The organism is Xylanibacillus composti, from assembly GCF_018403685.1.
In the GTDB taxonomy this organism is placed as follows: domain Bacteria; phylum Bacillota; class Bacilli; order Paenibacillales; family K13; genus Xylanibacillus; species Xylanibacillus composti.
Genome location: NZ_BOVK01000046.1, coordinates 1 through 45382, shown reverse-complemented (window position 1 = coordinate 45382; position 45382 = coordinate 1). Strand labels below are relative to the sequence as shown.

The window sequence follows — 45382 nt, the reverse complement described above, 5'->3', positions numbered from 1 at the left end:
GAAAGCGAAGTAAGCTAAGACTAAAAGGAATATCCATTAAATGGATAAACGCGTCGATTTACTGCAGCCGTTTACTTTTTAGCTCCACGACGGAAAGTTCGCCTGTAATATTTTTACACATCTTGTGGTTACGTACTTTGTTAGCATTGATGCAAGGCTAGTGGAAATCTTGGTCTTATAGGCCCGCGAACAGCTGCCTGCCCGGAATATACATCGGCTTCCGGCTGCAGCCTTGCCGGAAACGCCGGAGCATGGCACAGACGAGGAAGCCATTCACCATTCAACCATTTACAAAACAGGAGGAGAAAGAAAATGGGACAACTTTTGGATCAAGTGATTGTGGGGAGCTACGCGCCGGCATCTGAGGAAGCGATCACGTTATACCGGTACAATGCCGAAGCGGGTACGCTGGAAAAGACAGGAGGCATCTCCGGCATCGAAAGCGCGTCGTTCCTCGCTGCGGATGCGGAGCGCGGATTTCTGTTCGCCGTGAGCGAGACCGCTAACGGCCATGTCGTTTCATTCCGCAAGCAGGCGGACGGCACGTACGCGGAAACTAGCCGACAATCCAGCCACGGCGACTATCCCTGCCATTTGACGCTGGATGCGTCGGGCGATTGGCTGCTTGCGGTCAATTACATGAGCGGCAACGTGCTGGCATATCCAGTTGCGGCGGACAGCAAGCTCGGCCCGGCCTCCGATGAAGCGAAGCATGAAGGCTCGAGCGTGCGGACCGACCGGCAGGAGGCGCCCCATGCCCATTCGGTCTTCGCGATTCCGGGCACCGACCTGTATCTTGTGAACGACTTGGGCACGGATACCGTCGTTACATACAAGCTGGATCGCGCGTCCGGCAAGCTGGCGAAGCAGGCGGAGATGAAAGCCGTGCCTGGAGCTGGTCCGCGCCATCTGGCTTTCCACCCTACATTGCCGATCGTGTATGTGCTGAATGAGCTGGACGCAACCGTAGCAGTCTGTGCGCTGGATCGGGCGACAGGCAAGCTGGAGCGTCAGCAGACAATCTCCACGCTGCCCGACGACTTCTCCGGCGACAACCTGTGCGCGGAAATTCAAGTGTCTGCCGACGGCCGCTTCGTGTATGCTTCGAATCGCGGACACGACAGCATCGTCACGTTCCAAGCGGCAGCGGATGGCAGCTTATCCACGGTCGGCTTCACCCCTTCCGGCGGCAAAGTGCCGCGCAATTTCACGCTGTCGCCGGATGGCCGTTACTTGCTGGCTGCGAATCAGGAATCGCATCTGCTGGCCGTTATGGCTATTCAAGACAACGGCATGCCTCAGCCGACCGGCAACACCTACTCGGTAACGAAGCCGGTTTGCGTGCGATTTGGCAAAGCCTGATCCAGCAACTATAAATAATTGGTAAAGACTATTGACTTCCGGACAATTGTCCGGTATTTTTTTATATATTGCGGACAATTGTCCGCGAGAAAAATATAGAGATAGCGAGTAAGGGAGGAATATACTTTGGCAGGAGCAGGAGTAGGGCCCAAAGCGGCCGAAATTGATGTAAGCAAGTTGAAACGGGGGCCAATCGTCGCGGCGCTCATCATAGGGGCATTCGTCGCGATTTTGAACGAAACGCTGCTGAATATTGCCTTCCCGGACCTGATGGTGCAGTTTGGCATCACGGAGGCGACCGTGCAATGGCTGGCGACCTCATACATGCTGGTAGTGGGGATTCTCGTCCCGATCACGGCGCTGCTTCAGCAGTGGTTTACGACCAGACAGATGTTTCTCGGGGCGATGACACTGTTTTTGATCGGAACGATTATTTGCGGAATCTCGCCGGCTTTTGGCGTCATGCTGTTCGGTCGTATCGTTCAAGCAATCGGCACAGGCTTGATGCTGCCGGTATTGATGAATACGATTCTGCTTATTTTTCCGCCGGAAAACCGCGGGGCAGCGATGGGAATGATCGGTCTCGTTATTATGACGGCGCCGGCGATCGGGCCAACGATATCGGGCTTGATTGTAGATACGCTTAATTGGCGCTGGCTGTTTTTCCTCGTCGTGCCGCTGGCGATTTTTTCGATCTTGTTTGCCGCATTCTTCTTGAAAAATGTAACCGTACTTACAAAACCGAAGGTGGATTTCCTATCGATTATTTTGTCCACCGCCGGTTTTGGCGGCATTGTGTACGGCTTCAGCAGCGCGGGTGAGCATTCCTGGTCATACCCGCTCGTCGGCTGGACGATCGCCATTGGCTCGATCAGCTTGCTGCTGTTTATTTGGCGGCAATTGGTCGTTCGCGAGCCGATGCTGGATTTGCGGGCTTTCCGTCACCCGATGTTCGCGCTTGTTACCGTGCTGATGCTGGTCATCATGATGAGCATGTTCTCTACGATGATCATGCTGCCGCTGTTCCTGCAAAATGCGCTTGGCATGACAGCGCTCGCTGCGGGCCTTGTGCTGATGCCGGGCGGCCTCATCAACGGGTTGATGGCGCCGATTGCAGGCAAGCTGTTCGATAAGTTTGGTCCGCGCATGCTGGTCGTGCCCGGGCTCGTGCTGATGGCGCTGTCGATCTTCCTGTTCTCGCGCATCGAAGCGACCTGGACCGGCGGATACATTATCTTCCTACACGTAATGATGATGATCGGCATTTCGATGGTCATGATGCCGGCGCAGACAACTGGGCTGAATCAGCTGCCGCGTCAGCTTTACGCGCACGGCACTGCGATTATGAACACATTGATGCAGGTGGCGGCAGCCATTGGTACGGCTTTGTTCGTCAGCGTCATGTCCGCAGGCATGAGAAATTACACAGAGACCACCGGGGACTTGAGCCCGGTTTCCAGTATGGTGGCTGGTCTGCACAGCGCTTTTATGCTGGGCTTCGTGCTAGCATTGATTGCTTTCGCCTTAAGTTGGTTCGTGAAGCGCACGGTTTCTCCATCCGAGGAAAGTCAAAAGGTATAATGGCGACGAATCGTATGAAGGGGGATGTCCATGTCTGACTTGAATGAAAAGGATGAAGTCACGATCAAAATTCTCGATACGGCTCAAACTTTGTTTCAAGAATATGGCATAGAAGATGTCTCCATGCATCAAATCGCACAATCATCCGGCATTGGCCAAGGCACGCTGTATCGCCGTTTTCCGAGCAAAAATATGCTGTGCCTTTCTCTGATGAAAAATAAGTTCGAGCGTTTTATGAGGGATACGGAAGCCTATCTTCGAGAAGCGCGAGATGTGCCGGTTGTTCAGAAGCTGACTACTGTGGTCACCAGATTGGTGCTGCTGGCTGGCGAGGATCTGGAATGGATGAAGCAAATTATGCGGACAGACCGGCTGCGGGACACGAAAGTAAACTGCTTCGAGCTGCCGCCCTTTGTCTTCATCCGCAATCATGTGGAGCATCTGCTGAAGGAGGCTGAAGCAGCGCATAAGCTGAAGCCGGTGGACCCGTTTTTTACGGCTAGCATGATTGCCACCTCCTTGACGCCGGAAATGATTACTTACTTGAACGATCAAGGGTACAGCATGGAGGAGATTGCGGAGCGCTATTGTCAAAGCTTCATCCACCCTTTGTTTAAGTAATTCAATCTGTTACAAACCAAACCCGTTCCATCCATGACGGAAGTTAGCCGAGCACAAGAAGCTGTTAGCGGCGATCCCAACTTCCGTTCGCGATTGGACGGGTTTTTTTTTCAATCCCGATCCGTTGACTTTCCTATGCGGGATTCCTATAATAAGTAGAAGTCGGCAAGCAAACCCCGACAATCTGGAGAAAGCGAGGACATAGGCGGATGTGGAACTAATCCTGTGGAAGCTGGATAAGACTTGTACAAATACGAGCAATCGTCCAGACAGGATTGGTATGTCCAAATCAACGCTTATGTCACAGACCGGATACGGGGATGTCGCATCCCTCTGCATGCCGAGAGCGTCGGCAGCGGACTAGCGGATCGGCAGCAAGCCCGCCGCGGGAAAGGCTATGCCTTTTCTAGCGGGTTCGGCGTGCACATAATTTGAGATTACATGACATCACCGCCTCTCTGGACCAAGGGAGGTTTTTTTATGCTGTTATTGGAAGCGGAGCGCATTGAGAAATTTGTTGGCGAGCGCAAGCTGTTCGCACTGGAGCAGCCGTTGAAGCTGTATGCCGGCGACAGGCTCGGCATTGTAGGAATGAATGGCGCGGGCAAGTCGACGCTGCTGCACGTGCTGGCAGGCGAGACCGAGCCGGATGCGGGCAGCGTGCATAGCCACGGGACGGTATCGCTGATGAAGCAGTGGGGGGACGATGCCGGCGACTGGAGCGGAGGAGAGGAGACGCGACGCCGATTCGCTGAAGCGTATGCCATGCAGGCGGATGTGCTGCTTGCGGACGAACCGACCTCGCATCTCGACCTTCCGGGCATTGAGGAAGTCGAGCGGATGCTGCGGGACTACTCCGGGGCAGTAGTCCTCATTGCCCATGACCGGCAATTGCTGGATGCAGTTTGCACACGTATTCTGGAGTTGGAAGAAGGAAAGCTGAAGCTCTATACAGGCAACTACTCGGAATACTTGGAAATGAAACAAATCGAGCGGGATCAAGCGTGGTTGGCATATGAGAAAAAGAAAGCCAAGCGGGACCAGTTGATCGAGGCGATAGAAGGCAGGAAGAAGAGAGCGGGGCGAGCCGTCAAGCCACCGCGGTCAAGCAGCAGCTCGGAGGCGCGTATGGGCAAGGATTACTTCGGCAGCAAGGCGGCAAAGCTGGAGAAAAATGCAAAGGCTCTAGAGCGCCGGCTTGAAAAAATGGGGGAGGCGGAGAAGCCCCGGGAACTGCCGGAGGTGCGCTTCGACATCCATGCGAGCCGCCCGATTCGCGGCAAATCGGCGATTCGCATAGAGGACCTGACACTTGCTGTGCCGGAACGAAGGGAATCTCTGCTGGATGCGGCCGATTGGCAGCATGCTGCGTCAGGCGAGATGCGCAGACTGTTGGGAGATACAGAAGAGGGGAGGCATAAGGGGGAAGAACGCGTCAGAGTTCTTTTGCGCCACCTCACTGTACACATTCCGCCTGGCGCCAAGGTCGCGATTATGGGAGCGAATGGGACAGGCAAGTCGACCTTGCTGAGCGGCATCGCACAGGGCTTGGAAGGGATTCGTCTCGCAGGGAGCGCAAAGGTTGGATATTTCCACCAGAAACTCAAGCTTTTGCAGGAACAGGCTACTGTGCTGGAGAATGTGATGGAAGGCAGTGATTACCCGGAATCGATGGTTCGGACCGTTCTGGCCAGGCTGCTGTTCAAACGGGAGGATGTCTGGAAGAAGGCGGCGGTGCTGAGCGGAGGGGAGCGCGTGAAGACGGCGCTGGCCAAGCTGTTTCTGGGAAGCTACAATGTGCTTCTTCTGGATGAACCCACGAATTATCTGGACATCCGGTCGAGGGAAGAACTGGAGCAAGTGCTCAAGGTGTATCCGGGAACGATTCTTCTGGCAACGCATGATCGCAGGCTGGCTGAAGCTTTGGCGGATCATGTGCTGTATATGGAAAACGGCAAGTGGACTTGGCATGACGGAACCTATTCGTCCTTTCAGCAGCGTGCTGTGAAGCGGACAGTGACCAACACAGCTGCAGATGACAGGCAGCGCAACGAGGAGGAATTGATGCGCCTTGAGCTGGAGCTTCATGTGGTGCTCGCCCGCTTGTCCGTACCGGCAACGGATGAGGAACAGGCAGAGATGGATGCGCGATTCCGTGAGCTGACAGCCCGTATTCGGCAGCTTCGGGAAGGATCGTGATTACGGCCTTTCCAGGGAACCTGGGGAGTTCATGCGAATGGTTGGAACCAGACACGCGTTGTGACCGTAGTAAAGAGATGGAGTAAGTTGGAGGCCCCGCGTCTGCTCATGCATGTTCATGCAGGCGCCGGGCAGTCTGACCAATAGCGATTGTCGATGGGAGGACGCGCGCATGCAGACGTTTTGGAGCAATCCTTACGTAGAGACTGTTTCCTTTTACACAGTGGCCGTCATTTCGATCTTGATCAGCCTTGCGGTGTTCGAGCTTGTCACCAGCTACAAAAACTGGGAACAAATACGGAACGGCAATCTGTCCGTTGCGATGGCTACCGGCGGGAAGGTGTTCGGGATAGCGAATATCTTTCGGTTTTCCATCGAGCATAACGATACGGTATGGCAGGCGCTGCAGTGGAGCGGAGTCGGTCTGGCGCTCTTGCTGACAGCTTACTTTATATTTGAATTCCTTACTCCGCGCTTTAAGGTGGATCAAGAGCTGGAGAGGGACAATCGCGCTGTGGGGCTGATCGCCATGAGTTTGTCGGTAGGGGCGTCTTATGACATCGGAGCCAGCATCATGGTTTGACAGGCAGTCGCCGGCACTCTATTTCCTTCCGAATACAAGGATGCCAAACAGCATCGGGATGATCATGATCAAGCCTACCGTTAAGGTAGGAAACGGGAACAACGAGCTATAAATTGAAGCCAACTCGCCGCTGATGGCTGCGATGATGAAGGGGATGGCGGACTTGGCCTTGTCGAGTCCGGGCTTGGCATGATACATGGCATCCCAAACGGTATACACGTAAAAAGGGGCATAGAACAGCATGTTCTGGTAATCTGTCACGGCTATGGCTTCCTGATGGTGCCCCATAAAATCCAGGTGAATGGCCTGATTGATGTGGCCGGTATGGTTGTCGAAATGCTCGAAGATGACGAACAGGAGACCCTTGAATATTTGATTGTTGTAGAATTGTCCAAATCCCGGCATGAACATAGAGAACAAAGCAGCAATTACACGCATTAGGCATATCCCTCTTGATTGAAATGATGACTCTAATATTCCAACATTTGCACAGTTTATGTAAAATAAAGACATCTTTTTTTTCTGCATACAGGTTCACATTAGGTAAACAGGCAGGAATGACGGAACGGAGGGACAGACAGTGGGAGAAACGGTCAGGTGGGGCATCATCGGCTGCGGCGACGTCACAGAGGTGAAAAGCGGCCCCGGCTTTCAAAAAGCGGAAGGCTCGGAATTGGTTGCAGTCATGCGGCGAGATGCGGTGAAGGCAAGAGACTACGCGGAGCGGCATCAGGTTCCGCGCTGGTATGATTCGGCCAATGACTTGATTCGTGACAGCGAAGTGGATGCCATATATATTGCGACACCCCCCGCGTATCACAAGGAATACACCATCGCCGCAGCCCTGGCAGGGAAACCGGTTTACGTCGAAAAACCGATGGCGCGTAACTACCAGGAATGCCTCGACATGCTGGAAGCTTGCGAACGATCAGGCGTGCCCCTGTTCGTAGCCTATTACCGCCGGGCGCTGCCCCGTTTCCTTAAGGTGAAGGAGCTTCTTGACCAGGGAGCTATCGGTGAAGTGCGATTTGTGACGACTCGGCAAACCGCGCCCCTGGAACTCGCTGAAGGCGATGAGCTGCCCTGGCGACTTGTGCCTGAGCTTTCGGGCGGGGGGTTGTTTTTTGACTTGGCAAGCCATACTCTTGATCTGCTCGATTTCCTGCTCGGCCCGATTGTGTCGGCGTCAGGCATCGCTACGAACCAGGGCGGGCGCTATGCAGCCGAGGATACGGTGACAGGGGTGTTCCGCTTTGCATCGGGTGCACACGGCACCGGAACCTGGTGCTTTGCTGCAGATGAACGAGAGGACATGAATGAAATTGTGGGAAGCAAGGGAAGGCTGCTGTTCTCCACCTTCGGGCATGAGCCGGTCAAGTGGAAAAGCGCCGACGGAGTGAGAGAGTTTCCGTTTGAAAGGCCTATGCACATCCAGCAGCCGCTCATTCAACAGATTGCGGACCAATTGCGCGGGCGTGGCGCCTGTGTGAGCATGGGGGAAAGCGGGGCCAGGACGAATTGGGTTATGGACGAACTGACGAAACGGCGGGATGAGGAGTGATCATACAGACTCCCGCGTTCCGCTATTCAAATATTGGAATAATGAGAAAAATCAGTGCTTTTGAGATTACAAAGTTACATATTTATGCTACGTTCGTCCATATCTCTTTTGTATGGATTTTTATATAGTTAGAAGCATAGACGGTAAAGCGCTTTATGAAAACGCTTTACGAAAGCGCTTTATGAAAACGCTTTACATGGGTTGGGCTATGACCGGTTATCCGGATAGCATACAGATATAAGACAAAGAATCATTAGGAGGTCGAAGCAATTGAAAAAGAGTATGTTATCCCTATTTATTCTCGTGCTGGCCATGTCCATGGTACTTGCGGCGTGCGGCGGCGGGAACTCGACAGGCAGCGGCAACGGCGGCAACACGCAAGGCTCCGAAGACGGAACGAATGGCGGCGGCTCATCTGGCTTGGATTTTGTAGAATTGGCTATGGTTATGCCGGGCAACAAGCAAAAGGATCACGATGAAGTGATGGGTAAAATCAATGAGCATCTGAAAGAAACGATCAACGCATCGCTTGACCTCCAGCTGATTGAGTGGGGGCAATGGGATGAAAAGGTGAATCTGATGATCGCCTCCCGCGAACCGATGGACATTTTCTTCACTGCGCAATGGTCCAATTATTCTGTTAACGTTTCCAAAGGCGCGTTCATGGATTTGGGCGAACTGCTGCAGACGGATGCTGGACAAGAAATTGTCAATTCGCTAGATCCGGCGTTCTTGGAAGGCTCCAAGATCAACGGCAAGAACTATGCTGTTCCGACGAACAAAGAGCTCGCTTTCCAAGGCGGTATCGTCTATCGTACGGACATCGCTGAGGATCTCGGACTGGATATGTCCACCGTACAGACAGTAGATGATCTTGAGCCGATTTTGAAAACAGTCAAGGAACAAATGCCGGAAATCATTCCGTTGTTCGTCAGAGAAGGCGATGGCATGACACATCTGGCCAACTACGACTTCCTTGGCGACGGCAACGTGCCAGGCGTTATACTGAAAGATCAAGACGACACCACTGTCAAACCGCAACACGAGTTTGACATCTATAACAAGCACTTGAAGCTGGCGCGCGAATTCTTCCTTGCCGGCTATATCAACCAGGATGCAACGACAACGACGCTTTCGACTCAAGATGCGCTGAAGGCAGGCAACGTATTTATGACCTTCCAGCCGCTGAAGCCGGGCAAGGATGCAGAATTGGCGAGCGCAACTGGATTGACAGGCAAGCTGAAGCAAATTGAGATGACAGAACGTACGATTGCTACGTCCGAGACTGCCGGTTCGATGCTGGCGATTTCCTCCACTTCCGAAAATCCGGAACGCGCCATGATGTTCATCAATCTGCTGCATACGGACAAGTACTTGAACAACCTGCTTAACTTCGGCATCGAAGGCAAGCACTATTCGCGAGACGGCGAAGTGATCTCTCCAACCGAGAGCACCAACGACTATAACCTGGGCGCTGCATGGATGCTTGGCAACCAGTTCCTGAACTATGTTTGGGATTCCGAAGATCCGCAAAAGTGGGAAGAGTTCAAGAAGTTTAACGAAGGCGCCAAAGTTTCGCCGGGCCTCGGCTTCACGTTCAACTCCGAGCCGGTGAAGAACGAAATTGCCGCTCTCGTCAACGTGAAGAAGGAATACAACCCAGCGTTGGAAACGGGTGCCGTAGATCCGGATGAGGTGCTTCCGAGATACATTGATAAGCTGAAAGCTTCCGGACTCGACAAAGTCATCGAAGAAAAGCAAAGACAATTCGATGAGTTTCTGGCTAACAAATAAGGTGACCGAATAGGCGATAGCGTCTAACGATCATAGGAAAGGAGCTGTCTCCCGTTATGAACGGCGAGGCAGCTCCTTCTTTCTTGGCATGTCAGTGCGTAAAAGCTGTCCAGACAGGTCTGTCAGTAAGGCCATGGGAACCGCGCGCAAACGTCAGGTCTGGCAAGCTTTACTTGTATGCTGGCAGCCAGTCTCCATGCGCTTCGATCAGATCGTCGCAGAGGGACACAATCTCGTCCATGGACAGCTCTGCGGAAGTATGCGGGTCCAGCAGCGCAGCATGGTAGATATGCTCGCGTTTTTGCGAGATCGCCGCTTCGATGGTCAGCAGCTGGGTGTTGATGTTTGTACGGTTCAGCGCTGCCAGCTGCGGCGGCAAGTCCCCGACGTAGGTCGGCGTAATGCCGTTGCGGTCTACCAGGCAAGGGACTTCAACGCAGGCTTCCTTGGGCAGGTTCGGGATCAGCCCGTTGTTCATGACATTGCCGCCGATTTTATAAGGCTGCCCGGTTTCGATGGCTTCAAAAATATAGGAAGCATATTCCTCGCTGCGGCAATGACTCAGATTATTGTTGTTGACCAGCTCCTCGCGCATGCTGGCCCACTTCTCGATCTGCTCGACGCAGCGTCTGGGGTATTCGTCCAGAGGAATGTTGAATCGATCAATCAGCTCCGGATAGTTGCGCTTAATAAAGTAAGGGAAATACTCCGCATTATGCTCAGACGATTCGGTCACATAATAGCCGAACTTGAACATCAGCTCGAAGCGAACCATATCATGGTGAATTTCTTCTTGCTTCTCTGCCGCTCTGCGCTTGATTTCCGGGTACAGATCCCGCCCATCCTTGGACACTTCCAGCAGCCAGGCCATGTGGTTGATGCCCGCGATTTGCCATTTAACCCCTTCCGCATCCATGCCGAGATGCTCGAACAACCGGGGGACACAGGCTTGCACGCTATGGCATAGCCCGACTGTATGGACGTGGCCATAGGTGTTCATCACATTCGTAAGCACGGCCATCGGGTTGGTATAGTTCAGAAACAGCGCGTCAGGGCACACTTCGTTGATATCGCATGCGAAATCCAGCATAACCGGAATGGTCCGCAGATTGCGGAATATGCCGCCGATGCCCAGCGTATCCGCAATTGTTTGCCGTAAGCCGTATTTCTTGGGAATTTCAAAATCCGTGATCGTGCACGGATCATACCCGCCGACTTGGATAGCATTAACGATGTATTTGGCACCGCGCAGCGCTTCCTTGCGGCTGGAATAAGCCTTGATGGCGACGCTGCTGCCTAATGTACGCTTCAGATTGAGCAGCATCTGCTCTGAATCTTTCAGTCTCACGGGATCAATGTCAAATAAGGCAAATTCGAAATCCTGGAGCGCGGGGACCATCATGCTGTCGCCCAATACATTCTTCGCAAAGACGGAGCTGCCCGCCCCTAGAAATGTAATTTTGGACATGTCTGACTACCCTCCTGTAAAATATAAAGATAGTTGTACTATAACGGAAGAACTGCATGAATAGAATGGAATGAAGCAATCCCCCTATGGATATTTGTAGCATGTATCGAATCAAGAGAAGGTGAGGGATGCGTGTGGCTCAGGATCACAAAAGCTTCGAGGTGGCTCTGAATCCGGCGCCGGCTATCGGAGAGCTTTCGGTTTTGTTCAGCGGGCAAGGCGAGCCGGTGGGCGGACACAAGATCGGACCAGCCGTTCACGAGTATTTTTTGATTCATACGGTTTATGGAGGGAAGGGGACACTTGAAATAGCGGGCCATACTTATTCCTGTACGAAAGGCGATACCTTTGTCATCTTTCCGGATTGGCTGGTCAGTTATGAATCGGACAGGGAGGAACCGTGGCGCTATGCCTGGGTGGGCTTCACCGGACATTATGCAAAAACGTTTTTGTCCTCGCTCGGGATTACGCCGCAGCATCCGGTCGTGGCGCAATGTGATCTGCTTCGGTTGGAAACGTATTATGCCCGCATTCGCACGAGCTTCAACAAACATGTGCACACGCAGCTTGAAGATACGGAATCTTCCGGATGGTTTCGCCTGCTCCTCTACGAGCTGGGCAAAGCCAATGCGGATGCCATAGCCAAGACTCAGCAGCAGGCGGCGTCGGGCCGGTCGGTAGAGCAGGCGATTCGCTACATGTCCTTGCAGTACGCCAATCCGATATCCATTGAGCAGATCGCGGCAGACCTTGGCTACCATCGCGTGCATTTGTCCAAAATCTTCAAGCAAACGACCGGGCTTTCGCCTGTGCAATATTTGTTCCAAATTCGGATGAAGAAGGCGGAGGAGCTGCTTAGAAGCTCGTTGACGATAGCACAGGTAGCGGCTTCAGTCGGCTATCCGGATGCCTTGTACTTCTCCAAGCAATTTCGCAAGTGGAAGGGGATGACCCCTTCCGAGTTCCGCAAGGAACGGAAGGACGGAATATGAAATTTTTGCCGGAGATTGGTATAACTTGACTCCTTCTTGGTGATATTATCCACTGAATAAGACAGAAGGAGGGTCAGTCCATGATTATGAATGCACAAGCAAGCAACCAGCTCAGACAATGCGAGCAGACGATTCAGCAGTTGATGCAGCAAACGCAGCAGTCTACGCAGATGTACCAGCAAATGCTGCAGCAAGAACAGCAAAACGCGCAGCAGCTGGAAGAACTGGCAAGACGCGAGCGCCAAGCGGTTCAGATGATTCAAACGGCTTTGCAAGGCCATCAAACCGCGATGCAGCAAATGCAGCATGCGGCGCAAATTTGCCGCCAGTTGGAAGGCGTTATGCAGCAAATGCAGCACATGCCGATGCAGCAGGGCATGCACCAGTCGGGCGTGTATAACCAAAGCTTTACGCAGTAGAGACTATACACAAAGAAGCTGCCGATGGCAGCTTCTTATATTTCGCTTTCGGTTGTTACTGTATCTAGTGAGCTGTTCGCTCGTCTCTGTCATGGCGCAGGCATCCAGCGTTCTCCCCAAGCCTGAATCGCCTCGATTACTACTCTCAGATCCTTGCCCTTCGGCGTCAATTCGTATTCGATGCGCACCGGGGTTTCCGGATAGACGTTGCGCACGATGATGTCCAGTCCTTCCAATTCCTTGATTCGGTCTGTAAGCATCTTGTCGCTCATGTTCGGAATTTGCTCCTTGATATCCTTGAAGCGCTTCGGCCCGTCGAGGAGCACGCGAATAATCAGACCTGTCCATTTCTTCCCGATAATGTCAATCGAGGATTCGTACTTCGGACACATTCTGGAGAAGTCCATTTCCGAGATCACCCTTTCTCTGTTCAGCCGTGCCGTTGTTGGCTGCTGATGACCAAGCAAAGCTGTTATATGAATGCATTCGCATGCCAAGTTATTCTCCTAATCGACATCTTTCACACTTTTGTTATCGTGGGTAATTTTATCATAAATCCTTTAGAAATGTAAGTAAATAAATGATTGGTTTAACAACGGGAGCAATCCTTGTCCACAAGGGGATTGCATAATTCTGAATCTGTGGTTTAATGGGGGGGACAAGCAAATGAAGGGGTAAGGACAGATGAAAACGGAAGATAGCAGCCTGCGGCCGCAAGGCCGTGTGCTCATTGTGACAGCCGTGCCTGCCGAACGCGATGCGATAGCGTCAGGGTTGAACGGCTGTGCGCAGGTGGATGTGATTGCCGGAGGAGTTGGACCGGCATTCGCAGCTGCCGCCGCAGCGAAAGCGCTGTCGGAAGCGGATTATGCCTTGGTAGTCAGCGCGGGAATCGGGGGAGGCTTCCCCGAGCGGGCCGAGGTCGGCTCGCTTGTGCTTGCCGATCACATGATCGCCGCCGATTGGGGAGCCGAGACACTGGAGGGCTTCGCGAGTGTGGATGAATTGGGCTTCGGGACGGCAAGCTTCTCTACGCACAGCGGCTTGACGGCCAGCTGGCAAGCGGCATTGCAGAATGCCGGGGCAAGCGTTGCTGTAGGGCCCATTCTGACTGTATCCACGGCAACGGGCACAGCCCGCACAGCTGCGCTGCTGGCCGCGCGATTGCCGGGCGCCGCAGCGGAAGCGATGGAAGGCTGCGGCGTTGCAGCGGCCGCACAGCTTTGCGGATTGCCGGTCATGGAGATTCGCGCGATCTCGAACCGGGTGGGGCCAAGAGACCGCGAGTCTTGGCGCATTCCGGAGGCGCTCGAACGGCTGCAGACAGCAGGGAAGACATTACTGGAGGTGCTACAATGAAGATCGCGTATTCGCCATGTCCGAATGATACCTTTGTGTTCCATGCCTGGGCGCATGGCCGCATTGACGGGGCGCCGCCCCTTGAGGTGACGTATGCCGATATTGACAAGACGAACCACTGGGCAGCGGAGCGCAGCGGTCCTGAGGTGATGAAGATTTCCTATGCGGCGCTGCCCTGGGTACTGGACGACTACACATTGCTGCCCTGCGGGGGAGCGCTTGGCAGAGGCTGCGGGCCGCTGGTGCTGACGAAAGACAGCAGCGAGCGGGGCCCGGCTGTGCTATCGGGCCGCAAGGTAGCTGTGCCGAGCGAACGTTCCACCGCATACTTGCTGTTTCGGCTTTGGGCAGCGCAGCAGGTCCCTGGGGGAGTCGGCGAAATCGTCGTCATGCCGTTCCATGAGATTATGCCGGCGGTCCGGGATGGCCGCATCGATGCCGGACTCGTCATCCATGAAGCCCGCTTCACCTATCAGCAGTATGGGCTGACGATGCTGGCCGATATGGGCAGCTGGTGGGAAGCGGATACCGGTCTGCCCATTCCGCTTGGCGCGATTATCGCCAGACGCTCATTGGACGCGTCAGCGATTGCCGGATGGATTCGCCAATCCGTGGACTATGCGTGGAAGCACCCGGAAGCGTCGCAGTCTTATGTGATGGAGCACGCCCAGGAGATGTCGCGGGAAGTGGCGCAGGCGCATATTGATCTGTATGTGAACGAATTTACAGCCGACTTGGGGGACAGCGGCTATGAAGCGGTAGAATCGCTGCTGGTCCGGGCAGCTGACGAAGGCCTTGTGCCGAAGGCTGATCTCGCCTTGCTTCGCCGTTAGCGATCAGGCTTGGCCTGGTTCGAAAGGAAGCTCGGTGATTTCCGGCAGAAGAGAAAACAAGGTCGCTCCTGGTCAAGCAATGGACCTGGGCGGCCTTGTTTTTTCATTCGTACAAGCGGAGCTGGCTGACCCGAAATTCATACTCGTCGCGAGCGAGCATCTGCCCGGCGAGACGGACAAATAGCGGCGTGAATGCTTCCATTGTGCCGATTAAGGGCAGGCGGGAACCGGCTTTGCTTCGCGCATAGATGGTAGCATGGGCCAGATAGGCTTGTTCAAATTGTTGATCGGTATACAAGCATTTCATGTTTCCATCACCTGAAAGCCAGTGTGCCCGTTTTATGTCCGATTATGTATGGGAACACCACTTTTCGTCCCATTTTTTGAAATATTCTAAAAAATATTGAGTCATCTTACGATATAATAGAGTAGAAATCGATAGAAAGGAGGGTGCTTTGCCAGGACGCAAGTCAACGAATCCAGATAAGGAGGTCGGACATGTATAAGAGAGTGGAGAATGAGATTGAACAAGCCATGTTTCACTTCATTTGGATGACAGCCTGGAGGGAGAAAGGATTTGAATTTGAGTTTGCCCGGCACGTGCTGGACCGCTATCTAGTGATCACCCCTGACATGGAATATGTCGGGTCGATCGAATTCAAGCCATACGATCCGCAGCATGGTGCGGTGAACGAAGTGGCGCCGTTTCAAAGCCATCCGCTGGTTCGGGATGCCCGCTCACGCGTGGCTGAGGTTGACAAGGTGGCGCTGCTCCCCGAATACAGGGGGAAGTACATTGCGGAGCTGTTGACTGCAGCCGTGCACTTTGCACGTGAAGGGGGATACGATTATTATGTGTCCCTGTTGGACCCTGTGTTTTACCGCGCGCTGCGCATCACATTCAAGGTGCCGATGAGCAAAGTAGGAAAGGAGGTCTATTATAAAGGAGGAAATGTTGTCCCGGTTTTGTTCCATATGAAGGAAATGGTGGACAGCCCGGAACGCTATGAATGGCTGAGCGAACAGTACGGGAATGCTGCGCGTGTATTATTAACAGAATATTCAGACTATATTGGATAGCTTAATCATTCCTTCACACGCAGCCCGCCGAATATTACTCATCATTTAGAGAAAGAGAGAAGATACAAATGGATAATGCTACGTTGGTATTGCATAGAAGAAATCGCCTGTTCGTCAAAATTCTTTGGGGAATGCTGGCGCTGGGCATTTCGGTGGATCTGGCAGCCGGATTGCCCGCAAATCTGATTTTGACGCTTGCGGCGACAGGTACAGCCTTGTGCGGCTTAACCACGCTTTTGACATACCGGGGCATCGCGACCCCCTTCATCAAGTACTTGGTTCCCTGCATTTTGATGATCATTACGGTCATGCTGATTGTGATGGACCCGCAGCCGATCACCAGCACTTATTTTCTCGTCTATGTAAACATAGCTCTGATGACCTTGTACGCGAACTATAGGGCCATTGTATTCAGTGGACTGCTTGGACTTGGCGTGAGCACCTATTTGTACATGGACGAAGGAATCCGCCAGGCGCTGTTTCCCGGCGAATCCTTGCTCTATCTGTATTTGTACCTGCTGTTCTTCACGGGGGCGCTCGCCTTCTCCGCCCGCTTCAGCGAGCGGCTGCAGGCGAGTGTGTCTCGCGAAAAGCAGGAGGCGTTCCAGGCCAAAGAGGTAACCGACCGTCTGGTTGACAAGCTGAAATCATCTATCTTGCTGCTGAACGCATTCAGTACAGAACAACGAAGCGATATACAGCAGACGGGTCAAATCTCCAAGGATGTGACACACACATTCACGGAAATGTCCAGAGCCGTTGAATCCCAGACGGCGCATATTGTGGATGTGTCCCACACCATTGGAGGGCTGGAGCAGCTCGTCATGCAATTGGCGAAGCAGGCGGAGGAGCTGCAGCAGAACAGCACGCATACATCCGCGCTGACACATGAAGGGCAAAGCAGGATTGTGCGATTGGCGGAGGAAGCGGGTCACGCGCGGAAGGTCATTCGCGAGACTGTAGAAGAGATGGACGAGCTAAATGCCCAGAATGACCGGGTAAGCTCGATTGTCAGTACGATTTCGGACATCTCCGAGCAGACGCATATGCTGTCCTTGAATGCAGCGATTGAAGCGGCAAGAGCCGGCGAGCAAGGCCAGGGCTTCGCTGTTGTCGCAAGTGAGGTCCGCAAGCTCGCAGACCGTGCACGGACGGCAACGGAGGAGATTGAAGCGATTCTGGATACGATTCGCAGGCTGATTACGTCGGTGCACGAGCGCATTCAGGTGGGCGAGCAGGCGGTGGCCGGCAGCCATGGCGGCGCTCAGCAGGTGAAAGCGATCATTGAGCAGATCGCCGTCAACATGGATCAAGTGAAAGGATCTTCGGATGTAGTGGACGAGTCTGCCGTCCAGATGCGCAGGGAGTATGCCTCGATCTTGACAAGCATGGAGCAGGTAGCGGCCGCTACGGAGGAAGGCAGCGCCTCGATACGGGAAGTTTGTGCCAGCATGGAGGAACAGGATGCGAAGATTCATCGCATTGTAGAGGCGTATGATCAGCTGGACGCGCTTGTACAGGAATTGAAGCATCTGGTGGAAGGAAGCGTGAATGGTTGATTCGATGACACGCGGATAGCCCGATGCAGGCTGTTCCGCCTGATCTATTCCAGCTTGGGGCTGTCCCGTCAGTGCTTATTGGCGAACGGGGTGGCCCCCGCATGCCTGCGTTTATGATTCGGTTGGGCTCATGTCCCGTACTGCGTTTGTATTGCGTCTGTACCGCGCCTGTGCTGCGCCTCTGTGCGCAGCACGGTTTTTCTATTCCCCGGGCAAGCTAATGGATTTCCTGGAGCACCGGCGTTTCTTCCATGCGCTCCAGCTTGCTGATCGCTTCCTTGCAGCTTCGCGCCTGCAGCTTCTTCAGCATGGAATTTACCTGATTCTTGAGCGTCCGCTCAGACTTCATCAGCTTGCGGGAAATGTCCGCCAGCGTCATCCCCTCTCTCACCAATTCGAATATAGTTCGCTCAGCTGCAGTCAGCACCTTTAACCGTTCCTCCCGTTTCAGGCGCAAATAATCCTTAAGCAGCACTTCCATAGGGGAGTTGCTTCGAAAGCACGAGCGTATGATGTGAGGCAAGTCCCGGAAGCTGTCCGTATACGTGTAATGCAAAGCACCGGCAAGAAAACACTGCTGAATTACATGCTCATCGCGGAGGGCTGAAAAAACCAGCGCTTTCACCGCTTTCGAATCCGTCATGCTGGTCATTTCGGCAATCGCCTGGACGCCTTCCTCCCAACTCCCATCCTTCATCTGTACATCCATAACGACAATGTCCGGCAGGATGGCTTTGGCTGCCCGCATGGCTTGTTGATGCGAGGTGACGGCGCCTACGATGAGAAAATCATGCTCGTCGTTCAGAAAGGCGGTCAACAGCTTGAGCCATTCCGGATTCTCCTGCACGATCAGGATGGTAGTGCCCAAAATCACTTCCCCCCCTCTGCTCATGAATTTCCCGTAGACAGGGCCGGGTATATCCCTACTATAATGGATGAACGGAAAGGAGACAATCACGCACAAACAATTTAGTACCAATTTTCAGAAAAGTCACAAAAAAATTAGAACTATCGCCGTCCACCCTTATTTTCTATATTTAAATTGTCGAAGCGCGGACTGGCGGTACTTGTCATTTTATAGAATAGGAGGGAAAGAAATAGATAATCTTGTTGGATTTGCGGGAAATGTGAAGCAATTAAGGAAATGAGGTGATTCGTTCATGTTTGTGCATTTTACGCAGAAGGTCAATCATATGCTGATGGTAAAAGTCACGGGATTTAAGCATTTCCTTAAGCTTTTTCGCATGCGTCAGTGGTCGAAGAACATTTTTGTCTTCGCGGGTCTCCTGCTAGCGCTGGACAGTGTGGATTTCATTATGGTGCAGCAAGCGGTCTTTGCGTTCTTCCTGTTCTGCGGCATATCCAGCTCCGTATACATGATCAATGATGTGGTGGATATTGAAAAAGACCGGCTTCATCCAGTGAAGCGCAATCGTCCGCTGCCGTCCGGACAGGTGAAGGCCGCTCATGCTGCGATTGCGGCAATCTTGCTTAGTGCCACCATTCTCTTCTTGTCTTTCCGGTTAAACGTTTACTTCGGCTTTACACTCTCCTCCTACTTCTTATTGAATCTCTTGTATTCATTCAAATTGAAACATTACGTGTTCGTCGATGTCATCATTATTTCCTCCGGCTTCGTGCTGCGGGCGCTATCCGGCATCCTGATCGCAGGCGCTGCGATATCTCTGTGGCTTCTGCTCAGCGTCGCGTTCCTGACATTGTTCCTGGGGGTGAACAAGCGCAAGAAGGAGCTGCTGCTGCTGAAGGAGGATTCGACGGCACATCGCAAAAATTTAAGCCAATATTCTATCGGACTGATCAACGAGATGATTCCGATGCTCACCTCCTGTACGGTGATTACTTATTCATTCTTCATTATTTATGAGTCGGACTCCAAGCACATGATTGTGACGATCCCGATGGTGCTGTACGGCATCTTCCGCTACCAGTACTTGACCAACCGCACCGAGTATGGCGAGAGTCCTGAATTGGTCCTGCTGCGGGACAAGCCCACGGTGCTGATCATGCTGCTTTGGGCGGTCATGTTCGGACTTAATGTGATGGCATTATGAAAATGCATGTACCGGTCATCCGCGACATGCAGTCGCGCCTTCGGGATATAGCGTCCAATGCCCAGGTCAAGCGCTTCGTCAGCAATCTCGGGACCGTATTCCTGTTTCGCTTCGCCGCAGCCGTCCTCAATGCGGTGGGGCTTGTGGCGGCGGCTCGTTATTTCGGCGTGGTGGCGGTCGGCGATATCAACATCATTCAGAATGCCGGTTTTTTCCTGATTATCCCTATGTTGATCGGTGTGAACGTAGCCATTGTGAAGTACTTGCCCGCTGGCAACGCAGAAGAGCAGGGGCGGCTCATTGGATCGGTTTTTGTATGGAATGCCGCTTTGCTTATGGCGTGCAGCCTGCTGTACTTGTTCCCGGGAATGAGGCTGGCGGAGTGGTTGAATTTGTCGCCTGCCGTATGGCTGTGGAGTGTGCTGTTCGCGATCTCCGTCAACATCTCCATGGTGTTCGATGCCATACTGCGAGCGGAAGAGAAGTTTTTCTTGCTTGGCAAGGCCAGATTGATTGGCACTGTACTCTTCTTCGTCATTGTGCTGTTGGCCTGTCTGCTTTCCGGCAGCTTTTACCTGTTCATTGCGGCGCTTATGGTTAACCACCTGACGTTCGCGGTATTGGCTTACCGGGGCATGAGTGTGCGACGCTTCCGCTTCTCCTGGCAGAGCTCCAGGAAGATTTACAGCTATGGCAGCATCAATATGGTCAGCTTGGGGCTGTCGATGGTGCTGTTCACGAGCGATATTTTTATCGTCAACTACTTTTATTCCGGCTACGAGGTTGGCATTTACTCTGTCTACATGGTCAATGTCCGCATGTTTTTCAATTTATTGTTTCATGAAATATTCGCAGTCGTGTTCCTGCCGACAGTCGCTCAGATGGACAAGCTGATGCTGTATCGCCGGTTGATGAAGCTGACGCCGCTGATATTGCCGGCTGCCATGCTGGCCAACGCCGTGCTGTGCGTGACACTGCTCTTCTTGTTCGGCAGCGAATACCCGCTGAACTGGACGTTTGTTGCGCTCGTATCGATCGGTACCGGGTTTCACTTCTTGTACTGGGTGATGAACTCCATTTTTACGGTGGAGGGCAAGAAGGGGGCGCTGATCTGCCTGCAGGTGCTGGGCATTCCGATGCCGTTCCTGCTGGGTGCAACAGTGTATTTGACGAAACTCTACGGGATAGCGGGGGCCATGGCCGCTTCTTTGCTTACCCAGCTGGTGCTGATTGGCATGTTCATTGTCGTCATTCGCTTGCAGTATGGCAAAGACCGCTTGCGGGAGGAGCACAATCATCAGCCATCCTTGACAGAATGGCAAAAGGAGGATCGCTCATTATGAAAGCCAGCATTATTATTCCAACCAAGGACAAGCTGTCCAGGCTTCGCTTGACGCTTCACGCGCTGGAATCGCAAGTTGGCGCCGATGTCGAGGTCATCATCGTCTTCGACGGCTGCTCGAAGACAACCATAGAGCAGTTCAAGCAAAGCTCGTTCGGCTTCCAGCCTGTCATCGTGATTAGCGAGCACAATGTAGGCCGAGCCGCCGCCAGAAATTTGGGTCTGGCTCAGGCGAAGGGGGATATCGTCATCTTCGTTGACGACGACCGGGTGCCTGCCGCGGATTTCGTGCGCAGACATATCGAGGGCCATCGGGAGCCGTGCGTCTTGCTTGGCAAGAGGACCGATGTCTTGTACTCGGAGAAGGAGCTGGATCACCTGTACGTGTTGGGTCGCGTTCGGCGCAATCCGGATGCAGTGCGGGAGAGAATGACGAAGCTCGAAATGTACAAAACACTGCCCGTCAGCATGAAGAGCTCCTTGCGATGGCTGTTGTTCTATACGGGCAATGTCTCTGTAGACCGCAGCTGCCTGGAGCAGATTGGCGGCTTCGACACGAATTTTCAAGGCTGGGGACACGAGGATCTGGATCTTGGCATCCGCCTTGCGAAGCAGGGCATTCCGTTCCGCAAGGATGACGCCATCGTCAACTATCATCTCATGCATGACAGCAACTTTGACCTGCGGCAGCGGAGGAAGGAATCGGCGCGCAATCTGGCCTATATGATTCGCAAGTACAGAAAGGACGCCATTGTCCTGCTGCTTGCCATTTTCTACGTCAGGCACAAGCTGTTCGGTCTGCGCTACAACCGTCAGGTTGTGCAGGAGAAGAACGTGCTTGTCGGCAAGTCATGACCGAATCGTGGAAGGAGGATTTATGCATGCATGATCAGCCATTCGTTTCCGTTGTCATTCCGAATTACAACTATGCCAAGACGCTGCCGCGTTGCCTTGAGGCGCTGCAGCATCAGACGTACAAGCATTTCGAGGTCATCGTCATTGACGATGGCAGCACAGACGAATCTGTGGAGATCGCGAAGCAGTATCCGTGCCGGCTAATTCAGACGAGGAATAATGGCGTGTCCGCCGCACGCAATCTCGGCGCGGCGGAGGCCAAGGGGGAAATCGTCTTCTTCCTGGACAGCGATGTCGCCTTGTTCGAGGACGCGCTTGCCAATACGGTAACGGCCTTCGAGGAGGACCCGACGCTGGGTTCCGTATGCGGCATCTATGCGAAGGAAGCGCTGTTCCGGGACAGCCTGTTCGAGGAATACCGCACGCTGCAAGGCTACTATTGGCGCAAGAGCTCAGAAGGCTATGTCACGGCGGGCTTCTTCTCATTGGGTGCGGTGCGCAAGTCTGTATTCATGGAGCTGGGCGGCTTCGACCGCCGGCTGAACAATTCGGAAGATATTGAGTTCGGCCACCGGTTGAATGAGAAGTACAGGCTGCTGCTTACCAGCAAGGTGATGGGCTATCACGACGACGAGGACGAATTCCGCAAGCTTGCCAGGAAAATGCACGAACGGGCCAGGCAGCGGGTGCCCTTCTACTTCCATCGCAAAAAGCCGACCAAGGGCTTCGAAACACCGCTGCGAGGCATAGGCATGCTGTTCGTCGGGCTGAGCACGCTGCTGCTGCCGCTGGCACTGGTCGAAGCGTCCATGCTATGGGGGTTCCTCGCATGCGTGCTCGTATTTCTGCTTACCGATGCGGGCCAATACCTGTTCGTGAGGAAGGAGCGCGGCCTGTTGTTCACCCTGTATTTCATTGCCATGCATTGGGCGATTACGGCGGTCGTGTTCTGGGGCTTCGTGCGGGGCTTCTTCAATTTCGCCACCAGCCGGCAATTCCGGATGAAATACAAATACGGGGAGTAGAGCGATGAAGAAAAAAGTGTTGATTACCGGCAGCAACGGCGTGTTGGGACGCAATTTGGTCGAATACTTGGCCAAGCGTCACCGCAATGACTACGAGCTTGTGTTGTTCGATCAAGTGCAGAGCGCCGAATTGGCGCGCGATTATGAAGCCCGTCAGGGGGATATCCGGAACGCAGAGGAGGCAGCGGCTGTAATGCGGGGCGTTGACATGGTCGTCCACACGGCCTCCGCTTCGCCCTCCTATCCGGATCATGAGATTTACGACATTATCATTAATGGCACGAAGACGCTGATGGAAGAGGCGTTCCGCCAGAAGGTGTCACGTTTCGTCTACATCTCCTCCACCTCCGTATACGGCGTGCCGGAGAAATCCCCCATCTATGAGGATGACGAAGTGAAGCCGTACGATCCGTACAACAAAGGGAAAATTGCGGCCGAGAAGCTGTGCGCCGAATGGCGCGGCAAGGGGAAGTGTGTCACGGTGCTGCGGCCCCGGTCGTTCATCGGTCCTTACCGGCTTGGCACGTTCGGCATCTTGTACGAGTGGGCGCAGGAAGGGCGGCATTTCCCGATGCTTGGCAAGGGGCAGAACCAGTACCAGCTGCTCGATGTGGAGGATTTGTGCCAGGCGATTGAGCTTGCGATGTGCGGCGACCCTGATCAGGTGAACGATTTGTTCAATATCGGCGCCAAGCATTTCACGACACTGAAGCAGGATTATCAGGCCGTGCTGGACGCGGCTGGACACGGGAAGCGGATCATCAGCCTGCCGGCGAAGCCGATGATGGCCGTGCTGGGCGTGCTGGAGAAGCTCAAGCTGTCGCCCTTCTACAAGCGCCTGTACCTGAAGCTGAACCGGAATTATTATGTGTCGATTGAGAAGGCGGAGCGCCAGCTTGGCTACCGTCCGCGCTACTCCAACCAGGAGGCGTTGGTGCGGAATTACCATTGGTACTTGGCGAACCGGGACAGCAGCAGGCAGCAGGGGAACAGCAACAATGCGGTATGGAACCAAGGCATTCTGAAGCTGGCCAAAATTTTTTTCTAAGCTGGCAGGCAGGCCAAACGAGGCAAAACCATAAGAGGAATGGGGGAACTGTTCATGCAAACAGTACAAGGCTATCGTTTTTTAACCGTTGAAGACGCAGATGCCATGACGGAAGAGGAGAATCTGCGGCTGTTCAAGAAGCATATCGGCCAAAACTTGGGGAAGATGCTGTCCATGCTCGGCTTTGCCGATGCGATACCGGTTCGGGCGGAAGGGATGCACATTACACTCAATGACGGTCGCGAAATTCTGGACATGACCGGTCATGTGGGCGTGCTAGTCGCCGGACACAACCATCCGCGCATCATCGAGGCGCGCCGCAAATGGGGAGAGCGCAGAGGGCTGGAAACGTGGAAGTTTTTCCCCTCCCCCTATCAAGGTGCGTTATGCCACAATCTATCGCTCATTTTTCCGGAGGATCTGGAAATAGTCTTCTTCTGCAACAGCGGAGCCGAAGCCAACGAAGGCGCGATGAAGCTGGCGCAGAAATACGCGGGACCGGAGCGCAAGATGGTCGCATTCACGGACATTTCGTTCCACGGCAAGACCCACGCGACCTTGACGGTGTCCGGCTCTGAGCAGCATCAAAATCATCACTTCAACAAGCTGGAAAATTGCCACATGGTGAAGTACGGCGATTTCGAAGCGCTGCGCGAGCTGGTGGAATCGAATCTGATTCGCAAAGGCGTAAGCCGGGTCGGCACCTTCATCGTCGAGGCGATCCGCACGGAGGGCGTCGTGAAGCCGGACAGCCGCTACTTCCAACAGGTGCGTCAGCTGTGCGACCAATATGACATTGCGCTGATCTTCGATGAAATTTACACCGGCTTCGGTCGTACCGGGAAGATGTTCGCCTTCGAGCACCACGGCGTCAGTCCCGATATTTGCTCCTTCTCGAAGGCGTTCGGGGGAGGCAAGGCCACCTTCGCCGGCTTCATTACCCGTCCGTCCATTTATAACAAGGCATACGCCAAGATGAATGAGGCAACGCTGCACTCGACGACCTACAACGGCTATGGAGAGGAGATCGTCTCATCCCTGGAAGTGCTGCAAATTATTCAAGACGAAAGACTTGTGGAGAATTCAGAGGAAATGGGCGCTTACCTGCTGCATCGCCTGGAGGAGGTGCAGCGAGAATACTCGGACCTCGTTGCGGAAGTGCGCGGGGTCGGCCTTCTGTGCTGCATCAAGTTCAAGTCCAAGACCGAGAAGCTGCTGCGCATGATTTCGAGCACCGGCTCCGAGGCGATGGAGAAATTCGTGACCGGAGCGATCATTACGAAGCTGTTCCAGGAGCATAACATCCTGACCTTTACGCCGCCGCATGATTCCGCGCAGCTCCTCATTACGCCCAGCCTGATCATCCGCAAGGAGCACGTGGATCAGTTTATCGAGGCGCTGAAGCAGGTGCTGGGCAGCAGCCTGTGGACGGTCGGCTTCAGCTATATGAAGAAATTGAAAGGATAAGGGGAGGCGAAGATGCAAGCTTATACGGAGACAGGAACTGCGACCAAGAGCAGGCTGGCATTTGCCTTCATGAATTGGCGCCATGGCGCGGCCTTGACCATGCTTGCGCTATCCTTGATTCTTCATGTGTGGGTTATTGGGAAGTATGCCTGGTGGAATGTGGCGGGGAGCGTGCCCCCGATGCTTTTGATGCTGGTCCCGGTTATGGCAGCCATGCTGGCTATCCGGGCCAAGCGGAAGGGGGTGTTTTTCCTATATGCGGCGCTGCTGCTTCTCATTTGGTTCCCGAGGATGGATGTGAATCTGGCCGCACCGGTCAACGCCTGGAAAAGTACGGATGCTGCGGGCTTGAAAGTGCTGTCGTGGAACACCGAGTTTTGGGACCAGTACGATCAGATCGACATGTATGCGTTCCTGCGCGACCAGGATCAGGATATTTACATCCTGAGCGAGTACGAATACAACGATAACTGGCAGCCCTTGCTGATTGACCGATACGACGAGATCGTCGCGAACTTTCCCGGTTACCATGTCGTCACCGAATACGAATTCGTCATCATAAGCAAATACCCGGTGATGCATTACGAGCTGGGTGCCTCCAAGCAGGTCATGATGGCAAGGGTGCAGGTTGAAGACAAAGAGCTGGTTATTGTGAATGTGCATCTGAGACCGCATGTCGATCTGGGCAACAGTTTGATTTCACCGATTTTCTGGAACTATGTGAAGGAAAGGCATGCGCTGCGCTTGCAGGGGTTTGAGGAAATCAGGCGTTATGTGGAGCAGGAACAGGCCTATCCGGTCATCGTGACCGGAGACCTGAATACCACCGTGCTGATGACCGATCTGGATGAGATGACGGGATCGCTGAATCATGCGATCCGCCATTCTACAGATTTGTTTCCGACATCCTGGGCGCGCCCCGGCGGGCGATTCTGGTGGCGGATCGACCATTTTTTCTACAACGACCATGTGGAGGTTCACACGTATGACATGATTCATGATGTGCGATTGTCCGACCACAAGGCGATGGTTGTCAACCTCGAGCTGAAGTGACGCATTCGCTCCTGATTGGCGTATCAGCCGTCTGGCGGCCTGCTTGCTCCGAATAGGAGGGAGGTAGGTGTCATGAGGTTTGATGCTGTCTTTTTCGAAGAAAGGTTAAAGAAGCATAGGCTGACAGCCAGAGAGTTGGAAGTGACCGTCTATTGGATTATGGACTATTCTTGCAAGGAAATTGCCGATCAGCTCATCATCAGCCACTACACCGTACGGAGCTATATTCGCAGCATCAATCGAAAGATTGGGGTGAAGTCGAAAGCATCCCTTATCCTGCATCTGCTCAACGATGAGCCGGCCCCGACGAGCGGGGACTAAGCGATGGGCGTTGAGGATTCGGGAATCGAAGGCGCTTAGACGGGTGCGAGAGGCGCTGGCTGATGATGGAGCTCGCGCGCAGCGGCAAGAGCTGCGGTTCCTGCTGCAACCGGTGAGAGCAAGGAAAACATCGCTTTCAGAATGGCTGAAGCAAAACTAGAACAGAGGAGGGATGTTCCTGCGTGAATGGAGGGTGATACAATGATAGTGCGGAACGATACTCTTAGCCAAAAAGGAGGTGGAATTTATGCCTCAGTACAGTCCCGTATTCAACTGTTACGGCGGCAGCGCTACAAACATTACGTACTCCAGCGCTTACTGCTCCTGGTACTTGTGCGATGATATCGGCCCTTACAAGAGCCGTAGAGTCGACTACACATATCGGTGCACGAATGGCGGAGGAGGCGGCGGCTCCTTCCAGGTAGGCTGCTGTTAAGCATCAAAAAAAAGGCGCATTCTTTTCGTTCGCGGGAGAATGCGTCCTCTGTTTATATGGAGAAGGGAGGGTGTTTATGAAGGAGACGAAGCAGGAGCACCTGAGATTCCTCCGCACGTACAAGGAAGCGGTTGTCGGCGACCGCCTTCCGGACGCGCCCGCATCGGATGAAGCCGATCATCCTACCTTGTCTGCATGCATCCGCGGCCACCTGCTGCTGTTTATCGTCAGTGTACACTGCGAGTTATGCTATGACGCGCTGCGCGAGCTGTATGCATTCGTACTGGAGCGGCCGCATTCGAATGTCGTGATCCTGCTCGAAGGAGACGAATCGGCATGGGCTACGCTGAATGAGCAGTTTGCCGGACGCGCGCGCGTATTCCGGAAATCGAAGGCGGCCATTCTGCGAGAGCTCGGCACCAGGGGAGTGCCGTGGGGATATGCGGTACAAGCGGACGGCCGGATTTGCGCCAGCCTGCCATGTTCGGCCCCGGAAGATTTCGAGCAGCTGGCGGCTGCGTTAGGATGAGGCAGCGGAGCAGGCAGATGCGGCAGGCGTTTGGCCTGTTGGTATGGCTGTCGCGGCAGACTAAGCCCGCCATTCTTGGCATGGTCTTGCTGCTGCTGGTCAGCCCGATTCTGAACTGGGCAACGGTGATGCTGACGAAGCACTTCATCGATTCGCTTTCTGGAGAAGAACTCCGCACGATGCTGCAGCTGGCGGCCGCGATGGGAGCAATCGCGATGGCGATCGCGATAGTAGGCCGACTGCAAGGCTTCTTGGGCGACCGGCTGTCCCTCGATATGGCCTATCGGATGGAACAGTTCTTGCTCGAGATGATAAAGCCGGAGCATGTTACACTGCTGGAAACGCCGCAATTTCAGCAGGATCTCAACATCCTGAAGAACAGCTTGTTCAAGATCAACTCCTTCATTCAAGCGGGACTGAGCTTCCTGCACCAAATCATCCTGATCGTCATCTATACGTGGATGCTGCTGCCGTACAGTGTGCTCGCTGCAGCACTGGTGCTTGCCTGTTCGCTAACGGTGCTGGCGCAGGTGTGGAAGCAGACGTCGCGGCAGGAGAAGCTGTTTCAGTCGATATCTCAGACCGAGATGGAGGCGCGCCATCTAGGCGACCTTGTCCTGCAGCCTGCTGCCCAGAAGGAAATGCTCGTGTTCGCTGCCAAGACGTTCTTGATGGAGAAATGGCGCCGTGCGGCGCACAGCGTTACAAGGGTGCGGAAGCAATTTCTGAGGAAGGATCTGTCGTGGGAGCTGCTTGTCGAAATCGTGCAGCCGCTCGGCTTCTTCGGGATTCAGCTTATCCTGCTGCCCAAGGTCGCAAGGGGGCAAATGTCTGTCGGCGATTATGTCGCGATGAGTGCGGCTGCAGGCTATCTCGCTGCCAGCTGGAAAACCTTCTTCCATTCGCTTGCGCCGTTTAAGGGGGTGCAGCTGTTTGTTCAGCGTTTCTTCCGGTTTCAGGACACGTACTTTCCTCAGGCGCCACAGCGAGGCAAGCGGCTCGGAAAGCTGCGCAGGCTAGAGTTGAATGAGATGAGCTTCACCTATCCGGCCAGGAATGAGCCAGTATTGCGCGATATTCATCTTGCGTTGACAAGGGGGGAAATGATAGCGCTGGTTGGCGAGAATGGATCGGGCAAATCCACGCTTGCCAAAGTGATTGCCGGTCTGCATCATGTAGACCGGGGACGAATGTTCGTCAACGGGACCGATCTGTGCGATGTCGAACGCACCAGCTACTATGCCCGTGTATCGATTGTCAATCAGGATTACATGCGTTACCCGTTCAGTGTGTACGAGAATATTGCGCTTGCATCGCCGACTGCAGAAGTGAAAGAGAGGGCGGACGGCTTCCTCCAAGACTTTCCCGAGCTTGTTCCCGCGCAGCTGCTAGGTCAATTGGACACGGTAATCGGCCACCAATATTTGAATGCCAGGCAGCTGTCCGGCGGACAATGGCAACGGGTGGCTATTGCCCGCGCGCTGTACAAGGAGGCCGATCTCCTAGTCTTGGATGAAGCTACGGCGGAGTTGGACCCGGGACTGGAGCTGCCGCTGATCGAACGGCTGCGCAGCTTGCGCCGGGGGAAGATGACTGTGCTGGTTACGCACAGCATGCATGTAGCGAGAAGAGCAGATTGTATTTATGTGCTACACAACGGCACGATAGTCGAATCCGGAAGCCATGAACGGTTGATCGCGGCTGACGGCCTGTACAGCAGGATGTGGGAGCGGCAAAATGAAGCTGGGAAGAAAGGAGACGTTCAAAGTGTCTTTGCCTGATTTCAGGAAGTTATTGAACCGGGACGGCAAGCTGACCCGAGAGCCGGTTTCGCTGCAGGAGGGCGATACGTTCCCGCCTGTGGCCGATCCCGCTGTTGCCTATGCCGAATTCCGGGAATCCGGGACCACCTTATTTGTTTTTATCTCGATGACATGCGCAGCCTGTATGGCGCTGCTGCCGGTACTGAAGGACTGGGCCGGACGCGGCAAAGGATCTGCTGTGCTTATGATGAACGGCTACCCCGAGGAAAGGGAGGAGATCGTGAAGCATTTCGCCTTTCCCTTCCCGGTCATGCTGGTAGAGGAGCAGGAAATGAGGGACAAGTACCGCATTCCCTTTACCCCTTACGCCTATCAGGTGGAGGCGAGCGGCCTGATTGTGAAGCATGGCGAGGTGAAACTATTCCTCGCGGGAGGGCAGGGATAGGCAGAGAAATGCCAGGTTATAAAGATTCGGCATGAAGGGCGAACGCAGAGGTCAGAAAATTCGACTTCGGTTCGTCTTCTTTCTATTTAAATCGCTATAAAACACTAGTAAATCCGTTTTGCCGCTATTATAATGGAGATGGGTTGTCAAGAAAAAATGGACAAGATCAAAATAAATTCGTCTATGCGAAAATAACTTGACATATATGTACATAAGTGGTATATGGAGGCGTTTGACAGCAGGAAGATGTCGAGTAATCGAGGTGCAGGTGTATGATGACTACACAACCGCAGATACTCAGTTTATTCTATACGGTGTTAAGTCTTCTGGTTCTAGTTGTCCTATACCAGGGGGTAAAAAAATACAAAGAGCGCCGCTTCGTGGAGGAGGTGCTGGAGCATATCAACGCGCAGTCGGATAAGTGCGTACAGGATTGCAGCATTTTGTACCTGGCCTGCCACAATCCCGCATTCAAGGAGATGAACGGCGCTGTATCGGAATATCCCGGGCAGATGGCGATTGTGCTCGAAGGACCCGACTGGTTCGTACGCAACAAGAAGCACTGCTGGCGCAGACATCATGTCATCGCTGCCGAGCAGCTGTCGCAAGTTCCGGTGCATTTCAGCCAGACGATGCAGCTGTACTGCAGGCAAACCCGGAAATGGCTCGGTCCTGAGGAAACAGCCCGATATTTGCGGGAGCATCGCAAGCTTCAAGCTCCGAATGAATCGGCCATGTGAGCGTCAGGGTGTCCATTCAGAATCTTTTGGCCCAAAGAATAGAAATTTGCGGCGAAAATCGCTATAATCTCTAATAGGGAGTGACCTGCTGAAAGCGGACTGGAAACCCAATACTTATGGAGAAGGAGTTTAATCATGGCGAAAACATTGATTTTTGGGCACAAAAATCCGGATACGGATACGATCTGCTCTGCGATTGCTTATGCGGATCTTAAGAAGCAGCTTGGCGAGGATGTCGAGGCTGTGCGATTGGGCGCTGTGAATGAAGAGACCCAATATGCGCTGAATCATTTTCAAGTAGATGCGCCGCGCTTGGTAGAGACAGTTGCCGGCGAAGTGAAGCAAGTCATCCTTGTGGACCACAACGAGCGCCAGCAGAGCGCCAACGATATTGATCAGGTTGAGGTGGTGGAGGTTATTGATCACCATCGCATTGCCAACTTTGAAACAAGCAATCCGCTCTATTATCGAGCCGAGCCGGTGGGCTGCACGGCGACGATTTTGAACAAGCTGTACAAGGAAAAGGGCAAGCAGATCCCCAAGCCGATTGCGGGATTGATGCTGTCCGCGATTATTTCCGATTCCCTGCTGTTCAAATCGCCAACCTGCACGGAGGAAGATGTGGCTGCAGCCAAGGAATTGGCCGGTATCGCGGGCGTTGACACAGAAGCGTACGGACTGGAAATGCTGAAGGCCGGTGCGGATCTGAGCAAGAAGACCATTGACGAGCTGCTTACACTGGACGCGAAGGAATTCCAGATGGGCAGCAGCAAGGTCGAGATTGCTCAGGTGAACGCAGTGGACGTGAACGACATTTTGTCCCAACAGGCTGAGCTGGAAGCTGCTATGCAAGCGAAGATTGCGGACAAGGGACTTGACCTGTTCGTCTTCGCGGTTACAGACATCCTGAACAACGATTCTGTAGCTGTAGCCCTCGGCAGCAAGGCAGACGCTGTCGAGAAAGCCTACAACGTGAAGCTGGAGAACAACAAGGCGCTGCTGAAAGGCGTCGTATCCCGCAAGAAGCAAATCGTTCCTGTTCTGACAGACGCTCTGAATTAATCGCGGAGCGGAGTATATCAGCACAATAGAGCAGAAGCCTGTCACCTTATCGCAGATCGGTAGGGTGACAGGCTTCTTTTTTTATGTGGCATCTGGATGGGAGTGCTCCCTTGGAAAGCAAGAAGCTGTCCCGAGCATCGCGGGACAGCTTCTGTGTGCAAAAATCAGCAGTCTGTTAAACCAGGTAAAAATTAATCAATAAAGCCAATGCTGCCCAGATAACGGCTGATCATGGCTGCTGCTTGCGCACGGGTTGCATTGTCGTGCGGCGCCAGCGTTGTGGCGTTCATGCCGTACACGATGCGGGATTGAATCGCTACGGCCATTTCTTCAACCGCCCAACCGCCTACTTGATTGGCATCTGTGAAGCCGGCAAGCTGCGCGCGCACTTGCGCATCCGTCAATTCGACGCCCTTGCCCGCATAAGCCATCGCGCGTACGACCATGGCCGCAAGCTCTTGCCTGGAGATCACCGCATTCGGGCGGAATGTGCCGTCCGGATAGCCGTAGATCAATCCGGCTTCCGTAGCCGCCTTCACTTCGGGTTCGTACCAGGAACCTGCTACGACATCGCTGAAGGAAGTCCGTCCGGACTGGGGCTCAATGGCAAGCGAGCGCACAAGCAGAGCGGCGAATTCCGCGCGCGTCACATTCCGGTTCGTCTCGAATGCCGTATCCGAAGTTCCGAAGACTACCAGCTTGTTGGCAAGCTTCGTGATGTCATCCTTCGCATAATGATTGTCAGGCACATCGTTGAACTGCTTGTCGCTGGTGACGACTGCATAGATGCTGTTCGTATTGCGCTTCAGCACCGCTGTTGACTTGCCGTCGGCTGTCTCGAATACCGATGGTACGAACAGCACGCTTTCCGTTGCCGGATGGTAGACGACGCCAGTCGACCGGTTGGCGCTCACCGCTTCATCCAGGAACAGGCTTCTCTCCACGTAAGTATTGCCGAAGTTTCTAATGTCTCTGCTCTGTCCGCTGCTTGTCACAACACGCAGACCGAACTCGACCGGTGTGCCGATCAGCTCGGCGCCAACTTTGTTCGCAGCAGCTGCAACCGCATCTGCTGTTGAGCTGGACACTGCTTTCATGGACACCTCAAGCGTCAAGCTGGACAAGGAAGTGCCCAGAGCATCCGCTTGATCTTTCAGCTTCAGCACGCCAAGCGGCAGGGAATAAGAAGCGATGTCGGATACAATGATGATCGTGGCTCTTGGGTTGTTCTCCCAAATCTCATGCAAGGTTTCGGCAGGCAGCTTCAGGAGATCGCCAGGAATAAGAATCGTGACTGTATCCCGACCTTCGAACGCTTGCTTCAAGGAGTTGGCGGATACAGTATCTCCGTAGACCGTGATCGTGCCTCCGGATACACTGTCGCTGATGCCGCCACCGCCACCGCCGCCGCCAACGGGACCGCCGCCGCCTCTTGGCTGCTGCATCGTCATGTTGCCAGCCGGTACAAGCCAGTAATACTCGTTGCCGACCTTGCCGATATCTCGGCCTTCCTGCGAGGCTGCAACCGTCTGGCTAGCCGTATAACGTCCATTCTCGGCGGTAATCGTGTATGTGCCAGCTGGCGCGGCGAACTGATAAAGCAGTCGGTTCGCGTAAACGCTGTCTGTTACCGAGCTTGCGCCGTACACGTTATTTGTTACGGTTCCATATGGCACCACTTCCCGGTAACCGTTGCCGCTGATCGTCAGCGTCGTACCGGCTTTGCTTGCGCCGTTCAGGAACAGCTCGCCGTGAATGTGATAATGCTGGGCATATACGGATTCCGTGACGCCAGTGACCGCCTCAGTCAGCTTGATCGGCTGCCGGTTGTCCGTCAGGTCGCCGGGAATTCCTGCGAAGTTGTAGTAGCGAACCCCGTCTGCCTCCCGATCATACGTGGCTTCGACCACGCCGATCTTGGCGCCATCCCATCCATAGACATTGATCGTGACCGTCTCATCCAGCGTCTCCCCATTGTCATAGTAGACGGTGCCGGTCACCGTACCGTTTGACGAGTAAGTGACTTGCGTAAACACGGCTGCCGCAAGTGCGGCCGCCGGCGCAAGCAGGGCAATCAGCATGCATGCCACTAGCGCTGTGGAGACTCGGCTCATCCATTGTCGTTTCATCTTGCTCCAGATCCTCCTTATGCAGTTTTGTGTACTAATGGTGTTTGTTCGTCCAGTACGTAAATGGAACATTGCTCCCTCCTTTCCATATCATCTAGAAATTGCATAAATGAATTGCTGGCATCTGCCGCTAGATGAAAGCGCCAGACGCATCCGATTATATTGTTCGCAGGCACTTGCTAGGTTTGTGTACGTAGAATGAAAAATTTTTTTGGAAAATTTAGAAGAGGAGAAAATGGAGGAGGGGTCTGCTCGCAAATCACGGCCAGTATACAAAAAAAACAGCAGCAGGGAGTTTGTCTGTTCCCCGTTGCTGCTCTTTGTGGATGTCACTAATCTGACTGCACAGGCACTATCTCGAATATTTCTCATGGAATCTTTCTTCGTCGGAACACAAGTATACAATGCCCTCGATGAAACCGATGAATGCAGGAATGTACGTCCAGCAGAAGATGAGATACAGAATTCCTTGGCCATGTCGTCCCAAGTAAAACTTGTGGATGCCTATTACCCCTAGAAAAATGGCTAATAGTCCGGCGACGATTTTGTTTTTCTTGGATCTGTATACCGGTTGGGCGGGAGCCTGTACAACAAATTGAATCGGCGGCGTCTGGATCTGCTGGTATTGTGGGGGTGCCTGCTGGTATTGTTGTTGATACTGCTGTTGAAATTGTTGGGGCTGCTGTGGCTGTGCCGCAGCGGCAATCTCTTGTCCGCAATACCTGCATTCCGATGAAGATTGTGTAAGTTGCGCGCCGCAAGCCGGGCAGTTCATTGTGCTCATGTGTCTTTCCCTCACCTTTGATTATTTTTTAGAATACATTGTTCCCGTTGTCTAACCAGTCTTCCAATCTCATGGATTAGGTCCTGCATCTGGTCTGCATGGTCATTCGAAAAATTCAGACTCGCATCGATGTGCAAGGTTGTCAGGCGTTCGTTGATGCTTCGTTCGAGATCTGTGACCTCCTGGTTGCCCGTGATGCGATAAAAGGGTGTCGATGCTTGTATTCGCTCTTTTAGTCTATCGAACGACTGAACGAGCGGTTTGTATGCACCATGCGTATTCTTCGATCTCAGCAGCTCTTCGATTTCCAGCAACAGCGCCCATGTCATGCCTTCCGATGCTCGCTCCCTGTGATGGCGCCGCGCTTCCAGCTCCCTGCGGCGGGAAAAGTAGCCGATGATGCCGCAGAAGAGTAAAAATATGGACAAAAGAAGCAATTCCCATGTTACGTAAGTGATCGTGGCTGCATCGATGAGCAGAATGGACAATACATTGGCCGCACCGCCGTACAGCAAGCCTGCCCCTGACAATGCAATCGCATAGGCATTCCCAAATTTGCGGGCCAGCAAGCGAGGAAACGCCACGACACCGTTTAGAATCAACAGCCCTATAGCCAGAACGAACAGCATAACCAGGGACTTTAGCGGAGCCAGAACCGAGAACAAGGAGAAGACATTGATGAACGACAGCAGGACAGCCGCATCGAACAAGATGCAGCCGACCAGGATCGCCGTATTGGCCCCCGAACGTCTAGCCATGCCTATTCCTCCATTCTCGTACCGCATTCCGGGCAGAACTTCGTACCCGGCCGATGGGAGCCGCCGCAGCCCGGGCAGCGCTTTTCTTCCATGGATGCTCCGCACTCCGGACAAAATCTCACACCTTCTGCAATCGAGGCATTGCAGGAGTAACAAGAAATTTGTGCGGTTTCCTGCTTCTCCCCGCAGTTGGTGCAGAACCTCGTACCCGGAGGATTGGCCTGTCCGCACTTCGTGCAAGCACTCGTCGAAGCCGATGCGTTCACCGCATCGTGCACCCGGCTGCTGATGGTAGCGCCGGCTCCAGCGCCAAGTCCAAGTCCAAGACCCGCTGCAGCCAGGCTTCCTTGGCCCTCATTGCCCGCAGCTGTCTCCATGACATCGAAGGTGCGCTTTACGTTGTACCGCTGATCTCCGAATATGTCGAACGCCGCCTTCTCCCCCAGCAGCTTGTTGATCATGTCAAAATCCTCGTCAGGGAAATTAATAGATTTCAAGTGGAAATTCACAATTTTCACGCCAAACCGCTCGAACTCTTCCATTAAGGTATCTCTGGACAAGTCAGACAGCTCATCCAGATGAGGCGCAATCTCCAAGACGGAAATCTTCTTATTGATAATGACATCGGCAATGACACTTTTCATAGTAGTCACAATTTCGCCCCTGAAGTAGCCGATGACCGTGTCGTATTTCACAATGCGGTTCTGCCCGACTGCGCCGATCAATTCGGTCAGGAATACGCGGAAATCCTCAATTCTGAGGCCCAGCTGTCCGAATGCCCGGACTCTTAAGCGAACCCCGTACTTGGGATCAATCAGGCTTACAGGATCTGAAGTTCCCCATAGCAGATCCAGCTTGGCCGCCTTATTAATGAAGAATACCTCTGCAGTGAACGGAGTTTTGCCTCCAAACGGGAGATTAATGAGCGACCGCAAGAAAGGAACATTTTCTGTTTTTAGCGTATACGTGCCCGCTGTATAATAATCGACTGCCTGTCCGCCCTTGACGAAGATGGCGACTTGTCCTTCACCGACAATCAATTGGGTGCCGTTTGCGAAATTATCTCCGGGATAGCGATACACGAGCCAGTCGCGGTTCGCAATTCCGTCGAACTTGATAACATCAATGATAGCCAATCCAATACACTCCCCAAGTATCAAGCGTCAAAACCATATATCCATTCAAACAATTCGACACAAACACCTAATTTCCTCCAAAATTTAACTTGATTCATGAAAAAGTTTCTGAGTAAAACAAAAAGGAATCCAAAAGAAATATAGAAATTAAAGGGAGATTGACAGATAAACGAAAACAGTGTATTTTTTTGTACAGGTCCTTCCCTCGCGTTTTCTCTTTAATATCACACCATCTCAGACTCTTTCATTTTTCCCTACTTTCAAATGGCTCACACGCATTGTATGAACACACTATCATTACAGTCTGTTATTCAATTCTTTATTGGCAGGTGAATGATGTGAAAAGAAAATTGAAAATTCTAAAAATTATTTCTGTTTTCTGTGTCTTATTGCTGCTGCAGGGATGGGGAGGAATGGGTGAACTGACGAGGACAGGCTTGCCTGCACCCCCGCAAGTAACTTATGCGTCCGGTCAATCAAATGAAATTTCCTCAGGCTTGGAGGTGCTTTTTGTACATCCGAGTGGCGGAAGTGCAGCTGTTTCTGTTACTACTGCCGTATATCTTGTCTTTAATCAGAACATACAGCCAGGTGCAGCCTATGAGAACATAGAGCTTCGTTCTAGCAGTGGGGTAGTGGATGCAACGAACAACATTCAAGAGAATGCGCTAATTCTCCAGCCGACTTCTCCATTGCAGTATGCAACTTCCTATTCATTCTTTCTTCCTGCGGATGCCGTGTCTGATTTGTCAGGAAATGTTCTGGATGCACCCTTTTCATTCGATTTCACTACGGAAGCGGGAATTGGTCAAAACAACAGTGAAGAAACGGCTTACCCCATTCGTGCAGGAAACCAGTATGTATCATCCATCGCCGCACCCTGGGAGTCGGACTACTACGTTTTTATGGCCGAGGCAAGCGGAGATATGACCATTCGGTTAAAGGTTCCTGACAATTGCAACTATGACTTGACTATCCGCGCATCGGACATAGATTTTCGATGGACAGGAAATCGAGGGACAGGAATAGAGGAAGTACTGACCTTTCGCGTAATTGCAGGGGAAACATATTACGTTCAAGTATACGATGCCTTCTCTTTTGTGTATGATTCGGTCACCTATACCCTAGATATAAGCGGGATCACGCCTCCCGTTAATGATGCGTATGAATTCAATGATCGACTTAGTGAAGCCTACGAGGTTTACGAAGGAACGGATTACGCATCTGCAATAGGCGCTGTTGGCGATATCGACTACTACACCTTCACCGCTGCGGCGGATGGTGCTATCCGGTTCGACCTCGTTCCCGCGTCAACGGGGATGTACAGGATGAATTTGATTGACGAGCAAACAGGCCTATTTTTCAAAAGTGCAACGTCATACGGTCAATTGAGTTCTCTTCATTTTTATGCCAAAGCAGGACAGAATTATGTGATTCGGATTGATGGCAACAACCGCTATACAAGCGAGTATGTGCTCCGGGTGGGGGCCATAGATTCGAGCGTAGTGGACACTTATGAATTTAACGACGAAACGCCGTATGAGGTAGAGGCGGAGCGTAGCTATTCTTCGTATATTTCCGTACCCGGGGATGTGGACAAGTACTTGTTGATTCCAGAAGTGAGCGGCAATATTACCATTGATCTGATTGTCCCGACGGATAAAAACTACGATCTGGAGATGTCGAGCGGCGCTGTGAGCAGAAGAAGCACAAGAGAACGAGGGATGTCTGAACGGATAGAGTTGTCTGTACAAGCGGGAACCCCCTATACGATTCGGGTGTCCGGCGATACTTTAAGCAGCGGAAACTACGGAGAAGAACCATATATATTGCAGTTAGGTGAAATTGAGGTTGTCTATGCAGACAATTATGAACCGAACAATAACCCTGGGCAGGCGTTCGCCATCGAAGCGGATAAAGAATACGAAGCCCTAATCCCCTTGCCTTTAGATCATGACTATTATTCCTTCATAGCGGAACAAGACGGGATAGGCCGCTTAATTTTATCGGTTCCTGACCAGGTAAATTACAATGTGGACATACTGAATAGTGAAACGAACAGAATAATCGCGCAAGGAGCTAGAGGGCTGGGACAAGACGAAGAACTATTTTTCAGGATTACCGCTGGGGAGCGATACTACGTCTATATTTTTGGGGCAAGCGGGGAAGATTATAGTGCCTCTCCTTATCGATTCCGGTTAGAGCTGCTGCCGAACTATGACATATTCGAGAACAACGATACGATGGAATCCGCAATTCCGATTCAGAGAGGGATTGCATATGCGTCTTATATTGGCATTCCCGGAGATCAGGATTACTTTATGTATGAAGCGGAAATGTCAGGAGTATTGACAGTAAGCTTTGCAGGACCGGAAAGCAAACATTACAAGATGTACATCTACGATGCAGCAGGAAACTTGCAGCGGGATATTTCCGGAGCGATTCAAACTTACCCTATGCGTTTACCTACTGAAGCGGGAAATGTTTATTACATCAAGATTAGTGGGATTAGCTTGGAAGAGGATTATGGGGATTCTCCATACACGCTGCACGCAGGTTATACCTTGACCCCTCCGCAAAATTTGAGGGTTATCGAACATATTGGTTCTTCTGCGACATTAACATGGGATTCAGTAGATGAAGCTTGGGGGAATGTAACTTATGACGTTTATCGCAATGATTCCTATTTGTTGTCAACTATTGAAACTACAGTAGAGTTAACCGGATTAAATAGTGGAACTACTGCAGTCTTTACAGTGAAAGCCAGGAACGGGATCGATTATGACTCCCCTGTAAGTGATGGTGTTTCTATATTGGAGAATGACGCTGATCTGACACTTCCATCCAAACCAGTTATCCATCTAACAACAACACAGTGGACGAATCAATCCGTTGAAGTGACGATTTACTCTGGTGAAGATGCAGACAGTGGTGTGTGGAAAAGCCAATATAAAATCGGCAGTCACGGCGAATGGATCGACTACGACTACCCTTTATCTATAGATAACGAAGGCGAAACTGTCATCTATGCCCGTACGCTTGATCGCGCAGGGAATATAAGTGAAGAAGAATTAGCGGTTGTTAAAATCGATACAATTGCTCCCCAATCACCGGCAATTTATCCAAGCGGCGCCACTTGGCTGAACGAAGTCGCGACGGTTACGATCACACCGGGCGAGGACAGCGCCAGCGGGGTGCTGAAGACGCAGTACAAGCTTGGTGGAGCAGGAGAATGGTTGGATTACACAGGTCCGTTCGCAATAAGCGAGGAAGGCGAGACACCGATTAGGGCCAGGACGCTTGACGTTGCTGGTAACTATAGCGCAGAATCCGTAGCTTTAGTCAGAATCGATCTCACTGCCCCAACATCGCCTACTGTTGCACTTAGCACGAACGACTGGACGAATAATCCTGTAACCGTAACGATCACACCGGGCGAGGATAGCGGCAGCGGGGTGCTGAAGACGCAGTACAAGCTTGGTGGAGCAGGAGAATGGTTGGATTACACAGGTCCGTTCGCAATAAGCGAGGAAGGCGAGACACCGATATACGCCCGCACGCTGGATTATGCCGGGCATGTCAGCGAAGAAGTGACGGCGATAGCCAAGCTGGACTTCGGAGCCCCAACATCGCCTACTGTTGCACTTAGCACGAACGACTGGACGAATAATCCTGTAACCGTAACGATCACACCGGGCGGGGACAACGGCAGCGGGGTGCTGAAGACGCAGTACAAGCTTGGTGGAGCAGGAGAATGGTTGGATTACACAGGTCCGTTCGCAATAAGCGAGGAAGGCGAGACAGCGATATACGCCCGCACGCTGGATTATGCCGGGCATGTCAGCGAAGAAGTGACGGCTCTAATCAAGATCGACCGCACACCTCCGTCTGCGCCGACGGATGTTACACAGGTTCATATTTCCCAAGACAGACTTCAGTTGAAGTGGAAGCGGGCAACGGATAACATAGGCCTGCTTGGATACAAAATTTATGACGGTCCTGTGTTCCTTGGTTTGGTAGAGGAGGCTGAAGTGAATTTAATAGGAATAACTCCGGCATCCTCTCATCAGTTCTCTGTCAGAGCTGTTGATATTGCGGGTAACGAGTCGGCTCCTAGTAACAAGATACGTTTTACTACTTATCGTCAACCGACTTATCATTATGATCCGCAAGGGTCGGGGCAGCTTCAGCGCATCGAATATGAAGATGGCACCATTGTGCGATTCGAATACGATCTTAACGGAAACCTGATAAGAACCTACTATGTGGATTAATAGTATAGCTCATAAATATAGGGAAGAGAGGAGCTAACATAGGGTATGAAAAAAATAACTGCGAGTCTCTTGATACTCGCTATGATATTCGTCGGAACAGTACCTACACCCGCTTTAGCTGTTGATAGTGGAAGCTCATATGTGGAGACTATGTCAATAAGCCCGGAGTTCCCCCGTTTCTTAGAGAATGTGGCGAATAGCCCGGACTTTCCTCAGGAGATGTTGGATTTGCAGCTGCTTCCAGAACAAGAATCTTTATCGCCGGGACCGGATATCCTTACACTTGATTGGCTGGCAGCCCAATATCAGGTCTCTGGGGATGTCCTGCGGGAGCAAGTAAACAAGGGGTACCAGCTAACAGAACTGTATGAAGTATTGCAGAAAAATGGCCATCATGCGGATCAGCTGCAGGAAGAGTTGGCTGTGCTTCATCCTGAAGTAGAAAGTCAGTGGGAGGAGATAGAAGCCTCCTTGCAGCACATACAGCTTCAAGCTGAAGACGATCAAAGGGCAGAGAAAGAGCAAGAATATATAGAGACGAATGAACGGACGAAAAGCAGTTTGGCAGCAGATAGTCCGATTGCGGAGGATACAACTTGGCAAGCCGATCCAATCTTGCAGCCTTCCGTATCCGAAAAAGCGAGAGCCGGTTTTTCGGCTATGTCAGCCGATGTGCCGCAGTTGCCGAATCTCGCTGAAAATTACGATCAAGGCGCTGCCAATCGGATGCATACGTCATTCAATCGCGCCCCCTTCTCCATTTCAAACGGCAGTGAGCAAATCTCCACCTTAACAGGTGATCTGAGTACTAGAGTGACGGATATGACCTTGCCGGGCAGAAATGGATTGTCATTCGAATTAAATCGTGTATATAACAGTGCGGATGCGAAGTATTACGAGAATGATGCGAAATTCAGAGTATATCAGCGAAAGTGGTTCTACCCGGTTGTCAGGCTGATCATAGAGCGGGTGGATGCGAACGGTATCCATCATTCATCCGGGTTATCGCCCATCCCATTGGTGCGGGAATCGCAATATGTTCTTTTTCAGAATATATATTGGGAATTCACTCCGCCTGCAATGTTCGGATATGAATATGCGGATGAAAACAGGCTGTACCAAGCTGCACAGCAACAGATGCAGGAGATGGCCGCCTCTAATCAGACGGTATGGAGAGGGTACAGGGAAGCGTACGGGGTCAGATTGTATTATTATATGTTTCCGACAGGGCAGGTCGCGGAAATAACCATTGATCATGAAAACGTAAAAGCAGGGTACGAGAATCAGGCTAACCTTACCTTTTCGGAAGAGAACAGGTTTCCTTTGGGAAAAGGGTGGTCATGGGAAATCCCTTATATTAAAACGCAGAACGGCAAGAGATATCTCTCGCTTGCCGATGCAGGAACGTATGAAATCTCATCGGGCAACCAATTAATTGGATATCCGTGGAAAGACCTGACTTTATCCACTAATAATACGGTCACAGTGAATGGAAAAAGGTCCAGTCATGTTTTGCGTTCCATTCACGGGATTAGCCATTACTTTTCGAGTGATGGCAGACTTATCCGAAAGGCAGATGACTACGGGAATACGATTGATTTCCAATATGCGAATGTGTCACCTTATGGCGAGGTGCTGACTAAAGTGACAGATATTTTGCAGAATGAGATCAGTATCACCTACAGCAGGGAACAAGTGAAAATCAAATCCGGAGATCGCGAAGTGATCTATCACAAATCCATGGCAGCGGGAAACAAGGAATTCCTTAGTGCAGTGACTGATGCTGAAGGCCGGGATACGGTCTATCAATACAGACTGGAGTATAATGATTTCAATTTGCTCGGTTCCGGTTTCGAGGATGGCAATAACTATGTGCTGCTTCTGACTAGGATCTATCATCCGACTGGAGCTCGCACCGTCTACACGTATTCCTCTTATAGACAGCGGATAGGGGAGAAAGCCTCTGAAGTAAAGTGGTACGTCACCTCCAGAGAAGATTTCGTGGATTACACAGACGGTACCCAGGAGAACGGAAATCGGGTTACCTTCACCCGTTCAGGCTTCCCAGGATCTACTTATGGGGTAGATACTACTTTTACCACAACAGTAAATAATGGTTTGACTTCAGTCACGTATCATTATAAGAAAGATCATATCGATGAAAATACGCCAGCCGTGTTCTATACAACCCGTATTGTAGAAACAGGCGGAGGAACCACGCGTACAATCACGCAAGAATATGATGAGGTGCGCCGGCTGCCTGTCCCGAACAAGTCGACAACCCAGTATACAAGAGGAACTTCGCAGTCTCAGCAAATTACATCGAGTGCTACTTACGATGATTATGGGAATATCTTGACCTCGACTGACCCTCTTCGAACGATACAGTACACCTATGACACCACAACACGCTTGTTAAAATCCGTGCGGGAACCGATTAATGCAAACCAAGCGAAATTTACCGTCTATGATCGGAATCCGCAAGGAGACATTAGTCGAATGGCAGTATATGAGAATTCAGCGTCAGGGACATTAATGCAAGAAGTGAATTATGGCAGAGATGCACATGGAAACATCACCAGGGTGACCATTCGAGGTGATGCGCGCAACACGGTAATGAATTATGAGTATGGGACCCAATATAACAGGGGCTACCCTACCAAACAAACCGTTAGCGTCGTACAGGCCAACGGAACTTCCCGGACCATCACACAAACTATGGAATACAATAAGTTGACAGGGCAATTGACGAAATTCGTAGATGGAAATGGGAACCCAACTAGTTTCAAGTACGACAAACTGGGAAGAGTCACGGAGCAGATGATGCCGGATCAGAGCAAGCTGAGCGTGGAATATGATGATATAGGAAACGCGGTTACCGTGACTGATATGACCAATCATGTAACAGAATATTACTATAACCCATTTGGCTGGCTAAGATTTGAGACGCTTGGATTGGGTTACGCTTCCTATGGTTATGACGTATACGGGAGACAGATCTGGAGCGAGGATGCCAAGCGTAATCGCACACAGTATCAGTATGACAATTGGGGCCGTTTGACTCGCATGACACATGCCGATGGAAGCTTCAGCCTTGTACAGTATGATGATACTGCTTTCAGGACAACCCGAATAGACGAGGAAGGCAAGCAACTAAGGGAAATCTATGACCTCATGGGCAGACTGATACGTACGGAAGAAATCACGTCTACTGGCACGAAGATTTTATCAAGTCGAACCTATGACCTGGCCGGGAATCTTACGGGCGTTACCGATGCCGCTGGAAATACGACAACCTATACTTATGATGTTGTGGGAAGGCTGATTGCCGTTCAAGATGCGGAGGGGAGAACAACCCGTTATCGTTATAGCATGAGCAATGATTTGCGAGAGATTCAATATCCGGATAACAAGATACGGACCATGCAGTATGACGAGCTGGGACGACGAATAAAGTCGGTCAATCCACAGGGACTAGTGGAGGAATATGTTTATGACGACAACGGGAATCTCATTCGATTCGTCGACCACAAGAGTCAAGCAACTCAATACAGCTACAATTCACGAAATTTCTTATTGAGCAGCAGAGTCGGCACCGATATCGTCAGCTATACGTATGATGCCGGAGGCAAGCGATTGTCGATGACAGATTCTACTGGAACGACACGGTATGCTTACTATGACTCTACGAATCGACTGGCGGCCATGACTTACCCAGACAATACCACGTTGGTATTCAGTTATGATGTTCAGAATTTGACAGATCGATATATCCTTTCTGATTCACGGGTGGAATATCATTATGACAATCGAAATCGGTTGAGTAAAATTGACATCCAAGGACATGGCCAACTGACGGGGAGCAACTGGCAGGTGCTAGAATTGGGCCGCATTGATATAAGCTATAATAAGGATAGTACGCTTGCACAGTTGAACTATAATGAGGGCGCTATACTCAAGAGATATGCGTATGACGGATTTAATTTGTCATCTCTCTCGTACAGCAGATCCGATCAGTCCCGAATTGCTTCTTTCTCATACACCTATGATAGCAACCGAAATATAAGCTCTCGAAATGAAAATGGGAATGCGGATCAATTCACCTATGACAAGTTGAATCGGATCAAGACGTCGAGTCTATTCAACGAAACCTACACGTATGATGCCCGCGGAAACCGGCAAACTTTGCAAAGCGATCTGGCGCCCACTATACAACCACATGCCTATGTCTATGATGCAAGGGATCGACTGATACAAGTGACTATGGAAGATGGCAATGTTATTCAGTATCGGTATAATGGCGATGGTCTGTTGTATGAAAGGTCCGATGCAAGCGGGACAAAGCGGTACTATTATGATGAACAGGGAAGACTGTTTCGAGAAGGAATTGTAAAGAGTAACGGAGAAGTAGAGCTGACGGCCAGATATATTTACGGTGAGCAAGGCATCGGACTGTTAGCCAGACACGACGCGCCGAGTGATTCCGTCCAATATTATATTCGCAATGGTCATGGCGATGTAACAGGGGTCGTTGATTGGGTAGGCAATCCGATTAATCAATACACGTACGACATCTGGGGAAATCCTCTGCATTCGACCGAGTATTTGGATAATCCTTTCCGCTACTCTGGCGAATATTGGGACGAAACTACTCAGCTGCAGTACCTGAGAGCCCGCTGGTATGACCCTGCGATGGGGCGGTTTATTAATGAAGATAATTATGAGGGGGACA

General features: G+C 52.1%; 39 protein-coding genes. 30 read left to right on the top strand and 9 right to left on the bottom strand.

Annotated features, from left to right (window positions below; all coding sequences use genetic code 11):
• Nucleotides 1–312: 312 nt before the first annotated feature.
• The 6 genes from XYCOK13_RS15910 to XYCOK13_RS15885 all read left to right on the top strand — a co-directional run bounded on the left by XYCOK13_RS15910 (nt 313) and on the right by XYCOK13_RS15885 (nt 6346).
• Nucleotides 313–1362: a lactonase family protein gene (locus tag XYCOK13_RS15910; protein ID WP_213413225.1), complete on the top strand. Its 1050-nt coding sequence runs from the start codon at nt 313–315 to the stop codon at nt 1360–1362.
• Between the two features lie 162 nt (nt 1363–1524).
• The gene (locus XYCOK13_RS15905) at nt 1525–2943 is read left to right on the top strand and encodes a DHA2 family efflux MFS transporter permease subunit (protein WP_213413229.1); all 1419 of its coding nucleotides are present in this window, start codon (nt 1525–1527) and stop codon (nt 2941–2943) included.
• Nucleotides 2944–2973: 30 nt separating this feature from the next.
• Nucleotides 2974–3564: a TetR/AcrR family transcriptional regulator gene (locus XYCOK13_RS15900; protein WP_213413224.1), complete on the top strand. Its 591-nt coding sequence runs from the start codon at nt 2974–2976 to the stop codon at nt 3562–3564.
• Nucleotides 3565–3807: 243 nt separating this feature from the next.
• The gene (locus XYCOK13_RS15895) at nt 3808–3999 is read left to right on the top strand and encodes a hypothetical protein (protein ID WP_213413223.1); all 192 of its coding nucleotides are present in this window, start codon (nt 3808–3810) and stop codon (nt 3997–3999) included.
• Between the two features lie 45 nt (nt 4000–4044).
• Complete coding sequence (locus XYCOK13_RS15890) at nt 4045–5763, top strand: ABC-F family ATP-binding cassette domain-containing protein (RefSeq protein ID WP_213413222.1); 1719 nt, start codon at nt 4045–4047, stop codon at nt 5761–5763.
• A gap of 172 nt (nt 5764–5935) precedes the next feature.
• Complete coding sequence (locus tag XYCOK13_RS15885) at nt 5936–6346, top strand: DUF350 domain-containing protein (protein ID WP_213413221.1); 411 nt, start codon at nt 5936–5938, stop codon at nt 6344–6346.
• An 18-nt stretch (nt 6347–6364) separates the two neighbouring features.
• Here XYCOK13_RS15885 and XYCOK13_RS15880 read toward each other — a convergent pair whose 3' ends face one another.
• A complete protein-coding gene (locus tag XYCOK13_RS15880) occupies nt 6365–6784 on the bottom strand; it encodes a hypothetical protein (protein ID WP_213413220.1) in 420 nt (139 codons plus the stop codon).
• A gap of 142 nt (nt 6785–6926) precedes the next feature.
• On the opposite strand from XYCOK13_RS15880, the gene XYCOK13_RS15875 reads away from it, so the two are divergent.
• A complete protein-coding gene (locus XYCOK13_RS15875; RefSeq protein ID WP_213413219.1) occupies nt 6927–7907 on the top strand; it encodes a Gfo/Idh/MocA family protein in 981 nt (326 codons plus the stop codon).
• Between the two features lie 270 nt (nt 7908–8177).
• The gene (locus XYCOK13_RS15870; protein ID WP_244865201.1) at nt 8178–9701 is read left to right on the top strand and encodes an ABC transporter substrate-binding protein; all 1524 of its coding nucleotides are present in this window, start codon (nt 8178–8180) and stop codon (nt 9699–9701) included.
• Between the two features lie 169 nt (nt 9702–9870).
• Here the strand turns inward: XYCOK13_RS15870 and XYCOK13_RS15865 are convergent, their stop codons facing one another.
• Complete coding sequence (locus XYCOK13_RS15865) at nt 9871–11169, bottom strand: alpha-glucosidase/alpha-galactosidase (RefSeq protein ID WP_213413218.1); 1299 nt, start codon at nt 11167–11169, stop codon at nt 9871–9873.
• A gap of 128 nt (nt 11170–11297) precedes the next feature.
• Between XYCOK13_RS15865 and XYCOK13_RS15860 the strand changes: the two genes are divergently transcribed.
• Together XYCOK13_RS15860 and XYCOK13_RS15855 are read left to right on the top strand one after the other, a co-directional pair.
• Complete coding sequence (locus XYCOK13_RS15860; RefSeq protein WP_213413217.1) at nt 11298–12161, top strand: AraC family transcriptional regulator; 864 nt, start codon at nt 11298–11300, stop codon at nt 12159–12161.
• Between the two features lie 80 nt (nt 12162–12241).
• Entirely contained in the window at nt 12242–12580 is a 339-nt protein-coding gene (locus XYCOK13_RS15855; protein ID WP_373314425.1) for a hypothetical protein, read from the top strand.
• Between the two features lie 89 nt (nt 12581–12669).
• Here XYCOK13_RS15855 and XYCOK13_RS15850 read toward each other — a convergent pair whose 3' ends face one another.
• Nucleotides 12670–12987 (bottom strand): winged helix-turn-helix transcriptional regulator, encoded by a 318-nt coding sequence (locus tag XYCOK13_RS15850; protein WP_213413226.1) that lies wholly within the window; start codon nt 12985–12987, stop codon nt 12670–12672.
• 277 nt (nt 12988–13264) lie between these two features.
• Between XYCOK13_RS15850 and XYCOK13_RS15845 the strand changes: the two genes are divergently transcribed.
• Both XYCOK13_RS15845 and XYCOK13_RS15840 read left to right on the top strand, forming a co-directional pair.
• Entirely contained in the window at nt 13265–13939 is a 675-nt protein-coding gene (locus tag XYCOK13_RS15845) for a futalosine hydrolase (protein ID WP_213413216.1), read from the top strand.
• Nucleotides 13936–14772, top strand: a complete 837-nt coding sequence (locus XYCOK13_RS15840) for a 1,4-dihydroxy-6-naphtoate synthase (protein ID WP_213413214.1) — start codon at nt 13936–13938, stop codon at nt 14770–14772. Before XYCOK13_RS15845 ends, XYCOK13_RS15840 begins: the two co-directional genes overlap by 4 nt.
• A 103-nt stretch (nt 14773–14875) precedes the next feature.
• Here XYCOK13_RS15840 and XYCOK13_RS15835 read toward each other — a convergent pair whose 3' ends face one another.
• Nucleotides 14876–15079 (bottom strand): hypothetical protein, encoded by a 204-nt coding sequence (locus tag XYCOK13_RS15835; protein WP_213413212.1) that lies wholly within the window; start codon nt 15077–15079, stop codon nt 14876–14878.
• A gap of 191 nt (nt 15080–15270) precedes the next feature.
• Between XYCOK13_RS15835 and XYCOK13_RS15830 the strand changes: the two genes are divergently transcribed.
• Nucleotides 15271–15852 (top strand): GNAT family N-acetyltransferase, encoded by a 582-nt coding sequence (locus tag XYCOK13_RS15830; RefSeq protein WP_213413210.1) that lies wholly within the window; start codon nt 15271–15273, stop codon nt 15850–15852.
• A gap of 68 nt (nt 15853–15920) precedes the next feature.
• Complete coding sequence (locus XYCOK13_RS15825; protein ID WP_213413208.1) at nt 15921–17411, top strand: methyl-accepting chemotaxis protein; 1491 nt, start codon at nt 15921–15923, stop codon at nt 17409–17411.
• Nucleotides 17412–17628: 217 nt separating this feature from the next.
• Here XYCOK13_RS15825 and XYCOK13_RS15820 read toward each other — a convergent pair whose 3' ends face one another.
• A complete protein-coding gene (locus XYCOK13_RS15820) occupies nt 17629–18279 on the bottom strand; it encodes a response regulator transcription factor (protein WP_213413206.1) in 651 nt (216 codons plus the stop codon).
• Between the two features lie 292 nt (nt 18280–18571).
• Here XYCOK13_RS15820 and XYCOK13_RS15815 point away from each other — a divergent pair, with 292 nt between their 5' ends.
• The 14 genes from XYCOK13_RS15815 (at nt 18572) to XYCOK13_RS15750 (ending at nt 31569) form a co-directional block, all read left to right on the top strand.
• Complete coding sequence (locus XYCOK13_RS15815) at nt 18572–19483, top strand: decaprenyl-phosphate phosphoribosyltransferase (RefSeq protein WP_213413204.1); 912 nt, start codon at nt 18572–18574, stop codon at nt 19481–19483.
• Nucleotides 19480–20826: a lipopolysaccharide biosynthesis protein gene (locus XYCOK13_RS15810; protein ID WP_213413202.1), complete on the top strand. Its 1347-nt coding sequence runs from the start codon at nt 19480–19482 to the stop codon at nt 20824–20826. Before XYCOK13_RS15815 ends, XYCOK13_RS15810 begins: the two co-directional genes overlap by 4 nt.
• Nucleotides 20823–21680 carry a glycosyltransferase family 2 protein gene (locus XYCOK13_RS15805; RefSeq protein WP_213413200.1) on the top strand — a complete coding sequence of 286 codons (858 nt, stop codon included), beginning with the start codon at nt 20823–20825 and terminating at the stop codon, nt 21678–21680. Before XYCOK13_RS15810 ends, XYCOK13_RS15805 begins: the two co-directional genes overlap by 4 nt.
• Before the next feature lie 26 nt (nt 21681–21706).
• Nucleotides 21707–22705, top strand: a complete 999-nt coding sequence (locus tag XYCOK13_RS15800; protein ID WP_213413198.1) for a glycosyltransferase family 2 protein — start codon at nt 21707–21709, stop codon at nt 22703–22705.
• 4 nt (nt 22706–22709) lie between these two features.
• The gene (locus XYCOK13_RS15795) at nt 22710–23753 is read left to right on the top strand and encodes an NAD-dependent epimerase/dehydratase family protein (protein ID WP_213413196.1); all 1044 of its coding nucleotides are present in this window, start codon (nt 22710–22712) and stop codon (nt 23751–23753) included.
• 54 nt (nt 23754–23807) lie between these two features.
• Nucleotides 23808–25220 (top strand): aspartate aminotransferase family protein, encoded by a 1413-nt coding sequence (locus XYCOK13_RS15790; protein ID WP_213413194.1) that lies wholly within the window; start codon nt 23808–23810, stop codon nt 25218–25220.
• Nucleotides 25221–25232: 12 nt separating this feature from the next.
• A complete protein-coding gene (locus tag XYCOK13_RS15785) occupies nt 25233–26273 on the top strand; it encodes an endonuclease/exonuclease/phosphatase family protein (protein ID WP_213413192.1) in 1041 nt (346 codons plus the stop codon).
• Between the two features lie 72 nt (nt 26274–26345).
• A complete protein-coding gene (locus XYCOK13_RS15780) occupies nt 26346–26594 on the top strand; it encodes a response regulator transcription factor (RefSeq protein ID WP_213413190.1) in 249 nt (82 codons plus the stop codon).
• A gap of 247 nt (nt 26595–26841) precedes the next feature.
• The gene (locus XYCOK13_RS15775; protein ID WP_213413188.1) at nt 26842–27030 is read left to right on the top strand and encodes a hypothetical protein; all 189 of its coding nucleotides are present in this window, start codon (nt 26842–26844) and stop codon (nt 27028–27030) included.
• A gap of 76 nt (nt 27031–27106) precedes the next feature.
• Nucleotides 27107–27559, top strand: coding sequence for a hypothetical protein (locus XYCOK13_RS15770; RefSeq protein ID WP_213413186.1), 453 nt, complete (start codon nt 27107–27109; stop codon nt 27557–27559).
• On the top strand, nt 27556–29340 hold the full coding sequence (locus tag XYCOK13_RS15765) for an ABC transporter ATP-binding protein (protein ID WP_213413184.1): 1785 nt from the start codon (nt 27556–27558) through the stop codon (nt 29338–29340). Before XYCOK13_RS15770 ends, XYCOK13_RS15765 begins: the two co-directional genes overlap by 4 nt.
• Nucleotides 29327–29767, top strand: coding sequence for a TlpA family protein disulfide reductase (locus XYCOK13_RS15760; protein WP_213413182.1), 441 nt, complete (start codon nt 29327–29329; stop codon nt 29765–29767). Before XYCOK13_RS15765 ends, XYCOK13_RS15760 begins: the two co-directional genes overlap by 14 nt.
• 272 nt (nt 29768–30039) lie before the next feature.
• Entirely contained in the window at nt 30040–30507 is a 468-nt protein-coding gene (locus XYCOK13_RS15755; protein WP_213413180.1) for a hypothetical protein, read from the top strand.
• A 135-nt stretch (nt 30508–30642) separates the two neighbouring features.
• Nucleotides 30643–31569 carry a manganese-dependent inorganic pyrophosphatase gene (locus XYCOK13_RS15750; protein ID WP_213413178.1) on the top strand — a complete coding sequence of 309 codons (927 nt, stop codon included), beginning with the start codon at nt 30643–30645 and terminating at the stop codon, nt 31567–31569.
• 191 nt (nt 31570–31760) lie between these two features.
• Here XYCOK13_RS15750 and XYCOK13_RS15745 read toward each other — a convergent pair whose 3' ends face one another.
• The 4 genes from XYCOK13_RS15745 to XYCOK13_RS15730 all read right to left on the bottom strand — a co-directional run bounded on the left by XYCOK13_RS15745 (nt 31761) and on the right by XYCOK13_RS15730 (nt 36376).
• Nucleotides 31761–33698 carry an S-layer homology domain-containing protein gene (locus tag XYCOK13_RS15745; protein ID WP_213413176.1) on the bottom strand — a complete coding sequence of 646 codons (1938 nt, stop codon included), beginning with the start codon at nt 33696–33698 and terminating at the stop codon, nt 31761–31763.
• 352 nt (nt 33699–34050) lie between these two features.
• Nucleotides 34051–34299 (bottom strand): TM2 domain-containing protein, encoded by a 249-nt coding sequence (locus XYCOK13_RS21970; RefSeq protein ID WP_244865204.1) that lies wholly within the window; start codon nt 34297–34299, stop codon nt 34051–34053.
• Nucleotides 34300–34493: 194 nt separating this feature from the next.
• Nucleotides 34494–35240, bottom strand: coding sequence for a hypothetical protein (locus XYCOK13_RS15735; RefSeq protein WP_213413172.1), 747 nt, complete (start codon nt 35238–35240; stop codon nt 34494–34496).
• 2 nt (nt 35241–35242) lie between these two features.
• Nucleotides 35243–36376 (bottom strand): SPFH domain-containing protein, encoded by a 1134-nt coding sequence (locus tag XYCOK13_RS15730; protein ID WP_213413170.1) that lies wholly within the window; start codon nt 36374–36376, stop codon nt 35243–35245.
• Nucleotides 36377–36789: 413 nt separating this feature from the next.
• Here XYCOK13_RS15730 and XYCOK13_RS15725 point away from each other — a divergent pair, with 413 nt between their 5' ends.
• Nucleotides 36790–40650: an OmpL47-type beta-barrel domain-containing protein gene (locus XYCOK13_RS15725; RefSeq protein WP_213413169.1), complete on the top strand. Its 3861-nt coding sequence runs from the start codon at nt 36790–36792 to the stop codon at nt 40648–40650.
• Between the two features lie 228 nt (nt 40651–40878).
• Nucleotides 40879–45382: RHS repeat-associated core domain-containing protein (locus XYCOK13_RS15720; RefSeq protein WP_280520911.1), on the top strand; the 4504-nt coding region annotated here is incomplete at its 3' end.

Excerpts from the sequence above, each read along its gene's own strand:
- XYCOK13_RS15910 (WP_213413225.1), top strand. The coding sequence starts at position 313 with ATGGGACAACTTTTGGATCAAGTGATTGTGGGGAGCTACGCGCCGGCA.
- XYCOK13_RS15900 (WP_213413224.1), top strand. The coding sequence starts at position 2,974 with ATGTCTGACTTGAATGAAAAGGATGAAGTCACGATCAAAATTCTCGAT.
- XYCOK13_RS15890 (WP_213413222.1), top strand. The coding sequence starts at position 4,045 with ATGCTGTTATTGGAAGCGGAGCGCATTGAGAAATTTGTTGGCGAGCGC.
- XYCOK13_RS15885 (WP_213413221.1), top strand. The coding sequence starts at position 5,936 with ATGCAGACGTTTTGGAGCAATCCTTACGTAGAGACTGTTTCCTTTTAC.
- XYCOK13_RS15880 (WP_213413220.1), bottom strand. The coding sequence starts at position 6,784 with ATGCGTGTAATTGCTGCTTTGTTCTCTATGTTCATGCCGGGATTTGGA.
- XYCOK13_RS15865 (WP_213413218.1), bottom strand. The coding sequence starts at position 11,169 with ATGTCCAAAATTACATTTCTAGGGGCGGGCAGCTCCGTCTTTGCGAAG.
- XYCOK13_RS15860 (WP_213413217.1), top strand. The coding sequence starts at position 11,298 with ATGCGTGTGGCTCAGGATCACAAAAGCTTCGAGGTGGCTCTGAATCCG.
- XYCOK13_RS15855 (WP_373314425.1), top strand. The coding sequence starts at position 12,242 with ATGATTATGAATGCACAAGCAAGCAACCAGCTCAGACAATGCGAGCAG.
- XYCOK13_RS15850 (WP_213413226.1), bottom strand. The coding sequence starts at position 12,987 with ATGGACTTCTCCAGAATGTGTCCGAAGTACGAATCCTCGATTGACATT.
- XYCOK13_RS15845 (WP_213413216.1), top strand. The coding sequence starts at position 13,265 with ATGAAAACGGAAGATAGCAGCCTGCGGCCGCAAGGCCGTGTGCTCATT.
- XYCOK13_RS15840 (WP_213413214.1), top strand. The coding sequence starts at position 13,936 with ATGAAGATCGCGTATTCGCCATGTCCGAATGATACCTTTGTGTTCCAT.
- XYCOK13_RS15835 (WP_213413212.1), bottom strand. The coding sequence starts at position 15,079 with ATGAAATGCTTGTATACCGATCAACAATTTGAACAAGCCTATCTGGCC.
- XYCOK13_RS15830 (WP_213413210.1), top strand. The coding sequence starts at position 15,271 with ATGTATAAGAGAGTGGAGAATGAGATTGAACAAGCCATGTTTCACTTC.
- XYCOK13_RS15825 (WP_213413208.1), top strand. The coding sequence starts at position 15,921 with ATGGATAATGCTACGTTGGTATTGCATAGAAGAAATCGCCTGTTCGTC.
- XYCOK13_RS15815 (WP_213413204.1), top strand. The coding sequence starts at position 18,572 with ATGTTTGTGCATTTTACGCAGAAGGTCAATCATATGCTGATGGTAAAA.
- XYCOK13_RS15810 (WP_213413202.1), top strand. The coding sequence starts at position 19,480 with ATGAAAATGCATGTACCGGTCATCCGCGACATGCAGTCGCGCCTTCGG.
- XYCOK13_RS15805 (WP_213413200.1), top strand. The coding sequence starts at position 20,823 with ATGAAAGCCAGCATTATTATTCCAACCAAGGACAAGCTGTCCAGGCTT.
- XYCOK13_RS15800 (WP_213413198.1), top strand. The coding sequence starts at position 21,707 with ATGCATGATCAGCCATTCGTTTCCGTTGTCATTCCGAATTACAACTAT.
- XYCOK13_RS15795 (WP_213413196.1), top strand. The coding sequence starts at position 22,710 with ATGAAGAAAAAAGTGTTGATTACCGGCAGCAACGGCGTGTTGGGACGC.
- XYCOK13_RS15790 (WP_213413194.1), top strand. The coding sequence starts at position 23,808 with ATGCAAACAGTACAAGGCTATCGTTTTTTAACCGTTGAAGACGCAGAT.
- XYCOK13_RS15785 (WP_213413192.1), top strand. The coding sequence starts at position 25,233 with ATGCAAGCTTATACGGAGACAGGAACTGCGACCAAGAGCAGGCTGGCA.
- XYCOK13_RS15780 (WP_213413190.1), top strand. The coding sequence starts at position 26,346 with ATGAGGTTTGATGCTGTCTTTTTCGAAGAAAGGTTAAAGAAGCATAGG.
- XYCOK13_RS15775 (WP_213413188.1), top strand. The coding sequence starts at position 26,842 with ATGCCTCAGTACAGTCCCGTATTCAACTGTTACGGCGGCAGCGCTACA.
- XYCOK13_RS15770 (WP_213413186.1), top strand. The coding sequence starts at position 27,107 with ATGAAGGAGACGAAGCAGGAGCACCTGAGATTCCTCCGCACGTACAAG.
- XYCOK13_RS15765 (WP_213413184.1), top strand. The coding sequence starts at position 27,556 with ATGAGGCAGCGGAGCAGGCAGATGCGGCAGGCGTTTGGCCTGTTGGTA.
- XYCOK13_RS15755 (WP_213413180.1), top strand. The coding sequence starts at position 30,040 with ATGATGACTACACAACCGCAGATACTCAGTTTATTCTATACGGTGTTA.
- XYCOK13_RS15750 (WP_213413178.1), top strand. The coding sequence starts at position 30,643 with ATGGCGAAAACATTGATTTTTGGGCACAAAAATCCGGATACGGATACG.
- XYCOK13_RS15745 (WP_213413176.1), bottom strand. The coding sequence starts at position 33,698 with ATGAAACGACAATGGATGAGCCGAGTCTCCACAGCGCTAGTGGCATGC.
- XYCOK13_RS15735 (WP_213413172.1), bottom strand. The coding sequence starts at position 35,240 with ATGGCTAGACGTTCGGGGGCCAATACGGCGATCCTGGTCGGCTGCATC.
- XYCOK13_RS15725 (WP_213413169.1), top strand. The coding sequence starts at position 36,790 with ATGGGTGAACTGACGAGGACAGGCTTGCCTGCACCCCCGCAAGTAACT.